We start from the raw sequence: 42608 nt of genomic DNA on the forward strand, positions 1-42608 counted from the left end.
GGCGCTGTCGGAAGATCAGTTCTGACGCTGCTTCTGCTCTTAAACCTCGCTTGAAAAAACAAACGGCGCCTCGAAAGGCGCCGTTTGTTTTTGTCGATCTGGTCTGCGAGATCACACACTAGCTCAACCGCTCGCGAAGCGTCGTTAAACCTCAGGCATAAGCCGGGCGATGCGCGCCGCCAATCTCGCCGAGATAGCGATGCACCGACAGGTCGTCTGCCTTGATGGCCGGTTGCTTGCCCGACATGACGTCGGCGAGCAGTTGGCCTGAGCCGCACGACATCGTCCAGCCCAGCGTGCCGTGGCCCGTGTTCAGGAACAGATTCGCCACCGGCGTGCGGCCGACGATCGGCGTGCCGTCCGGCGTCATCGGGCGCAGACCGGTCCAGAAGGTAGCTTTCGACGTATCGCCGCCGCCCGGGAACAGGTCGTTCACGCACAGTTCCAGTGTTTCGCGACGCGCCTGGCGCAGCGATTTGTCGAAGCCGACAATCTCAGCCATGCCGCCCACGCGAATCCGGTCGTCGAAACGCGTGATCGCAATCTTGTAGGTTTCGTCGAGCACGGTCGACACCGGTGCCGACGCTTCATTGACGATCGGCGCGGTAATCGAATACCCCTTGAGCGGATAGACCGGGATCTTGACGAGACCCGACAGGAACTGGGTCGAATACGAACCCAGTGCGACGACGAACGAATCGGCACGCACGAGTTCTTCGCCGCACTTCACGCCGGCGATGCGGTCGCCGGCCATGGCGAGCGCGTCGATCGGCGTGTTGTAGCGGAATTTGACGCCCAGTTGCTCGGCCAGCGCGGCGAGGCGCGTGGTGAACATCTGGCAGTCGCCGGTTTCATCGCCCGGCAGGCGCAGACCGCCGGTCAGCTTGTGGGACACCGCGGCGAGCGCCGGTTCCGCTTGCGCGAGTTCAGCCGGCGAGAGTAGTTCATACGGCACGTTAGCTTCCCGCAGTACGGCGATGTCTTTCGCGGCGCCGTCGAACTGCTGCTGCGTGCGGAACACCTGCAGCGTGCCGCCGGTGCGGCCTTCGTACTGGATGCCGGTTTCGGCGCGCAGCGCTTGCAGGCAATCGCGGCTGTATTCGGCGAGGCGGACCATGCGGCCCTTGTTCACCGCATAGCGCGACGACGTGCAGTTTTGCAGCATCTGCCACATCCATTGCAACTGGAATTGCGTGCCGTCGAGGCGGATCGCGAGCGGCGCGTGTTTCTGGAACATCCATTTGACGGCCTTCAGCGGCACGCCCGGCGCGGCCCAAGGCGACGCGTAGCCCGGCGAGATCTGACCGGCATTGGCGAAACTGGTTTCGAGCGCCGGGCCGGCCTCGCGATCGATAACGGTCACTTCATGACCGGTGCGCGCCAGGTAATACGCACTCGTCACCCCGACGACGCCACTGCCCAAAACGACGACTCGCATAGATGCTCCAGGATATTCAGATGAGGTCTGAGGGCGGCGCGCTCGTCGAGTCGTTGGAATTCGTTCGATTAACGAGGTGTAACGCGGATCGCCCAGTGTTAACCGCTATACTATTAACAGTCAGGCAGGTTTTGTTATTGTATTTTCAAGATTTTCAGCAAAAACATCATGCGTACACAGCGCCAACCGGTCCGGGCTCTCGACAAACTCGATCACAAGATCCTGCGGCTCTTGCAGCAGGATGGCCGCATGGCCATGAAAGACCTGGCTGAGCAGGTTGGGTTGTCCGTGACGCCGTGCATCGAGCGCGTCAAGCGGATGGAGCGCGACGGCGTGATAACCGGCTACCACGCGCGCGTGAACCCGGCGGAGTTGGGCGCGGCGCTGCTGGTGTTCGTCGAGATCACGCTGGATCACAAGAGCGGCAACATGTTCGACCAGTTCCGCCGTGAGGTGCAGAAGATTCCCGAAGTGCTGGAGTGCCACCTCGTGTCGGGCGACTTCGACTATCTGATCAAGGCGCGCATCGGCGAAATGGCTGATTACCGGAAGCTGCTCGGCGACATCCTGCTGCAACTGCCCGGCGCGGTGCAGTCGAAAAGCTACGTGGTGATGGAGGAGATCAAGGAAACGCTGACAATCGCAGTCGGGGATTAAACAGCACGGCAAGCGCAAGACGGGGCTCGACAAACGGCGTAAACACTGTATATTTGTACAGGTATTTTACGCCGTTTGTGCTTTGCGTTTTCTAGCCGTGACCGACTCCGACTCCGAACCCGTCAACGAATTTCCGATCGCGCCGCCCGCGCCTCGCAAGGGCCGCGGCGCGGTGACGAACCTGCAAGGCCGCTACGAAGTCGACCAGCGCGAAGCAGTGGACGACGGCTGGCTGCCAGCGGCGGAAGGCGATGACGAGCCGAAAGTCTTGCGCACGCAAGTCTTCGAAGAGCGGGCCAAGACCATTCTTACGCGCAATGCGTCGCCGGACATTCCGTTCGGCGTGTCGCTCAACCCGTATCGGGGCTGTGAGCACGGCTGCATTTATTGTTTTGCGCGGCCCACGCACAGCTATTTGGGACTGTCCCCCGGCCTCGACTTCGAAAGCCGGATCTACGCCAAGGTCAACGCACCGGAGTTGCTCGAGCGGGAGTTGTCGAAGAAGACCTATGTGCCGGAGCCGATTGCGCTGGGCGTCAATACGGACGCCTGGCAGCCCGCCGAGCGTGATTTGCGGCTCACGCGCCGTGTGATTGAAGTGCTCAGCGAGCGGCATCATCCGTTCGCGGCGATCACCAAGTCGTCGCTGATCGAACGCGATCTCGATCTGCTAGCGCCTATGGCGGCGCGCGGGCAATTCATGGCGGCCATCACCATCACCACGCTCGACGCCGAGATCGCTCGCACGCTCGAACCGCGAGCGGCCACGCCGTCTCGGCGGCTGCGCACCATTCGCACGCTGAGTGAGGCGGGCATACCGGTCGGCGTCAGCATCGCACCGGTGATTCCGTTCGTCACCGAACCGGACATGGAGCGTGTGCTGGAGGCCTGTGCGGAGGCCGGCGCAAGCAACGCAAGCTACATCGTGCTGCGTCTGCCGTGGGAAGTCGCGCCGCTATTCAAGGACTGGCTCGCGGCGCATTTTCCCGATCGCGCCGAGCGGGTCATGGGCCGCGTGCGGGACATGCGGGGCGGGAAAGACTACGACTCTTGCTTCTCGTCGCGAATGAAGGGAGAAGGCTTGTGGGCGGACCTGCTCAAGCAGCGATTCCAGAAAGCGGTGCGCCGGCTCGGCTTGAACCAGCGTGATCGCGGCATTCTGGATATGTCGCACTTTCGCCGGGCGGAAGCGCCGCGTGCCCATGAATCGGTGCGCGACGATCCTCAACTGGATCTTTTTTAACGCTGCGTGAGACGGATCACTGCGAGAGTGCTTTGGCCGCCTGCACCTGACCTTCAAAGTAGGTCTGGAACGAGATGGCGAGCCCCGTCATCAGCAGGAAGGCGCCGATCAACAGTGAAAAAATCACGACGAAGATGACTGTCCAGCCAGAGCGGCTCTTGCGTTGGCTCTGGGCGTTGAATTGCGCGTCCCACTTTTCGTCCGGACGCAGCCCGTAGACGATCGCAGCGAGAAACGCGGCGAGCAGCGAAACCGCACCGGGAAACGCCAACACCCAGCCGAGCATGGAAGCCCGTTCGCTGGCCACCACCAGCATGGCGCCTGGAATGCCGATCAGCGTACCGATCACGTGCGCCCAGCCGTAGATGTCGCGCGTGCCGTACAGATAGAAGCGATGAGCGCCGAGGCAGCCGAAGAAGAACGCCAGTGCGGCGGTAATCGTCTTGGATCTGAAACGCGGGGAAGTCGAAGCAAGGGTGGACATGTAGGCGAGGTCAGAGTGACAGGCGGTCGAAAGGAACGGCGCGCGGCTCGCGCGGACCGACGCGCATTCTACGCCCGCCACACGGCGCCGGTCACGTGGCGGGCGGCGCGGCGGTTTTGCGATAAATGCCGGAGTTAGTAGGGTTGCATCCGCGGGGTGGCTAGCTGGTTCGGAAGGACGGCGGCGTTTCGGGCGCGCTGCGGCTGAATGTCGCTGACGGCTCTCTACGGCGCGGAGTAAGTGACGCGGTAAACCGCTCCGGCGTAGTCGTCGCTGATCAGGAGTGAACCGTCGGGTAGGGGCAACACGTCGGCGGGACGGCCCCATACGGCCTCGCCGGGTTGCAGCCAGCCTTCCGCAAAGACTTCCTGGCGGGCGTTGCCGCCATCCGGGTCCGTGACGACATGCACGACGCGATAGCCAACCTTCTTGCTGCGATTCCACGAGCCGTGCTCGGCGACGAAAATCGTATTCCGGTAAGCGGGCGGAAACATCGAGCCGCTGTAAAAGCGCATGCCGAGCGCGGCGACGTGCGCACCGAGTTTGACCGCCGGCGGCGTGAACCCGCTGCACGGATAGTCCTTTCCGAACTCGGGATCGGGCGTGCTGCCGCCGTGGCAGTAGGGGAAACCGAAATCCATCCCGGCGCGCGGCGCGCGGTTGAGCTTGTCGTCCGGGACGTCGTCGCCCAGCAGGTCGCGGCCGTTGTCGGTGAACCACAGTTCATGCGTCACCGGATGCCACGCGAAACCGACCGAATTGCGGATGCCGCGTGCCACGACTTCATAGTGGCTGCCGTCCGGGTTCATGCGGCCGATCAGGCCGAAACGGTCGCGGTCTTTCAGGCAGACGTTGCAGGGCGCACCTTGCGGCACGTAAAGCTTGCCGTCCGGGCCGAAAGCGATGAATTTCCAGCCATGGTGCGTCTCGGTAGGCAAGGTGTCGATCACGACGGCAGGCTTGGGCGGATCGTTCAGGTGCGTGTCGATCGCATCAAAGCGAACAATTTTCGATACCGCCGAAACATAGAGCGCGCCATCGCGCCATGCCACGCCCGCCGGCGTTTCCAGCCCGGAAGCAATCACGTGGCGGGCTGTCACGTGCCCATTTTGCAATTCGAGCGCGTAGACGTGGCCGTCCAGGCTGCCTATATAAAGAATGCCCTTCGGCGAGAGCGCCATGGCTCGCGCGCTGGGCACGGCGTCCGACAAGACTTCAATGCGAAAGCCCGGCGGTAGTTTGATCCGGTCTACCGGCAGTGCGGCGAGCGCCGGCAGGGCCGTCGCGGCGAGCAAGACGGCCGTGCCCGTGTTCAGAGTCCTGCTTCGCAGAATGCACGCCGAGCCGGCAAGTCGCGCAACGGTGCCAAGAAAATCGCGCAAAAACACAATGGGTGGCAGGAGTTTCAAGGGCGCTCCGTCAGGTAATTCGGGCGTTTCGGCGTGGTGCGAGGTCCCCGCCTGTCAGGCCGGCACAAGCCCGTTGCTCAGTTTATCCCGGTAAGTGTTTGTTATGGCGTCGGTTTCCCGCTATAATCGCGTGTTTCAGTCGTTCCGAACCCCGGTTTTCAAGGATTCTAGTATGGTCATCATCCGCTTGGCTCGTGGCGGCTCCAAGAAGCGCCCGTTCTACAACATCGTCGCAACCGATTCGCGTAACCGTCGTGACGGCCGCTTCATCGAGCGCGTTGGCTTCTACAACCCGGTCGCTACGAAGGGTGAGTCGCTGCGTATCGCTCAAGACCGCCTGACGTACTGGCAAGGCGTTGGCGCACAACTGTCGCCGACCGTCGAGCGTCTCGTGAAGGAAGCTGCAAAGGCGCAGCCGGCTGCTTAATGGTAGCTAGCCTGCGTATCGTCGTCGGTTCGTCCGGCGGCTCTCGCGGTTTGCGTGAGCGGCCCAATGAGCAGTCCGATGCGCGAGTTGTTTTGCTGAAGCAGGCGTCGAAGCTGGCAGTGAGGTTCTCTTATGTCTGAGCGTGATTCCGGCAGTTCAGGTAGCGCCAAGGCAGTAGCCCCGCGCGCGAAGACGTCTGATCAGGCGCCGTTCGGTGCATTCGTCCGTAAGCCGGTCGAAAAAGCCGAGGGCAAGGCGAAAGCCAATGTTGCAAACGCCGGTTCTGGTGCAGCAGAAATGCGCATGGAAACGGTGGAAAGCTGGCCGGCCGATGCGGTCGAGGTCGGTGCAATCGTCGACGCTTACGGCCTCAAAGGCTGGGTCAAGGTAGCCGCGCATGCGGATGCCGGACATGGCGGCGACGCTTTGCTGAGCGCGAAGCGCTGGTGGCTGCTCAAAGGCCAGGAGCGCAAATCGGCGCCGTCGTTGCAAGCGAAAACGCATAGCGACAGTGTGGTGGCCCATCTGGGCGGCGTCACTGATCGCGACGTGGCGCTGGCACTGCGCGGCTCCCGCGTCTATATCAGCCGCAGCGAGTTTCCGGCTCTCGAAGTCGACGAATTCTACTGGGTCGACCTGCTCGGCCTGGATGTGGTGAATGTTGCCGGGGTCAATCTCGGCAAGGTTGCAGACATGATCGACAACGGTGCGCACTCGGTGATGCGTATCGAATATCCGGCTACCGACAAAAGCGGCAAGCCGGTCACCGGCGAGCGTTTGATCCCGTTCGTCGGCGTCTTTGTCAAAACGGTGGACCAGGCGGCGAAGCAGATCACTGTCGACTGGGAAGCCGATTATTAAATCATTCGCTGAATGGAGAGAGCGATGCAGTTCGATGTCGTCACGCTCTTTCCTGACATGTTTCGTGCGCTGACCGACTGGGGTATCACCAGTCGCGCGGCGAAACAGGAGCGCTACGGTTTGCGTACGTGGAATCCACGCGATTTCACGACCGACAACTACCGCACAATCGACGATCGCCCTTACGGCGGCGGACCCGGCATGGTCATGCTGGCCAAGCCGCTGGAAGATGCAATCGGCGCGGCGAAAGCGGCGCAGGCGGAGCAGGGTATCGGCGCGTCGCGCGTCGTGATGATGTCGCCGCAAGGCGCCACGCTGAATCACGACCGTGTCATGCAGTTCGCGGCCGAACCCGGCTTGATCCTGTTGTGCGGGCGCTATGAAGCGATCGACCAGCGTTTGCTCGACCGTGTCGTCGACGAAGAAGTCAGCCTTGGCGACTTCGTGCTGTCTGGCGGAGAATTGCCGGCCATGGCGTTGATGGATGCCGTGGTGCGTCAGTTGCCCGGCGTGCTCAACGACTCGCAGTCTGCGGTGCAGGATAGTTTTGTCGACGTGCTGCTGGATTGCCCGCATTACACGCGCCCTGAGGAATACGACGGCGTGCGTGTGCCCGATGTGCTGCTCGGCGGCCATCATGCGGAGATCGAAGCATGGCGTCGGCGTGAAGCCTTGCGCAACACGTTGAACAAACGGCCGGATCTGATCGTGAAGGCCAGAAAGAACAAGATGTTGAGCCGTGCCGATGAGGCATGGCTTGCGAGTCTCGCGAAGGAAGAGTCGAAGGCGTAAAGCCTCGGGTCTTTCAAGCGGACACCAGGCGGCGCCGCGCATGCGTGCACGGCGCCTGATGTGAACCCATCCTCTATCGGGGCCGTAGCCGAGCGCAATAAGGAAACTTAGTGCAAGGCAGGTACGAACGCCGACAAGATGGACTTAGGAGTCAGTGATGAATCTGATTGCAAAACTCGAGCAGGAAGAAATCGCGCGCGCCCTCGGCGAGAAGACCATTCCCGAATTCGCTCCCGGCGATACGGTGATCGTCAGCGTGAACGTGGTTGAAGGTACGCGTAAGCGTGTTCAGGCTTACGAAGGCGTCGTGATCGCCAAGCGTAACCGTGGTCTGAATTCGTCGTTCATCGTCCGCAAGATTTCGTCGGGCGAAGGCGTCGAGCGTACGTTCCAGACGTACTCGCCGCTGCTGGCAAGCATCGTCGTCAAGCGTCGTGGTGACGTGCGCCGTGCGAAGCTGTACTACCTGCGCGACCGTTCGGGCAAGTCGGCCCGGATCAAGGAAAAGCTGGTCTCGAAAGACCGCGCTGCTTCCCAAGCGTAAATGCTGTAAGAAAAAGCACCCCTCGCGGGTGCTTTTTTGTTTGCCAGGTCAAAATAGCGGCATGTCCCCTATCCGCCTATTTCGAGAGACCCGTTGATCCGCCCCGTCTTTGAGCCTGAAACTCTGCCTGTCGAAGCGACGGGCGCCGATCTGCCGCCGGTGGCCGGCGACCGTCTCACGCCTGACGGCCTGCGCGCACGCTTCGAGCAGCGCCTTGCCTGGACTCCCGAACCCATCGTCGAAGCGCCGTGGCGCGATACGCATGCCGATCCGCGAGTCGCCGCGGTGCTGGTACCGCTGGTGGTGCGCGAGCGCGGCCTGACCGTGCTGCTGACCCAGCGCGCCGACCATCTGAACGATCATGCGGGGCAGGTGAGCTTTCCCGGTGGCCGTCACGAACCCTTCGATGCCGACGCCACCGCCACCGCGCTGCGTGAGGCACAGGAAGAGGTGGGTCTTGCGCCCTCGCGTGTGGAGATTCTCGGCGCCTTGCCGGACTACCTGACGGGCACTGGTTTTCGCGTGACGCCGGTAATCGGCCTCGTGCATCCGCCGTTCACAGTGAAAGCGGACGCGCTCGAAGTGGCCGAAGTCTTCGAAGTGCCACTCGCCTTTCTCATGAACCCCGCCCATCACGAAGAGCGCGTGTTTCGCTACGAGGGCGGTGAGCGGCGCTTCTTCGCCATGCCGTATCCGCGTGCCGCGTCGGCCGAAGCGCAGGCTGCGGAGAGCGGAAGCGAGCTCGGTGGTCACTACTTCATCTGGGGCGCAACGGCGGCGATGCTGCGCAACTTCTATCGCTTCCTCGCGGCGTAAACCGCACGGGACTGTGCAGTTGTTGGGTGTTTGTCAACGACTGCGCTCAGTCGCATCCGACCCTGTGCTATCGTTATAAAACAATCGTAAAACTCGAAAAGCACGGCGCATCGCATGACTTTTTTCTCTGTATTGCTGGCTCTGATCATTGAACAGGTGCGTGCGCTTTCACCGAATAATCCGGTGTCCGCGTTGCTTCAATACCATGCGGAATCGGCGGCGCACGGATTCGATGCCGGCAAGCCGAAGCATGGCTTGCTCGCCTGGCTCGTGGTGGTGGTGCCTTGGACGTTGGCCGTGGCGCTCGTCTACTACGTGCTGTATCACATCCATTTCGCACTGGCGTTCCTGTGGAACGTCGCGGTGCTGTACTTCACGCTCGGCTTTCGCCAGTTCAGCCATTACTTCACGGACATCCACCTCGCGTTGAATAACGACGACGTGCCGCACGCGCGTGAAATCCTGAACGAATGGACCGGGCTCGATACCGTCGATATGCCCGTCAGCGAAATCGTGCGTCATACGCTGATTCATGCGGTGGTCGCTTCGCATCGGCATGTGTTCGGCGTGTTCTTCTGGTTTCTGATTCCGGTCGGTCCGGCGGGCGCGGTGCTATATCGGATTGCCGAGTATCTGGCGCGCACGTGGGCACGTCCGGTCGACGATCGCACGGTTGCGTTTTCGAGCTTTGCACAGCGCGCCTTCTTCGTGATCGACTGGGTGCCAGCGCGGCTGACGTCGCTGGGCTTTGCGATTGTCGGCAATTTCGAAGACGCGATTTATGCATGGCGCAATCATGCGCGCCAGTGGCCGGATGCGAACGACGGCGTGTTGCTGGCCGCGGGCAGCGGTGCATTGGGCGCACGTTTGAGCGGGCCGCTTGCCGAGCCGTCGAGTCTCGACGCATTAGCCACCGGCGACGGCGGCCCGATGCAGGTCGGCGACGACTGCACGCCGCGCACGCTGCAATCGGCTGTGGGGTTGGTGTGGCGCGCGGTGGTGCTGTGGATGATTCTGCTGTTGATGCTGACGATTGCAGTGTGGCTGGCTTAAAGTCGCTTAGCTGATCTTGATTGGCATAAAAAAACCGGACAACGTCCGGTTTTTTTTATGCCTGCAACTCGCCCTGAAATAAGCGCCCTGAAATAAGCTGACACCGATCTCGTTCGGAATCACCCATCCCGCGGATCGCGCGCCGTCCCGCACTGCCAGCACACCGTAAACTGCGCCTCGAGCGTTTCACCACAGTGCCGACACCGCCAGCCGGGCGTTCCCGCCGCCGGCCCGTGCGAGGCTGCATCGATCAACCTTCGCGCCATCGCCTCATCACGTTCGTCGACGAGCCAAAGCTCCGGCGAGCACTGATCCGCCGGAATATCGCCGAGCGCGCCGTTCAGATAACGGTTGTGCAACTCGCAAGCAATGCCCGCGGTGGCCAGCACATTGACCCAGTGCTGCCCGATGATCAGATTCGGCGCGCGCATCAGTTTCATGTCAGCGCACGATCTGGCTGGCTTCGTGCACGAGTTGCGCATACAGCGCATGCCGTTCGGGGCGGATGCGGCCGTCCGCGACCGCTTCGAGGATCGCGCAACCGGGCTCATGCAAGTGATGGCAGTTGTAGAAGCGGCAGTTCGGCAGTAACGGCCTGAACTCGGGAAGCGCGCGCTCGAGTCGGCCCTCGGTCAGATGATGCAGGCCGAACTCCTGGAAGCCAGGTGAGTCGATCAACGAACCGCCTATGCCGTCCGCACTGTCCGGCAGCGGATAGAGACGCGTGAAAGTCGTCGTATGGCGCCCGCTATTGAGCGCCGTAGAAATTTCGCGCGTGGCGACTTCGGCATCGGGAATCAGCAGATTGACGAGTGTGGATTTGCCCATGCCCGACTGGCCGAGCAGCAGCGTCGAATGACCATGCAGATGTTCGATCAACGCGGCACGTGCGGCCTCGGGCTGAGTCTTGATCGACACTTCCACGACCGTATAACCCAACGCGCGATACGGCTCGAGCCGTTTGCGCGCGCCTTCGAGCGCACCGGTCACGTCGGTCTTGTTCAGTACGATCAACGGCTTCAGTTCGTTCGCCTCGGCCGCGACGAGCGCGCGGCCGAGCAGGTCTTCGCTGAAGTGCGGTTCAGTGGCGAGCACGATCAGCAACTGGTCGAGGTTGGCCGCGAACAGCTTCGACTTGTACTGATCCGACCGGTACAGCAGATTGCGCCGTTCGCCGATCTCGACGATCACGCCTTGATCCGCCGAAGCCAGCTCGTAAATCACGTGATCGCCGACCGCCACCTCGCTGCGCTTGCCGCGCGGGAAGCATTGAAGCATGGCGCCGCCGTCGTCCGGTGCGACGAGATAGTGGCGGCCATGCGCGGCCACCACGAGGCCGCCTACACGCGCGCTGGACGGCGCGCGCGGCGCTTTCGGGGAGCGGCCGCTCATGCGTGCCGCAGCAGGCGGTCGATCCGCTGCGACGCCGGCGGATGCGAGTAATAGAACGCGGTGTAGAGCGGATCGGGCGTCAGGGTCGACGCATTGTCCTCGTACAGCTTGACGAGCGCGTTGACGAGATCTTGCGCGTCGGTCTGCGTCGCGGCGAACGCGTCGGCTTCGAACTCATGCTTGCGCGAGCTGAGGCTGCCGAGCGGCGTGACGAAGAACAGGAACACCGGTAACGCGAGGAAGAACAACACCAGCGCGAGGCCGCTATTGCCGCCGACCAGCGACGGCCGCACGCCCAGCCCTTCATAGAACCAGACGCACTGCATGAGCCAGCCGAGCAGGGCGAGCATGACGAGACTGATCGCGAAGGTAACGAGCATGCGCTTGATCACATGACGGCGTTTGAAGTGGCCGAGTTCATGCGCGAGCACGGCTTCGATCTCGCTGCCCGACAGGCGCGCGAGCAACGTGTCGAAGAACACGATTCGCTTGGCGGCGCCGAAGCCGGTGAAATAGGCGTTGCCGTGCGCCGAACGGCGGCTGCCGTCCATCACGAAAAGACCCTTGGCGGCAAAGCCGCAGCGTTGCATCAGCGCTTCGATGCGGCTTTTCAGCGCTTCGTCCTTGAGCGGCTCGAACTTGTTGAAGAGCGGCGCGATAAACGACGGATACAGCACCAACACGAGCATCTGGAAGGCGACCCACACGACCCATGTCCACAGCCACCAGAGGCTGCCGGCCTGGTTCATCAGCCACAGCACGACGAACAGTAACGGCAGGCCGAACGCGGCGCCGAGCAACACGCCCTTCATGCGGTCGACGAAGAAAATGCCGCGGCTCATGCGGTTGAAGCCGAAGCGCTGTTCCACTACGAACTGCCGGTAGTAGTCGAACGGCAGGTCGACCACGCTGGTGATCGCGATCACCGCGGCGACCAGCGCGATCTGCCCGATGTATCCGCGGCCGAGCCAGTCGGAAATGCCCAGATCGAGCGCCTGCACGCCACCGAGCAGCGTAAGGCCGATCAGCACGGCCGCGCTGACGACGATCTCGATCATGGTCAGACGCGTGCGCTCGACGGTGTAGTCGGCGGCGCGCTGGTGCGCGGTGAGCGCGATGGTGCCGGCGAACTGGCTCGGCACCTGCTCGCGATGTTGGGCCACGAAGCGGATCTGCCGCGACGCGAGCCACAGTTTGGTGCCGACCATCGCCACGACGGCGACGACGAACAGAACGGTGAAGTACAGGGTAGGCATCCGGGGATTCCGTGGTATCTATGCGAGAATTATATGTTTCTTCCTGCCTCGCGGCGGGAAGGTGAGTCCAAACCGGCTCGCACCAGCTTAATCCAATCTCAAACGAACAATCGCCGCGGCAAGCGGGCTTGCTGACAAGCCGTTTGCCCGGCCATCAGGGTTGCCTTCATGACTGACATCCTCGCATCCACCGAACAGCCGCCGCTCGTGCGCAGCGACATGAATCTCGTCTGGCTGGACATGGAAATGACCGGGCTCGAACCCGATTCCGACCGCATCATCGAAATCGCGGTGGTGGTGACGAATTCGACGCTCGACCGCCTCGTCGAAGGTCCGGTTCTGGCGATTCACCAGAGCGACGAGACGCTCGCCAAAATGGATCAGTGGAATCAGAACACCCATGGCCGTTCGGGGCTGATCGACCGGGTGAAGGCGTCCACGGTGAGCGAGGCCGACGCCACCGAGCAAATCCGCGATTTCCTGAGCGTCTTCGTGCCGCCCGGCAAATCGCCGATGTGCGGTAACTCGATCTGCCAGGACCGCCGCTTCATGGCGCGCTGGATGCCGGACCTGGAGCTCTTCTTCCATTACCGCAATCTCGACGTCAGCACGTTGAAGGAGCTGTGCCGCCGCTGGCAGCCGGCCATCTACAAGGGTTTCCAGAAGCGCGCGATGCACACGGCGCTGGCCGATATCCACGAGTCGATCGACGAACTGAAGTACTACCGCGAGCACTTCCTGATCCCGTCGGCGCCGGACGCCGCCGGCGGCGCGGAATAACGGGGCTGATCTGCTTCGACGCGTAACGCGCCGGTGGCTGGCCGGCGCGGCGCCGCCTTCCGGCTGGGCGCACCTCGCTGGTCGCGGCTGACTGGCGCCTGCCAGTTCCCTGCGCCAGAGCGCGACCCAAAACCGAAGCCCCGGGAAGCCAGACGGCCAAATCACAGCGGCCAATCCGCGCCGTGATTCCAGCCTATGCAGACTTGGGCGCGCGCTGCGCGTTCTTCGGCCGGAACGCCTTCACCACGTCGGCGTTGGTTTCCACATAAGGCCCGCCGATCAGGTCGATACAGTACGGCACCGCGGCGAAAATGCCCGGCACCTTCACCGCGCCGCCCGCTTCGGCGTCGCGCAAACCTTCCAGCGTTTCCTTGATCGACTTCGGCTGCCCCGGCAGATTGATGATCAGCGCTGCGTGCTCCGCCGTTTCGCGGATCACGGCGACCTGGCGCGACAGAATCGCGGTCGGCACGAAATTCAGGCTGATCTGCCGCATCTGCTCGCCGAAACCCGGCATCTCCTTCGTTGCGACCGCAAGCGTCGCCTCGGGCGTCACGTCGCGGCGTGACGGGCCGGTGCCGCCGGTGGTCAGCACCAGATCGCAGCCGACCTCGTCGACCAGTTCGGTCAGCGTGGCGGAAATGGTCGGCGCATCGTCCTGAATCAGACGGGTGACCACTTGCCACGGTGAGGTGAGGGCCGCGCCGAGCCATTCCTGCAAGGCCGGAAGCCCTTTATCCTCGTACACGCCGGTGGAGGCGCGGTCGCTGATCGACACGAGGCCGATCAGGATCTCGTCGGGGTGATTGCGTGCCGGCCTGCCTGCGTGATCATGCGTCGCGGTCGTCATCGTCATCGTCGTCCAGGGCGTCGTCGGCGTCGGAATCGGTCTGCGCGGACGGGCCGTCCGCGTTCTTGATCCACTGGAACAGTTCGCGGAAGTAGCGCGGCGGCTTGCTCTGCTGTGCTTCCTTGCGTGCGTTGCGGATCAGCGTGCGCCCCTGCTGCGGGTCGGCGTTCGGGTGCTGGCGGATGAAATCGGTCAGCGCGGCGTCGTCGGCGAGCAGTTTTTCGCGGGTGCGCTCGATCCAGTGGAGTTTGGCCGTTTCCGCCTTGTTGACGCCGTTATAGGTGTCGAGCGCGGTGCGCAGCGCGGCGGTTTCCTCGTCCAGCAGCGAGCGCATCACGCGGCCGACGTACTGCACCTGGCGGCGCTTGCCTTCGTGATCGGTGATGCGGCGCGCTTCGCGCACGGCGTCGTCGAGCTTTTCGGGCATCGGCATGCGCTTGAGCGCGTCTTTGGGCAGCGCGATCAGCGCCGCGCCCAGTTCCTGCAGCTCGTGCATTTCGCGCTTGAGCTGAGACTTGCTGGGACGGTCGTAGCCGTTTTCGTCGACTTCCGGCTCGGCGGATTCGATGGGTTGAATGCGGGTTTTGCGTGTCATACCGATATTGTAGCGTGCCGCGCCCGCTGAACCGCCGTGCTGCTGCGCACAAGGCCTCGCGCCCTGCGAAGCGATGGCGGCGCGGCGCATGCGCGAGGCGCTGCGAATGCCAGGTACGGCGTCGCGTACCTTGCTATGATCGCGGGATGCATAACCCGACACGGGCGCGCGCATGCGTGAGGCATGTGCGTAACCGGTGCGAACATAGCGAACACACCCAGGGCCGCTCGGCCCCGAACAGGACGGCAACGACAATGGCAGCAGACATGGACGTCAAGCAGCGCTTTTTTCCGCATACCCAGGATGAGCTGAAGGAAATCGCCTCGGACATCCTTCGTCACGCGAAGTCGCTCGGCGGTACCGACGCGGCGACCGAGATTTCCGAAGGCGACGGCCTGTCCGTCTCCGTGCGGCGCGGCGAAGTCGAGACGATCGAGCACAACCGCGACAAGATGGTCGGCGTGACGGTGTTCATCGGCAACAAGCGCGGCAACGCGAGCACTTCGGACTTTTCGTCGCAGGCCTTGAAGGACACGGTCGCGGCCGCCTACAACATCGCGCGCTTCACGGCCGAAGACGACTGCGCGGGTCTCGCCGAAGCCGAATTGCTGGAAACGGCGCCGCGCGATCTCGATCTCTATCACCCGTGGAATCTGTCCGCGGATGAAGCGGTGGAAATTGCCCGCCGCTCGGAAGACGCCGCGTTCGCCACCGATCCACAGATCAAGAATTCGGAAGGCGCGAGTGTCTCGGCACAGCACTCGCAGTTCGTGCTGGCCACCTCGCGCGGCTTCCTGGCCGGTTATCCGTACTCGCGCCACTACATCGCGTGCGCGCCGATTGCAGGCAGCGGCCGCAACATGCAGCGCGACGACTGGTACACGTCGACCCGCAGCGCCGAAGAACTGGCCGATCCCGAAGCCGTGGGCCGTTACGCGGCGCAACGCGCGCTCGCGCGCATCGGCGCGCGCGGCCTGGATACGCGCAAGGTGCCGGTGTTGTTCGAAGCGCCCCTCGCCGCGGGCCTGCTCGGCGCGTTCGTGCAAGCCACGAGCGGCGGCGCGCTGTATCGCAAGACCTCGTTCCTCGTCGACAGCCTCGGCAAGCCGGTGTTCGCGCCGCACGTGCAGGTGCTCGAAGACCCACATATCGCGCGTGCCATGGGCAGCGCGCCGTTCGACGAAGAAGGCGTGCGCACCAAAAAGCGGTCGGTGGTGAAAGACGGCGTGGTGGAAGGTTATTTCCTGTCCACGTACTCGGCGCGCAAGCTCGGCATGCAGACCACCGGTAACGCGGGCGGCTCGCACAACCTGTCGCTGCTGAGCTCCAACACACGCCCCGAGGACGACTTCGAAGAAATGTTGCGCAAGCTCGGCACGGGCCTGCTGCTGACCGAACTGATGGGGCAGGGCGTGAACTACGTGACGGGTGACTACTCGCGCGGCGCGTCGGGCTTCTGGGTCGAGAACGGCAAGATCCAGTATCCGGTCGAGGAAATCACGGTGGCGAGCACGCTGCAGGAGATGTTCCACCACATCGTCGCGATCGGCGCGGATACGATCACGCGCGGCACCAAGAAAACCGGCTCGGTGCTGATCGAGCGCATGACGATCGCGGGGCAGTGAAGCGATTTTGCCGCGAGCCGGCGGGCCGCCGGTTCGTCGGTCGATGAGAAAACGCCACGCGAGGTCATTGCGTGGCGTTTTTTTTGTATCAGCTCGGCGGCGACTGTCTGCTTCGAGCGGGCACGATTACCCCTGAAGGGGGCCGGTCTCAGACGCCTTTGCGCCGGTACGTCACGAACGCGTAGTCGAAGTCGTTCGGCGCATGCGCGCGGTGTGTTTCGTGCGCGACTTCTTCCCACTCGGTTTCGTCGAGTTCGGGGAAGGTGGCGTCGCCTTCGAAGTCGGCGGAAATCTCGGTGACGATGAGCTTGTCCGCCTGCCGCAACCCTTCCTCATACAACTGCGCGCCGCCGATCAGAAATGCTTCGGGCGCCTGATCCTGAGCGGCGAGCTTGAGCGCCTCTTCGAGCGTCGTGGCCGCGTCGCAACCCTGGAAGCGCCGCGCGGCATCCCGCGTCACGACAATGTTGCGGCGTCCGGGCAAAGGCCGGCCGATCGACTCGTGCGTTTTGCGTCCCATGATGATGGGCGCGCCCATGGTGGTGCGCTTGAAGAACGCGAGGTCTTCGGGAAGTCGCCAGGGCAACTGGTTGTCGCGGCCGATCACGCCGTTATTGGCGCGAGCGACGATCAGGGTGAGCGTCGTCATCGAATGGAAAGGGGAACGTAACCGGACCAATTCTACCTGACGCGCAAGGCCATGCCGCCGAGGCGGGTGGCGAGCCAGCGGCAAAGATTCGCGGGCGTTGCCGTGCCGGTTGCGGTGTGTTCGCTGCGCCGCCAGCCCTGTTTGCATCGCTAATTTGTTCGGGCTACTTTCTTTGGTAAGTGCCGACGTTGCCTTGGGCCGCGCGTGCCGCGTCGATAGGGATGGGTAACGGCGAGGGCGGGGCGATCTCGTCCCACAGTGTCACGTTGCTGCAGCCGCCACTGTTGTCGCGCATGAACTGTGGCGTGGCGGCCACCATCACCATGCCGACGGCGCTGCCGCGTGGCCGCGAGAGCATCCGGTCGTCGAGCGAAAAATCGTTCATGGATGCAGCATCGGCCGAAATACTGAGCGAGTTCGCGACCTGACGAAAGGCGGCGGCGGTGCGCGCCCTCGCATCGGAGGAGCCGGCTCGCGTGATCGTGGCCTCGGAGGAAGCGGCCGCACCGGCATGGGCGGATTGGGCCGGTTCCGCGTCCTGCGCATGGGCGCCAAACAGGACCGTGGTCAGCGCGATTGAAGCGCCATCGGCCGCGCGGGGTGTAACGGGGGTGAGATCGATGCGGAAAACAAGTCGCATGATGTGTCTCCTTGGTGCACGACATTTAGCGAAACGTGTGCCATCACTCGCAATCCATTGGTGCATCAGGAGGTGAAGCAAAAGCGCGAAGCAATGTTTGAGAATTTGAACAAAAACGTTTCAGGGCTGAAACGACATGCAGGAAATACCTATAATTTGTTAATTCAGTCGGTATGAAGTACCTTGGCTCTCCGCTTGGGAAAGCGCTTCCACTAATCTTTTATTCGTCGGCTGAATAACCGTTTATTGCCCGCAGAGCCTTGCTGGGTAAGGAGTGCACGATTAAATTCGCATAACTGTTTTCCAAGCGCCGCGCGTATAGTAAGCTCTCAGAAAAGAGCTTCAGTTTTAAAAAAGCCCACCAAAGGGCCGTCTCAATCACACACACGCCGCTTTCTTGGGGATCAGCTGTCCGCACGGAATGGAATGCCCGTTCGGTTTTTGCTATTTCGCGAATCCCGAATGAGTCAGCGTGTCTGAATTCGGTTCAGGTGCGTGCGTCATCCTTAACGTTCGTTGACGAGAGGATCTGAATAATGGAACCCGCAACGCGACAACTGATTTACGTTTCGCGCGATCCGAGCGCGGAGCTGAATACTCGGTTTCATCAGCGCGGCTGGCAGGTCGAAGTGGTGGGGTCGGCGCGCGACGTGCGCCGGGCGGTTCGCGCCGGAATGGCGGCGGGTGGCCTGCTCGATCTCTCTAGCGATTTTCAGCCACACGAAATCGCTGCGTTCGAATCGTGCCTGACCATGCCGAACGTCGGCTGGGTCGCGGCCACCATGCCGGGTCAGCTGCAGGACGCCGCGTTGCGCCGGCTCGTACGCGACTATTGTTTCGACTATGTGACCGTGCCGTATTCGGGCGACAGGATCGTCGACTCGGTGGGTCACGCATACGGCATGATTTCCTTGGGCGAGCCGGCTTCCAACGACGCATCGCAAGGCGCCGAAGGCGAAATGGTCGGCTCGTGCGACGCCATGCTTGCGCTGTTCCGTTCGATCCGCAAAGTGGCGATGACGGATGCGCCCGTGTTCATCTCGGGCGAATCGGGCACCGGCAAGGAACTGACCGCTGTCGCGATTCACGAACGCTCGGCCCGGCGCAATGCGCCATTCGTGCCGATCAACTGCGGCGCAATTCCTCCGCATTTGCTGCAATCCGAACTGTTCGGCTATGAGCGCGGTGCGTTCACCGGCGCCAATCAGCGCAAGATCGGCCGGGTGGAAGCGGCCAACGGCGGCACGCTCTTTCTCGACGAAATCGGCGATCTGCCGCTCGAAAGCCAGGCGAGCCTGCTGCGCTTTCTGCAGGAGCGCAAAGTGGAGCGGCTGGGCGGGCACGGCGCGGTCGATGTCGACGTGCGTATTATCTCGGCCACGCACGTGGATATGACGGCGGCGATGATCGAAGGCCGTTTCCGTTCCGACCTGTATCACCGCCTCTGCGTGCTGCAGATCGACGAACCTCCACTTCGCGCGCGTGGTAAGGATATCGAACTGCTTGCCCGGCACATGCTGGAACGTTTCAAGAAAGATGCGAGCCGCCGCTTGCGCGGCTTCGCGCCGGACGCGATCGCGGCACTGCATAACTACGGCTGGCCGGGCAACGTGCGCGAGTTGATCAACCGGGTGCGGCGCGCCATCGTGATGTCCGAAGGCCGCGCGATCACGGCGCGCGATCTGGAGCTCGCCGAATATGTGGAGATCGTGCCGGTCTCGCTCGCGCAGGCGCGCGAAGCGGCCGAACGTCAGGCGATCGAGCTGGCTCTGTTGCGCCACCGCGGGCGTTTGGGCGACGCGGCTCAAGAACTCGGCATCTCACGCGTCACGTTGTACCGGCTCTTGTGCTCGCATGGCATGCGGCATATGGAGGGCGAGCCGCTCGCTTCGCCGCACGGCGATTTGCCGGCTTCGGTGCCGCACCTGTAAATCGTTTGACGGGCCGCGTGGTTTGCGCCGGCCATTAGAGCGACTTCAGCGATTGATGCAGGGCGCATTAGCCGCGCTGTGATCGGCGGCGCGCCGTCCGGGTGCGCCATCTGCGTCCGCCTTTTCCCGAGATAATTTCAATGCCGCGCGCCCCAACCGGGCGCCGTCTGGCTGCGCTTGTTAAAATCGGGTTTTCCGCTCAATCCCCGTGGCGCCCGGATCTATCCGGCAGGCGCCGCGTCGAAGGAACCCGAATGAAACAATACCTCGACCTCGTCCGCACGATTCTCGACACCGGCACGTGGCAGGAGAACCGCACTGGCATCCGCACGATCAGCATGCCGGGCGCCATGTTGCGCTTCGACCTTCAGCAAGGCTTTCCCGCGGTCACCACGAAAAAGCTGGCGTTCAAATCGGCCGTGGGCGAACTGGTCGGGTTTCTGCGCGCCTCGCGCAGCGCCGCGGATTTCCGCGACCTCGGCTGCAAGGTGTGGGACGCGAACGCCAACCAGAATCCGCAGTGGCTCGCCAATCCCTATCGCGAAGGCCCGGACGATCTCGGCGACGTGTACGGCGTGCAGTGGCGCCAGTGGCCGGCCTACAAGGTGTTGAACGCAGACGCGAGCGCGCAGCTTGCCGACGCGACCGCGCGCGGCTTCCAGGTGGTGACCGAGTTCGAAGAAGATGGCAGCCGCAAAGTGTTGCTGTACAAAGCGATCGACCAGTTGCGCCAATGCCTCGACACGATCATGCAGAACCCGGCGGACCGGCGCATTCTGTTTCATGCGTGGAACCCCGCGGTGCTGGATCAGATCGCGCTGCCGGCTTGCCACCTGCTTTACCAGTTCGTGCCGAACGTGGTGCGCAAGGAAATTTCGCTGTGCCTTTATATCCGCAGCAATGACGTGGGCTTGGGGACGCCGTTCAATCTGACCGAAGGCGCGGCGTTGCTGCACCTGGTCGGTCGTCTGACGGGTTATACGCCGCGGTGGTTCACCTATTTCATCGGTGACGCGCACATTTACGAGAATCAGCTCGACATGTTGCAGCAGCAACTCACGCGCGAGCCGTACGAAAGCCCGGCTTTCGCGATTTCGGATCGCGTGCCGGAGTACGCAAAAACCGGCGTGTACGAGCCGGAATGGCTCGAAAAGATCGAGCCGTCGGATTTCTCGCTGGTCGGCTACCGGCATCACGAGCCGCTCACTGCGCCAATGGCCGTTTGAGCGTCGGCGGGCAAGCTGCCCGGTTCGCATGAAGAAAAACCCCCGCGATGCGAATCGCGGGGGTTTTTTCATGCTGACTGCAAACGCAAGCGGGAGGCGCTCAGCCTTTGTGATGCTCGTCGCGGTTTCCGCCACCTGAATGCTGTTCGGCGTGCTGCGGCTGTGCCTGAGGATGCGGCTGCTGGGCCTGCTGCGGGCGTGATTCCTGGCGCGGCGGCTGCGGCTGCGGATGAAACTCCGGCCGAGGTTGTTGCTGCGCCTGTTGCTGACGGGGCTGCTGCTGTGGCTGGGCATGAAACTCCGGCCGCGGCTGTTGCTGCACCTGTTGCTGGCGCGGCTCAGGACGTGGCTCTTGGCGCGGAGCCTGCTGCATGGGCTGCGGATGATATTCCTGACGCGGTTGTTGCGCCTCAACTTGCGCTGGACGCGGCATCTGCTGCTCAGGCTGACGTTGCATCTGCGCCTGCGGCTGTGGCTGCGCATGAAGCCCCTGCTGCTGTTGCTGCTGCACGGCCGGGTTTTCCGTGGGATGCGGCGCGCCGTGCTGTTGTTGCGCCGTCTCCGGCAGCCTTCCCTGTGGCTGAGCGCCGTGCTGTGGAGCGGGATCCGGCCGCCCAGCCTGTTGTTGCGCACCGCCGTGCTGCTGGGCCATCGGCGTGTGCGGCTGTGTCCAGGCCGGCTCGTGGCGTTCGTTGATGGCCGGCTGCTGACCTGCCTGTTGCGGCATGCCGCGCTGCTGTTGCTGCGCCCACGCCGCTGGGTTGCCGCCCGGGTTGCCGCCGTTCGCTTGCGGCGGACGCGGCACACCGTTCGACGGACGTTGCGACTCTTGAGGCTCCGGGCGCTGGTTTGCCATTTGCGGCGGCATGCCTGGCCGCTGTCCAGCTTGCTGCGTGCCGCCACGCGGCGCCTCACCCGGCCGCTGCCCAGCCTGCTGCATGCCGCCATGCGGCGCCTCACCCGGTTGCTGCCCGGCCTGCTGCATGCCGCCACGCGGCCCTTCACCCGGCCGCTGTCCCACCTGCTGCCCGCCGCCAGGCCCACCCGGCGCGCCCGCCGCCATCCCCGGCGCACGTCCCGCGATATGCGACTGCACGACCCGCACGTTCTGCACCGGCAGCGCGCTCGGACCGCCCGCCATATGCGCCGGCACCGAAGTCCGCACGATAGGCTGGCCGGCGCCCGACACCCGTCCGCCGCTTTGTGCGAACCGCTGAGCGAGGCTGTCGTGGTAAGCCGCCGGCATCGCCGGACTACGTGTCGCTACCACCGGACGCGCCATCACCGCCGCAGGCGGCCGGTAGTTCGCATTGCGCAAACCCGGGCCGAAACTCTCCCGCACCGGCGCGATTCCCGGGCCGCCCGGGTTGATCTGCGCGTTGCGCCATTGCCGCGGATCGACCTTCTGGGCGAAGCGTCCGACCGGCTGACCATGTACGAAGGCTGTCGCCGGCATCGCGGTCACGCCGCCCGGCGCGCGGTAGTTGATATAGGTGTTGTGAATGTTGGTCACATTCACGTTGCGGTTGTAGTTGTTGACGATCGTCGTCTGGTTGACGCGGTTGTAGTAACCGGGGCTCCAGTGATCGTGATCGCCCCAATGCGGGTGCCACGGCTCGCCCGGGCCGAGCGGGAACCATGCGACGCCCGCCGCTACCGCTCCACCAATCGCCAGATCGACGCCCCAGTTCACGCCGCCGCCTCCGCCGCCCACGAAGGCGACGAGAGCGGGTGCGTAGACGGGCGGCTCGCTGACCGCGACCGGTCCCGGCACCCACGCCCATGTGTCGTCGACCTGAGCCCAGCGGCCGTAGTGGTAGGGCGCGAAGCCCCACGGCGCGTCGTCGACCCAGGTCCAGCCCCACGGCGCCTGCCATACCCAATGGCCATCGTGATACGGCGCCCAGCCGGCGGGCGTACCGCGCGGCACCCACACTTCACCGTATTGCGGCGAGCTCTGCCACGTGCCGTTGGCGTCGAGATCCTGATAGCCAGGAATGTCGCGCGACACGTAGCGCGCCGAGACCGAGCGGTCTTCGGCAGCGTCGCGGCTCGCGGCCCATTGATCGAAGCCGTCGAGGCCGGGCGCGCCGTTGTCGGCGACCTGCTGGAGGTTGGTGCCGCCAAAGCGGATCTGCTGGCCGGCCGCAACCGGCACCTGGCCGTTGTCGCCGTACACCGTCGCGCTGCCGCTGCGCACGGTGACGGTGGTGCTGCTGCCGTCCGGCGCGACGTCGACGCGATAGTCCCCAGGTCCGTTCAGGCCGAGCGCGAGATTCGGCGTGTCGATTTCATAGGACGAGCCCGGCGCGAGTTCCCGCACGCGGGCCGACAGCGTGCCCTGAGCGACTTTGAGCTGGGCACTGTTGTCGTCGAGATTCAGCAGGTCGAGGCTGGTGGACTGGCCGAGGCGCACCGCGGTCGAGCCGATGTGCAGCTCCGAGCGGGCGTTCTGATCGTTCCACAGCTGGTCGCCGGTGGTGAGCGGGCGGTTGATTTGCGCGTAGGACCAGTCGGTGGCGCCGGCCGGTTCCGTGGTCACGGTGCCTGCCGTGTAGTTCAGGCGCGCGACGCGGCCGGGCGGATCGGTGTTTTGCGATGCGGCGGCGGCCTGCGGCGCTTGCTGGACTTCCTGCGCCAAGGTGGCTTGAGCCGCAAACAGGAACGTGGCGGCTGCGATCAACGTATAGCCGATGACCCGGCGGTTCGAATGGTGGTCTGGGGTGACTGTTCTCATGATTTATCTCCGACGAACGCGGCATCTTGCGGCATCCGTGCAGTCACTCTACCTGTGGCGATTGTTTCAAGGCCCCCACTTTTGTAAGGCCGCCTTGCCACCGTGTAACAAAAGATCTCGAAAAAGGTCTCGATAGGTTAATCGTAAGCGGATTGCCGATGTCCTGTAAGCGCGACGGACTTTTAGGCGCGCATCAGGCCGCGAGGAACGCATCGAAATGCCGATGCCCGGCCGGCGTGATGCGCAGGATTCGCGGCCGCTCCGTGCGTTCGACCCACCCATGCGACGACCACGAGTCGAGCAGTGCCGCGCCGAGTGCGCCGCCCAGATGCGGACGCCGTTCGCTCCAGTCGGGACAAGTGCAGGCGAAGCGGCGGCGCCGGCTTTTCTGCGCCGACATGTCGATGCCCCAGTCGGCGAAGCGGGCGGCGCCGTCGGCGGTGGCTTCCAGCGACGTGCCGTGCAGCGTCAGCAGGCCGCGCGCGACCAGCCGCTCGAACACGCGCACCGACAGCTCGCCCGCCATATGGTCGTAGCAGGTGCGCGCGTAGCGCATGTCGAGCGGCACGGTGCGCACGGGGCGCGGCACCGGACGTTGCGACGCGCTGACCTGCGCGACGTTGGCGAGCGCTTCGATCGACGCGGCGATGTCGGGCGACGCAATCCGGAAATAGCGATGCCGGCCGCGCACCTCGAGCGCGAGCAGGCCGCCGTCGGTCAGACGCGCGAGATGGGCGCTGGCCGCGGAGGGCGAGAGCCCGGCGATCATGGTCAGTTCGCCGGCCGGGCGGGCGCTGCCGTCCATGAGCGCCCACAGCATAGCGGCTCGGCCGGGATCGGCGAGCAGCGCGCCGATGCGGCTCAGGCCGGGAAAATGGTTCTGTTCGTCTGCGAGGGTGGCGGTCATTTGACGTCTCCTGGGGCGGCGCGGGCAGGGCGCCATGCAGCCCACTGTATCGGGCCAGGCGATTCGATGTTTCAGCTTAGCGTGAACTGTCGAATGCGGCAGCTACGAAAACCCGGCGAAGACGCGGGCCTTCAGCGAAAGCGAGCGTCCCAGCCGGCGCTTCGATGCCGCGCAGACCCGCCAGGCTAGAATTGTTGTCTGTCCTCGCAGGAACACGTTGCCATGAAAACTCTTCTCGCCGTCATTGCCGCGGCCCTGCTGATCAGCGCCTGTGCGCAGGGCGGCGCTGGTTCGTCTTCGGGCGCGGGCACCGGCAGCATCACCATGTACGGCACGATCGACGAAGGCGTCACGGTGCGCAAATAGGCGGCTCGCCGGCGCTTACGCAAATAACCGCGGACGACCGTGGACAACCGCAGCGACTGGCAGAAATTGATGCATCATTGGCATTTCTGCCAACGGCGCTCGTGTGACGATCAGGCCATCTCACGTCCGCCGCCCGGAACCTATCGATGCCACCGTCCGCCGCTTCCACCTTTCCCGCCCATTCCACCGGCCTGCGCGACGCCGATCCGCACGACCGCCGCGCCGCACGCGTGCTGGCCGTGTGCCAGGCGCTGTACACCTCATCCGTATCGATCGATCTGACGTTGACCGGCCTCGTGGGCTACACGCTCGCCGAGGACAAGGCCCTCGCGACGCTGCCGTTCTCCCTGATTACCGTCGCCGCCGCGCTGACGACGATCTTCGCGTCTTTCCTGATGGCGCGCATTGGCCGCCGCGCGGGTTTCGTGCTGGGCGCGGGCGTCGGTGCGCTCGGCGGTGCGGTTTCCGTATGGGCGATCTTTCACCACAGTTTCTGGCTTTTTTGCGCCGGCACGGCGACGGTCGGCGTATTCCAGGCGTTCGCGCAGTATTACCGGCTGGCCGCAGCCGACGCCGTCGGCATAGAAGACAAAAGTCGCGCGATTTCAACCGTGCTGGCGGGCGGCGTGGTGGCCGCTGTCTGCGGACCGCTTCTTGCCGCATGGAGCAAAGACTGGCTGGCACCGGTCGCGTTCGCGGGTTCGTATGCGCTCGTGACCGGTTTGGGGCTGGTGTCGGTCGCGTTGCTGGCGCTGCTGTATCGCGACGCGGCGCCGGCCGTGAGCACGGCGGCGAGTCATGAAGCGGCGCGGCCGCTCGGCGAAATCGTGCGGCAGCCGATCTTTGCGGCGGCGCTCGCCAACAATGCGCTCGGCTATGCGGTGATGATGTTCGTGATGACCGCCACGCCGATCGCCGCGCTCGCCTGCGGCCACACGATCGGTGACGGCGCGGCGATCATCCAGTGGCATCTGGTCGGCATGTTCGCGCCGTCGCTGTTTTCCGCGCGGCTGATCAAACGCTTCGGCGTGCTGCCGGTGATCGGCGTGGGCATCGCGCTGTCGGCGCTGTGCGGGGTACTCGCCCTGCGTTCGACCGATCTGCCGCATTTCTACGCAGCGCTTGCTTGCCTCGGCGTGGGCTGGAATTTCATGTTCGTCGGCGGCTCGACGCTGCTCGCGCAATCGTACCGGCCGTCGGAGCGCGCCAAGACGCAGGCGGCCAGCGAATTCACGACTTTCGCGTTCTCCGCGCTGGGCTCGCTGTTCGCGGGTCAATTGCTGGCCCGCTTCGGCTGGGCGACGATCAATGCCGCGATATTTCCGCTGCTCGGCGCGGCGGCGCTCGCCACGGTGGGCTACGCGTGGTCGCGCAGGCGGCAGGTGGCGGGGGAGATGTCCTGATGGTGGCGCGTCATATTGTGTTCGCGGTCGCGCCGGATCTGGTGCTGCTCGACGCCTGCGGGCCGTTGGAGGCGTTCTGGCGCGCGGAGTTGACGGTTGCCGGGAACGCCGGTGGCGGTGCTTCCGGCGTCGTGAATCCTGCTGAAAGTGCCAGCGCGGGCGGCTCGGGTAGAGCGGCCGGTTCGACCGGCAGCCCGGCGCAAGCCGTGGCCTATCGCACGACGGTCGCCTCGATCGACGGCGGCATATTGCAGACTTTCCCCGGTCTGCCGATCGTCACCGAGCGGCTCGATTCGCTCGACGACCAGCCGATCGACACGCTGATCATCCCCGGCGTCCCGGTCGACGAGCACTGCACACTCCAGCCCGAACTCGTCGCATGGATCAGACGGCATGCTCCGCGAGCGCGGCGCGTGTGCTCGGTGTGTACCGGCGCTTTCTATCTGGCGGCGGCCGGCCTGCTCGACGGCCGCCGCGCTACCACGCACTGGCGCGACGCCCCGCACCTCGCGCAGCGCTTTCCCAGCGTCCAGGTGGACGCCGATCCGATCTTCATCCGCGATGTGGGCCGCCGTGAAGGCGAGGGCGTCGTGTGGACTTCGGCGGGCGTGACGGCGGGCATCGATCTGGCGCTGGCGCTGATCGAGGAGGACCTCGGCCACGCCGTTGCGATGCAGGCCGCGCGGCGGCTGGTGGTCTTCATGAAGCGGCCCGGCGGTCAGTCGCAGTTCAGCGCGGCGCTGGCGGCACAGGCCTCGGCGAACGGTCCGTTCGAGGCATTGCACAGCTGGATGGCGGCGCATCTGCGCGAAGACCTGTCGGTCGAGCGGCTCGCCGAGCGAATCCGCATGAGCCCGCGCACCTTTGCGCGCCGCTATGTCGACGAGGTCGGTCGCACGCCGGCGAAAACCGTCTCGGCGCTGCGGCTCGAAGCGGCTTCGCGGGCGCTCGCCGAATCGCGCCGTCCGCTCAAGCGGATTGCGTTGGACTGTGGTTTTGGCAGTGAACAGAATCTGCGGCGGGCGTTTTTACGGCGTTTCGGCGTGCTGCCGCTGGATTATCGCGAGCGTTTCATGTCGGCCGGGCCGCCGCGCAGTGAGAGCGCTTCCGAGCTTGTCGAGGCAAGTTGATCGCGGACGCGAAACCAAAGCGCCCCGAAAAATTCAAGACGCACTCTCGCCGGATCTGACGCCTCAACCGGCGCGGGAGACGAGGTCAATATTGCGCTCGTATAATCGCCTCCTTTCAATGCATCGATTGACCGGAGTCAAGATGAGCACCCCTGCCGCAGCGCCGCTGGACCGTTCCGAAACCACTTTCCGCTTTCTTGCCGAACCGACCTCGGTCAACTTCGGCGGCAAGGTGCATGGCGGCGCGCTGATGAAGTGGATCGACGAGACCGCTTACGCGTGCTCGGCGGTGTGGTCCGGGCGCTATTGCGTGACGGTCAGCGTGGGCAATATCCGCTTTCGTCGGCCGATTCTGGTCGGCAATCTGGTCGAGTTGCGCGCGCGGGTCGTGGCGACGGGCCGCACCAGCATGCACATTCACGTTTCGGTGCAGGCCGGCGACCCGAAGGGCGGCGAGTTGCTGCAAACCACGGATTGCCTGATCGTGATGGTCGCCGTCAACGAGAATGGCCAGCCCGTGCCCGTGCCGGCCTTCGTGCCGGAGACGGACGAACAGAAGCGCCTTGCCCGGTACGCGATGGACGTGAAGGAAGCGCTCGACGCGATCGTCGAACTGAAGCCGGAAGAAGTGGCGCAGGGCAAGGTTTAAGCGGCGCCCTGAAGCGCCGCTCGCAGGCCCGCACGAATGTTGTGTTCGCGCGGCCTGCTGTTGCTGTACTTCCAGTCACGGTGTCCAAATCACCGTAGCGGCTCAACGTACGCTGGCCGGGCCACTCGATCCGGCGGCCCCGGCGCAGCGGCGCGGCCGATCACGCCGACGAATGCCCGACCATGTCTTCCGGCCGCACCCATTCGTCGAACTGCTGCTCGGTGACGAACCCGAGCGCGAGCGCCGACGCCTTCAGCGTGGTGCCTTCCTTGTGCGCCTTCTTGGCGATCTTCGCGGCCTTGTCGTAGCCGATGTGCGGATTGAGCGCCGTCACCAGCATCAGCGATTCATTGAGCAGGGTATCGATGCGCTCGTGATTCGGCTCGATGCCGACCGCGCAGTTGTCGTTGAAGCTGTGCGCGCCGTCGGCGAGGAGGCGCACCGATTGCAGCACGTTGTGCGCGATCATCGGCCGGAACACGTTCAATTCGAAGTTGCCGCTCGCGCCGCCGATATTCACCGCAACGTCGTTGCCGAACACCTGTGAGCACAGCATCGTCAACGCTTCGGACTGGGTCGGATTGACCTTGCCCGGCATGATCGAGCTGCCCGGCTCGTTCTCCGGAATCGACAGTTCGCCGAGGCCGCAGCGCGGGCCGCTTGCCAGCCAGCGCACGTCGTTGGCGATCTTGTTCAGGCTCGCCGCCACCGTTTTCAACGCGCCATGCGCGAACACCAGCGCGTCGGCCGCGGCCATCACTTCGAATTTGTTCGGCGCCGAGACGAACGGCAAGCCGGTTAGCTTGCCGATTGCCGCGGCCACCTTGTCGGCGAACTGCGGATGCGCGTTCAAACCCGTGCCGACCGCCGTGCCGCCTTGCGCGAGCTCGTACAGATGCGGCAGCGCAGATTCGACGTGACGAATGCCGTGTTCGAGTTGCGCGACGTAACCCGAAAACTCCTGACCGAGTGTAAGCGGCGTGGCGTCCTGCAAATGCGTGCGGCCGATCTTCACAATGCCCACGAACGCTTTCGCCTTGCCGTCGAGCGTGTCGCGCAGCGTCTTCAGCGCCGGCAGCAGATGCTTGACGATCGCATAGGCCGCGGCCACGTGCATGGCGGTTGGAAACACGTCGTTGGACGACTGGCCGCGATTCACGTCGTCGTTCGGATGCACCTTGCGCGCTTCGCCGCGCTCGCCGCCGAGCAGCTCGCTTGCACGGTTCGCGATCACCTCGTTGAGGTTCATGTTGGTCTGCGTGCCGGAGCCGGTCTGCCAGACAGCGAGCGGAAATTCCTCCGGGTGCTTGCCGTCGATGATCTCGTCCGCGGCCTGCATGATCGCCTTTGCCTTGCTCTCGTCGAGCACACCGAGGCCGAGGTTGACTTCGGCGGCGGCGCGCTTGATGACGGCCAGCGCGGTGATGAGTTCGGGCGATTGCTTCTCGGTCGAAATGCGGAAATTCTGCAGCGAGCGCTGAGTTTGCGCGCCCCATAGACGAGTGTTCGGCACGGCGATTTCGCCGAACGTGTCGCGTTCCAATCGTACGTCTTCAGTCATGTTCAACTCCGCTTCAAAGTTCTGCGTTGACGGGCAATAGGGAGAATAGACCTGTTAGCGCATTCCGGTATAAACCGGCCTGCGGATCGAAAATGTAGGTGCGGCGCGTGCCGTCTTCGACGTCGGTCCACACGAGCGGGGAGAGCGGCGCGCCGATCGAACGCAGATACGCGAGTTGCGCGTCGTCGGCGAGCGTGACGCGATAGCTTTCCTCCGGGCTCGTGGCGCGTTCGAAGATTTGCGCGACCTGTTCGGCGAGCGGCGGGCTGTGGATCACGAGCGCCAGTTCGGTGTTCAGATTGGCCGAACGCGGGTCGAGGTTCATTGAGCCGATCACCAGAATCTTGCGATCGATCACATACGTTTTGGCGTGCAGGCTGGCGCGCGAACGCGAGCCCGCGAAGCCCACGCTCGGCATGTTCTGCTGCGGCTTGAATTCGTATAACTCGACGCCCTGTTGCAGCAGCGGTACGCGAAACGGACTGTAGCCGGCCTGCACGGCGACGGCGTCGGTGGCGGCGAGCGAATTGGTCAGCACGGCAATGCGTACGCCGCGATGCGTCAGTTCGCCGGCCGTCTTCACACCGGCTTCGTGCGGCACGAAGTAAGGCGAAATGACGAGGAAGTCTTTCTGCGCGTCGCGCATCAATTCGCCGAGCCGTTGCATCGGCGGGCTCACATAGTCCGGCGACGGATGCACGATCTTCTCCGGCAGGTCCGCCTTGAACTCCGCCCGCGCCCAGGTCAGGCCGAGTTGATCCTTGGCGATCTGCGAGGCGAGCGGGGTGGCGTTCAGCGGCTTCGCGTTGTACGGATCGGCGTTGGTGCGCCAGTGCTGGCGCAACTCGTCGCGTGTCTGGTCCAATTCCTTCGCGTCGAACTTCTGCTTGTTCAGTACGCGCAACGGATAGGAGATGCTGCTGTTCCAGTAGTCGTCGAAACTCGCGGAGACGTCGGCGGTAATCGGGCCGGCGGCGAGCACGTCGAGGTCGCGGAACTGCAATGTTTCGCTCGCGCTGAAATATTCGTCGCCAAGATTGCGGCCGCCCACGATCGCCAGCTGGTTGTCCGCGATCATCGCCTTGTTATGCATGCGGCGCGTGAAATGGCCGATTTGCGTGAACACGTTCGTGGTGCGTTCGAACATGCCTTCCTGCGCGCTGCCGAACGGATTGAAGACGCGTATTTCGATGTTCTCGTGCGAGTTCAAGCCCGCCATCACGCGGTCGATGTCCTTGAAGTTGAGATCGTCGACCAGCATGCGCACCCGCACGCCGTGATCGGCCGCAAAGAGCGCGGCGCCGAGCAGCAGCTTGCCGGTGGTGTCCTCGTTCGCGATGTAGTACTGCATGTCGAGGGTTCGGGTCGCGGCGCGTGCGAGCGCAATGCGCATCTGCAAGGCGTCGGTGCCGTTCGGGAGGATCCGGAAACCGGATTGATCCGGATGCGCGGCTTCGAGCGGCGCGAGTGCCGTGCGAAGCGGCGTGGTTTCCGTGACGGGCAGGGCGTGCGTGATGTGACGGTCGAACTCGGTGGCCGGCGGCTTGGTGGCGCAGGCGGTCAATAGTGCCGTTGCGCAACACAGCAGGAAGAAATGTCTCGTGGTGCCCCAGGCGTTCTTGCGCTGGGGGGTGCTGAACGCGCAATGGCGTTGCGGTGCGGCTTTGCTTTTATCTGGATGCGACGGCACGCTCTCTCCCCTGGTTTGCAGGCTTCTCATGGCGACAGCGCGCGACGTATTCACGCTGTCGAGAAATGCATTCTAAGGGGAATCAGGCGGGCGGGTTTTCGTTCTGGTTGTCGTTCTGCTTTTTGATCTTATACGCCGTCTGGCCGCTGCATCTCGCGATGCGCCGCTCGCGTTGCGGGTTCTACGGATGCGTCGTGAACGTATCGGCAGAACCCAAAATTCAACGCCGGCGCGCGCCGGGATCGCGAAGCAAGCGCGCCGCTCGCGCTGTTACCCGCGTTCGGCGTTCAACACCTGCTCACCGTCCATATGCGTCGAGCCTTTCGCGGGACGTCCTGCCCAGTATCCGGCGAGCAGCGAGCCCGACAGGTTGTGCCACACCGAAAACAGCGCGCCGGGCAACGCCGCGATCGGCGTGAAATAGAGCTTGCCGAGCGTCGCGGCGAGGCCCGAGTTCTGCATGCCCACTTCGATGGCGAGCGTGCGGCACACGGCTTCGTCGAAGCCGAGCAGACGCCCGCCCCAATAGCCGCCGAGCAAACCGATGCCGTTGTGCAGCACCACGCCCAGCATCACCACGAGGCCGACCGACGCGATGCTCTTCTGCGTGCCGCCCACCACCGCGCCGATGATCAGCACGATCGCGACCATCGAGATCAGCGGCAGAACCGGTTCGATCTTGCGCACGATTTTGCCGAACAGATGATTGACGATCAGGCCGACCACGATCGGCAACGCGACGATTTGCAGGATGCTCATCAGCATGCCGTGTACGTCGACGGCGATCGAGGCGTCCACGTAAAGACGCGTGAGCAGCGGCGTCGCGAATACGCCGACGAGGGTCGACAGCGCGCTGATCGTCACCGACAACGCAACGTCGCCGCGCGCGAGGTAGATCATCACGTTCGACGCCGTGCCGCTCGCCACGCTGCCCACTAGCACCATGCCGGCGGTGAGGTCCGGCGGCATGCGCAACGCCTTGGCGATCACCCACGCGGCGAGCGGCATGACGAGATAGTGCAGCACGATGCCGGCGATCACCGGCGCGGGCCGCGTGAAGACACGCTGGAAATCGGCCACGGAGAGCGTGACGCCCATTGCCAGCATGATGATGGTCAGCAGCGTGGTGACGTGCGGCGCGATGCCTGAGAACGAGGCGGGCGAGCAGTACGCGGCAATCGAAACGATCACGGCCCAGAGCGGGAAGAGACGGGTGACGCGGGCAAGCATGAGAGGTGTTCCTTGATTATGTTTTATCGCGAGAAGCAGGGTCGGTCGAGCGGCACGCCGCCGTTGGCGGCGCGCTTGCGGGAGTCTGCCGCGTGAGCGCGGCAAGCCGTGATGGCGGGTGATGAGCCGTCGGGCTGCGCGGGCCTTTTTGAGGCGCGCGAGTGGGTTTTCGGCGCATGGACGCGGGTGCGCGTCCATGCGCCGGAACACGGTATTTTACCGTTCGCGGCGAATTTCCCGTGCGCCGGTGGTTGCGCGTGCAACCAGTCGGGCATCGTTCAAACGGGATTGGCCGGCACGCGCCGCAGGCTCAGTTTGTGAAAGCGCAGCGTCATCAGCAGTGCGACGCTCGCGAGGCCGGCGGCGAGTCCCCACCACAAGCCGCGCGCGCCGAGACCGAAGTGAAACGCCAGCGTGTAGCCGGTCGGGAAACCGATCACCCAGTAACCGAACGCGGCGGCGATCATGGGTACACGGGTGTCTTTCAGGCCGCGCAGACAGCCGGAACCGACCGTCTGCATGCCGTCGACGATCTGGAAGATCGCCGCCACGCCGAGCAGCGAACTCGCGAGCGCGACCGTGGCCGCGTTGGCCGGATCGTCCAGATGCAGATAGAGGCCGACGATCCAGTGCGGCGCGGCGATCAGCACGAGCCCCGACAGCGTCATGAAGGCGACGCCGAGCGCCAGCGCGACAAACCCCGCATGGCGCGCGGCGAGCGGCTGGCCGGCGCCGGACCAGAAGCCAACTCGCACGTTGGCCGCCTGGCCGATCGCGAGCGGCACCATGAAGGCCACCGAGGCGACGTTCAGCGCGATCTGATGCGCGGCCAGTTGCGACTCGCCGAGCAGCCCGACCATCAGGCCGGTGGCGAGAAAGAGCGTCGATTCGACACCGTAGGTGATCGCGACCGGCCAGCCGATGCCGAACAGTTCGCCCATCAACGGCACGTTCGGCCGGGTGGCGACGACGAAGTGCCGGTAGCGCGGCCGCAAATGCAACAGCGCCATCAGCACGAGCGCGCTCAGCCAGACGGTGATGGAAGTCGCGGCCGCCGATCCGAGAAAGCCGAGCCGCGGCAAACCATAGGCGCCGTGAATCAGCCCGTAGTTGAGAAACCCGTTCACGCCGACGCTCGCGAGCGACACCCACAACAGCCGTTTGGCCGCGCCGATGGCCGGCAGGAACGAGCGCATCAGGCCGACGCCGATCAGGCTGCCGAGCGACCCCCAGCGCAGCACCGCCGCGTACTCACCGACGTTGTGCGCGAGCAGCGCGGGTTCGCCGAAAGCGAGCAGGATCGGCGTGGCGAACGAGAGCAGGAAGAACGCCGGCACTGACAGCAGCACGGACAGCACGAAACCGGTCCAGTAGATGTGCGGCACGCGGCCCTCGTCCTCTGCGCCGCGCGCGTGCGACACGCTCACGCTGACGGAGGTCAGCACGCCTTGCAGCAGCGTGACCACCACGAAAAACAGGTTCGCGCCGAGGCCGCCGGCCGCGAGCGCGTCGGGGCCGAGCGAGCCGAGCAGGATCGTGTCGGTCACGCCCATGGCCATTTGCGAGAGCTGCGCAATGGCGAGCGGCGCGGCGAGGCGGGCAGTGTCCGCCGCGTGGCGGGTCAGGGTCGGCGGCCGGGCGGCCACCCGGGTGAAGCCGGATTGAGTCATGGAGCGCTTGGCAGCGGAAGTGGCGACAGCGCGACGGCGGGCGCGGTAGTCGCGCGGGCGGTGGCGAGGGCAGCGGTTCGGCGGGCCTTGGTGAACGCACGAGGCAATCGTACGAAACAAGCGCACGAAGCAACCGCCAGCCGGCGTGTCAGCCGATTGTTTGTCTGTCGAAACTGACAGCTTATTGCTTAGGCGCGGCGCTGTCGATGGAGACGGCACGATTTTGGTGCGCGCGCCTCCTCCGAGTTTTCGGAAACCGCAGAGCGGCGGGGCGTTGCGTCAGGCTTCGTGAACCGCAATCCGCGTGTCGCCGAGCAAGACGACCTGGCCCGCGCGGATTTTGCAGGTTTTACGCGTCTCGACCCGGCCGTCTACGGTGACAGCACCGTCCGCCACCATCATTTTTGCCGAGCCGCCACTGTCCGCAAGCCCCGTTATCTTCAGCAGATTATGCAGTTCGACGTAGTCGCCGGTGAGGGTGAAATCTAGGTTGGGCATGGCGTTTGCGCCTTCAGGCAAGGGGTTCGCATCATAAGCCAGAAGCTTGCCCTGGATGAAGTTCAAGGTGTGCGCCGACTCTGCGTGAGCATCTGCAAGCAGATGTTATGTGATTGTCAGAAAGTGAAACGTTGCGTAACACCGTTCGTAAGACACGAACTTCACTCGTAAAGTGCAGGTCAGTGGTAAAGCCTGCTGGATTGATCTGGCAGCGAGCAGACCGGGCGAGGCACGCAGAGCAAGCTTGCAAAGCGGCTCGAGAATGCGTAACGCCGGACAGGTCGCCCGCGTCACAACAACTTTAGAGAGGATGAGTCATGACCCAAATTCGAACGCTTCTGATCAATACCGCCCTGACTGCCGCCGTGACCGCGTTCGCGGCCACCGCAGCCGTTGCGCAGACTGCGCAACCGGCCGAGGGTGTCAACGGCCAGCCGCAAGTCCAGATGCAAGGCGCCGACGTTGCGCCCGCTGCACCCGCCGCGCAGGGCGTGCAGCCGGTGACGCCGCCCCCGGCGCGCCTGACGGCGTCGGGTTCGACGGACCCGCTGGTGCAGAAGCGCGACGCCAATGCGAAGGCCAACGCTGAATATCGCGCGTCGAAAAAGGCATCCAAGGCCGAGCTGAAGGACCAGCAGAAGGCCGCCAAGGCGCAGTACAAGGAAGAGGTGCGCGGCGCAAAGATCAACCAGAAGGCGGATAAGCAGGCCGCCAACAACGAAATGAAGATGGACATGCAAGGCCAGGCCGGCGTCCAGGCGGACGGCGCCGACGTCAAGCACTAAGACCGAGGCTGAGCATCAAGGCGGTGGCGGGGCGGCATAGGTTGCCAACGCCGCCGCCTTGACCGATCGCGTTTGAAGGATCGCAAGGTCCAGGCATCTCGTTTCACGGAGGTATCGCATGAATATCACTCTGTCCATGAAGTCCAGAATTTCGGCCGCGTTGATCGCGGGCTGCCTGTCGTCGGTTGCCTTCGCGCAGGCTAGCGATCCGGCTGCGGCGCCGGTTACCCATGCCGACAAGAAGGCGGCCAAGGAGCAGTCGAAGGCGGATAAGAAAGCGTCCGTCGCGCAAGCCAAGGCGGACAAGAAGAAAACCGACGCTCAGGCCGACGCCGATAAGGCCAAGGCCGACGCCAATGTGAAGGACGCGAAGACGCAGTAGCCCCTGAAGGACGCGAAGACCGAGCCCGGCTTGACCGCTGGCCTCGCGGCGACGTGTGAACGGCTTCGCGTTGCGTTTTCAAAGAAATGGCCCGTGCGCTTCCACGCCACGGGCCATTTTTCATTTGCGCAATTGTCATACGGCGGGATGCCGGCCGCCGAGGGCGCGCGGTCGAAAAAAGGGTCGCTTGTCGACGAGGGTTGTATGGATATACAGTATGCGTCGCCGTACTGAATCCACCTAACGTCCAAACCGATCGTGCTCTCCGTCGCCGAATCCCCGTCGTTCGATACCGCCGCCTGGCTGGCAAAGCTCAACGACGCGCAGCGCGAAGCCGTCGAGTACGGCGCCGACACGCCTACCGCGCCGCCCGGCGCATTGCTGGTGATCGCGGGCGCCGGCTCCGGCAAGACCAACACTCTCGCTCACCGGGTCGCCAATCTGGTGGTGAACGGCGCCGATCCGCGCCGCATCCTGCTGCTAACGTTTTCGCGTCGCGCTGCGCTCGAAATGACCCGGCGCGTCACGCGCATCGCCGGCGCGGCGCTCGGCACGCGAGCCGCGCTCGCGCAAGGGCTGACATGGTCGGGCACGTTCCATAGCGTGGGCGCGCGGCTGTTGCGCGAGTACGCGGACCTGATCGGCCTCGCGCCGGCCTTTACGATCAACGACCGCGAAGATTCCGCCGACCTGATGAATCTGGTGCGCCACGAGCTCGGTTTGTCGGCGAAAGAGCGGCGTTTCCCGGCCAAGGGCACGTGCTTTGCCATCTACTCGCGCGTTGTGAACGCCGGCGCGTCGCTCGGCCAGGTGCTCGACAGTGCGTTCCCCTGGTGCCGTGAATGGGAAGCCGATCTGCGCAGGCTGTTCGCGGCTTATGTCGAGGCCAAACAGAAGCAGAGCGTGCTGGACTACGACGACCTGCTGCTTTACTGGTCGCACATGGCGGCCGAGCCGGCCATCGCCGCCGACCTGTCGGCGCGCTTCGATCACGTGCTGGTGGACGAATATCAGGACACCAACCGTCTGCAGGCGTCGATCCTGCTCGCATTGAAGCCGGACGGCCGCGGCCTGACCGTGGTCGGCGACGACGCCCAGTCCATCTATTCGTTTCGCGGCGCGACCGTGCGCAACATTCTCGATTTCCCCGCGCATTTCGACCCGCCGGCCAAACAGGTCACGCTCGAGCGCAATTACCGGTCGACCGCGCCGATTCTGGCGGCGTCGAACGCGGTGATCGAACTGGCCAGCGAGCGCTACACGAAGAATCTCTGGACCGACAAGGCGTCGGCGCAGCGCCCGCGCCTCGTGAGCGTCGCCGACGAGGCCGATCAGGCGCGCTACATCGTCGAACAGGTGCTCGAGGCGCGCGAGCAGGGCATGAAGCTCAAATCACAGGCGGTGCTGTTTCGCGCCGCGCATCACAGCGTCGCGCTGGAGATCGAACTGACCCGGCGCAACATCCCATTCGTGAAATTCGGAGGCTTGAAGTTTCTCGATTCGGTGCACGTGAAAGACGTGCTCGCCGTGCTGCGCTGGGCGGAAAATCCGCGCGACCGCGTCGCCGGCTTTCGCGTCGTGCAGTTGCTGCCGGGCGTGGGGCCGGCCACGGCTGCCAAGGTGCTCGACGAGATCGTCGCGCGCGCGGGCAGCGGCAATCCGGCCGACACCGCCGGTGGCGCATTGGCGGCCTTCGCCGCGCCGGCTCGCGCGCAGGAAGACTGGCATCCGTTCGTCAAGCTGATGTCGAGCGTGTACGGCCGCCAGACGCCGTGGCCCGCCGAGTTCGAGATGGTGCGCCGGTGGTACGAGCCGCATCTCGAGCGCAACCACGAGGACGCTGCGATCCGCCATGCGGACGTGTTGCAGATGGAGAGCATCGCGGGCACGTATGCGTCGCGTGAACGCTTTCTGACCGAGCTGACGCTCGATCCGCCCGATGCCACCAGCGACGAATCCGGCGTGCCGTTGCTCGACGAAGACTACCTGATCCTCTCCACGATTCATTCCGCGAAGGGGCAGGAGTGGCGCAACGTGTTCGTGCTGAACGGTGTGGACGGCTGCATTCCCTCCGACCTCGGCACTGGCAGCGAAGAGGAAATCGACGAGGAGCGCCGCCTGCTCTACGTGGCGATGACGCGCGCGAAAGAGGATCTGCATATCGTCGTGCCGCAGCGCTTTTACGTGCACAACCAGACGCATATGGGTGATCGTCACGTGTGGGCGTCGCGTACGCGCTTTATTCCCGCGCATCTCATGCCGCTGTTCGACGCCTACGCGTGGCCGCGGGTGCCGGTTCCGAGCGCGCCCACGGCGGCCGGGCTGGCCGCCGCCGCGCAGGCGAAGATCGAGATCGCGGCGAAACTCAGGAAGATGTGGGATTGAGAATGCGGTGGGTGCCGCCGTTACGGGCGCGGCGCCTGCCGTGACACGATTGATGCCGCTTGACGCCGGGCGCCCGCGCGAGAAAAAAGGCCCTTTGGCGAGGCGCGCTATTGGAGATGACGTTTTTTCGGCGGCTGCGGGTCGCGGCCCGCCCCCGGGGCACGCGCGCCGGAGTCGTTCTGCAAGACACGCGGCGCTTCGACCAGATAGGTTGGCTGCCAGTAAGTCGGCGCTCGTTTCCGAAGGCTTCGAGCTTCAGCGCGACTGCCGTTGTTGTTGCTGCGGGGCCGGACGCGGCGGCACGAAGAAGTTGCGCAGCCAGGCCGCCATGCGCGAGAACACGTCGTACGGCTCTTCGACGAAAATCTCCGGCTTGAGCAAACGCAGGAATTCCATGATCTGCTGCGCTTCCTGTTTCTGGAACGAGCCGTGCGAGATGCCCAGCCGCAGAAGCCCGCGCAGTTCGCCGAGCTTCTCGCGCGCGGTGCTCCCCACGCTCGTTTCGCACGCCACCTTGGCCTCGTAGACGCGCTGGCGCAGCGATTCCACCAGCCTCCAGGCGGGTGTCTGCATGACTTCCTCGAGCGCCTGAATGTCCTGCGCCGCGCTCTTGATCTGCGCCGCGAGCGGGTCGACCAGCGTGGCGTCGCCTTCCGCTTCCTTGACGATCGCCGCCGCCCAGTCGCGGCACTGCTTGGCGAGTTCTTCCGGCGTCCATTCCGAGCGGGCCGCGAAACCGAAGCCGAATTCGCCCGCCTGCCGCATCAGGATTGCGACGACGTCCGGAAACTCCTTGTCGAGCGTTCGTTTGGCCCAAGCGTACTGGCCGCCCTGCAACATCCGCTGAACCGCGTGTTCGGTCAGCGGCACCATATTGTCGAGCAGCTTGGCGCGCAAAAAGTCCTCAAACGACGGCGTCGCGAACTGCGGATCGAGCTTCAGCGATACCCGCAGAAAAGCGTCGAAATCCTTGCGCAGTGTCGCAATGGTCTCGTCTTTGAGCGTGAGGGTGATTTGACCCATGAGTTATCCCGTTTGGTCCTGCCGCGCGGCTTCACCGCGCCACCCGGCCGCGCGGGCCTTGGGAGACGCGACGTTCGATGCCGGCGCGCTTGATTCCTGCCTGTTGCCGCGTAACCAGCGGGACGTATCCCGACGAGCGGACCTCGACTGCATAACGGCGGATCGGGGGGAAACTTAAGGGCGTGCGGGGCGGGTGCGCCCGCTTTAGAGGGAAGCGTCGCCCGGCATGCGCTTGCGTGTCGCAAGCCGGACGACCGGGATGCCGCCATGAAGGCGGCGTGCACCTATTTCAGCACGATACATTGCCAGACAAAAAACACCGCCAGGCCGACCGCAATGGTCAGAAGCGGCCGACGTGTGACTGCGCTGACGAGCACCGCGGCCAGCGCACCGACGAGTTGCGGATTGCGCCAGGTCAGCTCGGCATTGCTGCCGTGCGGTGAAACCGCCATCGGCACGATGATCGCGGTCAGCACGGTGACCGGCACGAAGCCGAGGGCGGTGCGCACAAGCGGCGGAAACACGAGCCGGTCGCCGAGCACGAAGACCGCGGCGCGGATCACCCACGTGATGGCCGCCATGCCGAGAATCAGAACGACGTAGTTCATCGGGACGCCTCCGCTGTTTTGCCCGTGCCGCGCAGGTTGGGGCGCGAGGTCGACAGCAGGACGCCGATCGCCACGCCCGCGAATACCGCGCCGAGCAGCCCGAGCTTGTACGGCCACGCCTGCCAGAAGAAGGCCAGCGTGCCCGCGGTCACTGCGGCCGCGATATAGCGCAGCGCCACGAGTTGCGGCACGACGATCGCGATAAAGGTGGCGACCATTGCGAAATCGAGGCCGAGCGATTGCAATCCCGGAAACGCCGCCCCGAACAACAGGCCGGCGACGGTCCAGATCTGCCAGTTCAGGTACATGGCGAGACCCGCGCCGAAGAAGTAGTGCGGGCCGACCGTGCCGGGCTCCCGGTGCCGGTAATGCTCCCACGCGACGGCGAAGACTTCGTCCGTGAGCAGCGCGCCGAGCGCCCAGCGCCAGCGCGCCGACAGATGCGCGACGTGCGGTGCGAGCGTGGCGCTGTACAGCACGTGACGCAAATTGACCACCAGCGTAGTCGCCCAGATCACGGCGAAGCTGGCGTGACCCGCGATCAGGCCGAGTGCGATGAACTGCGCGGAGCCGGCGAACACGACGAGCGACATCAACTGCCCGTGCCAGAGGTGCAGCGGACCGGATGCGACGAGTGTGCCGAAAATGACGCCGAAAGGCGCCGCGCCGACCATCATCGGAATGATGTCGCGCGCGCCGGCGGTGAACTCTTTTAGATGGCCATGGCTCGTGGGCTGGCCTGCGGTGGAATGGGTCAATCTTGCCTCCTTGAATCGGGAAGCTTAGCGGGGGCGGCCCGGCGGAGCTTGTACGTTCTTGCGGCTGGGCGTGTCTCGATGCGCTGACGCGTGGCGATGTCGTTGGTTGGTGGCTTGCGCGCCGGGGCGTGTCGTGCGGCCGGAATGAGCGACGCGGCGGTGCGCGCAAAGGTTGGCAGCAAATTTCGTGCTGGGATGACGCCGGCGGCCGGGGCGTCCCAGGCAGCGGGCGTGCACAGGTCGCTAGCAACGTTCGCGCTAGCGTTGTCTCTGGCGGTTAGAGCGCCCGGAACAGCGGTAAAGGTCGCCGGCAACGTTCGCGCTAAGGCTGTCTTTAGCGGCTGGACTCTTTGAGGCCGCCGGACGCGCTGCTTGCCTCCAACGCCAGTGTCCCGCCAACACCCACGCCAACACCCACGCCAACACCCACGCCCTGTCAGACGCCTTGCCAGCGTCCGGGCGGCACGCCGAACATCCGCCGGAAATGCCGCGTGAAATGGCTCTGGTCGGTGAAGCCGCTGGCGGCGGCGACATCCGTGACCGATACGCCGGCGCGCAATGGCGCGAGCGCGCGCTGCAAGCGCACCTGATTGCGCCATGCATGCGGCGGCAAGCCGGTCGTTTGAGTGAAAAGACGTGCCGCGTGGAACGGCGAAAGCCCCGCCGCCTGAGCGACTTCGGCGAGTGTGACGGGTTCGGCGAGGTCGCCCGTCAGGCACTCCTGCATGAGCGCCACGCGTGCGTCGTCGGTGGCGAGGCGGGCGCGCGCCGGGCGCGTTTGCGAATAGCGCACCAGCAGCGTGGACAACGCGTCGAGCATGGCGGCCTCGGCGGCAAGCGCGTCGTCGCCGGCCTCCAGCAGGCGATGCGCGTGCGCGAGCCGCGTAGCCAGATCAGGATCGCGGATCACGCCGGGCGCAAACCACGGCAACGTCTGCGGTTTGCCACTGACTTCATTGGCGAGCGAATGGATGAAATCCACCGGCGCATACATCACGCGATACCGCCAGCCTGCCTCGACCGCCTTCGAGCCGGTGTGCAACTCGCCGGGATTGATGATCGGCACGCTGCCGGCTTCGGCCACGTAGTCGGAACCGAGGTACCGATAACCCTCGGCGCCCGCGACGATCACCGGAATCGTGTACGCGTCGTGCCAATGCGGCGTGAACTCGTGATCGTGATATTCGGCCGTGAGCAGGTCCGCACCGGGCAGAAGCGGCGTGCGCCAGTAGCGGGCGGAATCTTGGAAACGATGGGCGGTGGTCATGATGAGGGTCCGGCAGGACCGGTCAGTGTAGCGCGTCGTGAAGGGCGGCGCTTCATCGGCCGGGGGCTCGTGCGGGTGTTTCCTGCCGGAGCGTGATGCCTCGGTTCGAGCAGTAGCTTTCCTCCCACCGCCTGAGGCCACCGATTCACGCCATCGAATCGGCCGGCTGCGTTTTTCCGTAGGGCGGGGCGCTTACTTGAGCGGGATCGTCGTGCCGGCCGGCATCGGCACGGCACTTACGCTGTTCTTCGCGCTACCGCTCACGACCCGGTCGCTGTAGGTGAGATACACCAGCGAGTTGCGTTTCGCGTCGACGACGCGCACCACATGCAGCGACTTGAAGATGAGCGACATGCTCACCGAAAACACGTCGGCCTGTTTCTTCACAGGACCCGTGAAGTGAATTTCGCCGACCTGACGGCAAGCGATCGACGCCTCCGTGGGATCTTCCGCGATGCCGAGCGTCCCCTTGACACCACCCGTACGCGCCCGCGATACGTAGCAGGTCACGCCCTGAACCACGGGATCGTCATAGGCTTCTACGACCACACGGTCGGAACCCGTGACGTGGAAGTTGGTATTGACGCTGCCGACTTCTTCGCTGTGTGCCGAAGGCAGCAGCAGCGCGGCGGTCGCCGCGAGCGCGATGCGCAACAAAGTGGGTTTCATGGGATCGCCAGAAATTGAGCGCCTGGGCTGGCGCGGGATGCATGCCGCAAGCCGCCATCGTATAACGGCGAGCCGATCATCGGGCTTTTGCAGGCGAGTGCGGACAGCGTCCACTATGTTCGGGATTGCTGCGAGAGTATCGACCCGGAGCTGTGATCGGGCGTGCAGAAATGTGACGCGGAAAAAGAAAAGGCCCGCACGAATGCGGGCCTTTCAAAATTT

General features: G+C 64.4%; 41 protein-coding genes. 19 read left to right on the plus strand and 22 right to left on the minus strand.

Annotated elements, in window-relative coordinates:
* Window positions 1–151: 151 nt before the first annotated feature.
* The gene (locus P0D70_RS28535; RefSeq protein ID WP_408186918.1) at window positions 152–1438 is read right to left on the minus strand and encodes a D-amino acid dehydrogenase; all 1287 of its coding nucleotides are present in this window, start codon (window positions 1436–1438) and stop codon (window positions 152–154) included.
* A gap of 168 nt (window positions 1439–1606) precedes the next feature.
* Here P0D70_RS28535 and P0D70_RS28540 point away from each other — a divergent pair, with 168 nt between their 5' ends.
* Window positions 1607–2095, plus strand: coding sequence for an Lrp/AsnC ligand binding domain-containing protein (locus P0D70_RS28540; RefSeq protein ID WP_007180908.1), 489 nt, complete (start codon window positions 1607–1609; stop codon window positions 2093–2095).
* A 97-nt stretch (window positions 2096–2192) separates the two neighbouring features.
* Entirely contained in the window at window positions 2193–3338 is a 1146-nt protein-coding gene (locus tag P0D70_RS28545) for a PA0069 family radical SAM protein (RefSeq protein ID WP_408186919.1), read from the plus strand.
* 16 nt (window positions 3339–3354) lie between these two features.
* On the opposite strand, the gene P0D70_RS28550 is transcribed toward P0D70_RS28545, so the two are convergent.
* Both P0D70_RS28550 and P0D70_RS28555 read right to left on the minus strand, forming a co-directional pair.
* Window positions 3355–3822 carry an NINE protein gene (locus P0D70_RS28550; RefSeq protein ID WP_091800146.1) on the minus strand — a complete coding sequence of 156 codons (468 nt, stop codon included), beginning with the start codon at window positions 3820–3822 and terminating at the stop codon, window positions 3355–3357.
* A 224-nt stretch (window positions 3823–4046) separates the two neighbouring features.
* Complete coding sequence (locus tag P0D70_RS28555) at window positions 4047–5231, minus strand: PQQ-dependent sugar dehydrogenase (RefSeq protein WP_408186920.1); 1185 nt, start codon at window positions 5229–5231, stop codon at window positions 4047–4049.
* 172 nt (window positions 5232–5403) lie between these two features.
* Here P0D70_RS28555 and rpsP point away from each other — a divergent pair, with 172 nt between their 5' ends.
* The 6 genes from rpsP to P0D70_RS28585 all read left to right on the plus strand — a co-directional run bounded on the left by rpsP (window position 5404) and on the right by P0D70_RS28585 (window position 9724).
* Complete coding sequence (gene rpsP / locus P0D70_RS28560) at window positions 5404–5658, plus strand: 30S ribosomal protein S16 (RefSeq protein ID WP_007180912.1); 255 nt, start codon at window positions 5404–5406, stop codon at window positions 5656–5658.
* Between the two features lie 132 nt (window positions 5659–5790).
* Window positions 5791–6519, plus strand: coding sequence for a ribosome maturation factor RimM (rimM, locus tag P0D70_RS28565; RefSeq protein ID WP_408186921.1), 729 nt, complete (start codon window positions 5791–5793; stop codon window positions 6517–6519).
* A gap of 24 nt (window positions 6520–6543) precedes the next feature.
* A complete protein-coding gene (trmD, locus tag P0D70_RS28570) occupies window positions 6544–7311 on the plus strand; it encodes a tRNA (guanosine(37)-N1)-methyltransferase TrmD (RefSeq protein WP_408181087.1) in 768 nt (255 codons plus the stop codon).
* 157 nt (window positions 7312–7468) lie between these two features.
* The gene (gene rplS, locus P0D70_RS28575; protein WP_020069334.1) at window positions 7469–7855 is read left to right on the plus strand and encodes a 50S ribosomal protein L19; all 387 of its coding nucleotides are present in this window, start codon (window positions 7469–7471) and stop codon (window positions 7853–7855) included.
* A gap of 93 nt (window positions 7856–7948) precedes the next feature.
* Window positions 7949–8671 (plus strand): CoA pyrophosphatase, encoded by a 723-nt coding sequence (locus tag P0D70_RS28580; RefSeq protein ID WP_091792484.1) that lies wholly within the window; start codon window positions 7949–7951, stop codon window positions 8669–8671.
* Window positions 8672–8785: 114 nt separating this feature from the next.
* Complete coding sequence (locus tag P0D70_RS28585) at window positions 8786–9724, plus strand: CobD/CbiB family protein (RefSeq protein ID WP_408186922.1); 939 nt, start codon at window positions 8786–8788, stop codon at window positions 9722–9724.
* A gap of 119 nt (window positions 9725–9843) precedes the next feature.
* Here the strand turns inward: P0D70_RS28585 and P0D70_RS28590 are convergent, their stop codons facing one another.
* From P0D70_RS28590 to P0D70_RS28600, 3 genes are read right to left on the minus strand one after another with little or no spacing between them, the layout of a single operon-like run.
* On the minus strand, window positions 9844–10164 hold the full coding sequence (locus P0D70_RS28590; RefSeq protein ID WP_091792486.1) for a putative signal transducing protein: 321 nt from the start codon (window positions 10162–10164) through the stop codon (window positions 9844–9846).
* 1 nt (window position 10165) lies between these two features.
* Window positions 10166–11116 (minus strand): ribosome small subunit-dependent GTPase A, encoded by a 951-nt coding sequence (gene rsgA / locus P0D70_RS28595; protein ID WP_408186923.1) that lies wholly within the window; start codon window positions 11114–11116, stop codon window positions 10166–10168.
* Window positions 11113–12372: a M48 family metallopeptidase gene (locus tag P0D70_RS28600; protein WP_408186924.1), complete on the minus strand. Its 1260-nt coding sequence runs from the start codon at window positions 12370–12372 to the stop codon at window positions 11113–11115. Before P0D70_RS28600 ends, rsgA begins: the two co-directional genes overlap by 4 nt.
* A 168-nt stretch (window positions 12373–12540) precedes the next feature.
* On the opposite strand from P0D70_RS28600, the gene orn reads away from it, so the two are divergent.
* On the plus strand, window positions 12541–13152 hold the full coding sequence (orn, locus tag P0D70_RS28605; RefSeq protein WP_408186925.1) for an oligoribonuclease: 612 nt from the start codon (window positions 12541–12543) through the stop codon (window positions 13150–13152).
* Between the two features lie 193 nt (window positions 13153–13345).
* Here the strand turns inward: orn and mog are convergent, their stop codons facing one another.
* Entirely contained in the window at window positions 13346–14002 is a 657-nt protein-coding gene (gene mog, locus P0D70_RS28610; RefSeq protein WP_408186938.1) for a molybdopterin adenylyltransferase, read from the minus strand.
* Entirely contained in the window at window positions 13983–14597 is a 615-nt protein-coding gene (gene yjgA / locus P0D70_RS28615; protein ID WP_091800163.1) for a ribosome biogenesis factor YjgA, read from the minus strand. Before yjgA ends, mog begins: the two co-directional genes overlap by 20 nt.
* Window positions 14598–14851: 254 nt before the next feature.
* On the opposite strand from yjgA, the gene pmbA reads away from it, so the two are divergent.
* Entirely contained in the window at window positions 14852–16222 is a 1371-nt protein-coding gene (gene pmbA / locus P0D70_RS28620) for a metalloprotease PmbA (protein ID WP_091792490.1), read from the plus strand.
* A gap of 148 nt (window positions 16223–16370) precedes the next feature.
* Here the strand turns inward: pmbA and P0D70_RS28625 are convergent, their stop codons facing one another.
* Both P0D70_RS28625 and P0D70_RS28630 read right to left on the minus strand, forming a co-directional pair.
* Window positions 16371–16871: a dihydrofolate reductase gene (locus P0D70_RS28625; protein ID WP_091792491.1), complete on the minus strand. Its 501-nt coding sequence runs from the start codon at window positions 16869–16871 to the stop codon at window positions 16371–16373.
* Window positions 16872–17034: 163 nt separating this feature from the next.
* On the minus strand, window positions 17035–17511 hold the full coding sequence (locus P0D70_RS28630; protein ID WP_408186926.1) for a hypothetical protein: 477 nt from the start codon (window positions 17509–17511) through the stop codon (window positions 17035–17037).
* A 536-nt stretch (window positions 17512–18047) separates the two neighbouring features.
* Between P0D70_RS28630 and P0D70_RS28635 the strand changes: the two genes are divergently transcribed.
* Both P0D70_RS28635 and P0D70_RS28640 read left to right on the plus strand, forming a co-directional pair.
* Entirely contained in the window at window positions 18048–19442 is a 1395-nt protein-coding gene (locus P0D70_RS28635) for a sigma-54 dependent transcriptional regulator (protein WP_408186927.1), read from the plus strand.
* 254 nt (window positions 19443–19696) lie between these two features.
* Entirely contained in the window at window positions 19697–20668 is a 972-nt protein-coding gene (locus P0D70_RS28640; RefSeq protein ID WP_408186928.1) for a thymidylate synthase, read from the plus strand.
* Window positions 20669–20768: 100 nt separating this feature from the next.
* Here P0D70_RS28640 and P0D70_RS28645 read toward each other — a convergent pair whose 3' ends face one another.
* Window positions 20769–23405 carry a DUF6600 domain-containing protein gene (locus P0D70_RS28645; RefSeq protein ID WP_408186929.1) on the minus strand — a complete coding sequence of 879 codons (2637 nt, stop codon included), beginning with the start codon at window positions 23403–23405 and terminating at the stop codon, window positions 20769–20771.
* Between the two features lie 193 nt (window positions 23406–23598).
* Window positions 23599–24312, minus strand: a complete 714-nt coding sequence (locus P0D70_RS28650) for an ArsR/SmtB family transcription factor (RefSeq protein ID WP_091792524.1) — start codon at window positions 24310–24312, stop codon at window positions 23599–23601.
* Window positions 24313–24534: 222 nt separating this feature from the next.
* Between P0D70_RS28650 and P0D70_RS28655 the strand changes: the two genes are divergently transcribed.
* The 4 genes from P0D70_RS28655 (at window position 24535) to P0D70_RS28670 (ending at window position 27860) form a co-directional block, all read left to right on the plus strand.
* The gene (locus P0D70_RS28655; RefSeq protein WP_177204935.1) at window positions 24535–24678 is read left to right on the plus strand and encodes a hypothetical protein; all 144 of its coding nucleotides are present in this window, start codon (window positions 24535–24537) and stop codon (window positions 24676–24678) included.
* A gap of 146 nt (window positions 24679–24824) precedes the next feature.
* The gene (locus P0D70_RS28660) at window positions 24825–26081 is read left to right on the plus strand and encodes an MFS transporter (RefSeq protein ID WP_408186930.1); all 1257 of its coding nucleotides are present in this window, start codon (window positions 24825–24827) and stop codon (window positions 26079–26081) included.
* Window positions 26081–27211 (plus strand): GlxA family transcriptional regulator, encoded by a 1131-nt coding sequence (locus tag P0D70_RS28665; RefSeq protein ID WP_408186931.1) that lies wholly within the window; start codon window positions 26081–26083, stop codon window positions 27209–27211. The genes P0D70_RS28660 and P0D70_RS28665 overlap by 1 nt, the downstream gene beginning before the upstream one ends.
* Window positions 27212–27353: 142 nt before the next feature.
* Window positions 27354–27860, plus strand: a complete 507-nt coding sequence (locus P0D70_RS28670) for an acyl-CoA thioesterase (protein WP_091792527.1) — start codon at window positions 27354–27356, stop codon at window positions 27858–27860.
* Between the two features lie 160 nt (window positions 27861–28020).
* On the opposite strand, the gene fumC is transcribed toward P0D70_RS28670, so the two are convergent.
* From fumC to P0D70_RS28695, 5 genes are all read right to left on the minus strand, one after another.
* Window positions 28021–29421 (minus strand): class II fumarate hydratase, encoded by a 1401-nt coding sequence (gene fumC / locus P0D70_RS28675; protein ID WP_408186932.1) that lies wholly within the window; start codon window positions 29419–29421, stop codon window positions 28021–28023.
* A gap of 13 nt (window positions 29422–29434) precedes the next feature.
* On the minus strand, window positions 29435–31141 hold the full coding sequence (locus P0D70_RS28680) for a phospholipase D family protein (RefSeq protein WP_408186933.1): 1707 nt from the start codon (window positions 31139–31141) through the stop codon (window positions 29435–29437).
* A gap of 240 nt (window positions 31142–31381) precedes the next feature.
* The gene (panS, locus tag P0D70_RS28685; protein WP_408186934.1) at window positions 31382–32341 is read right to left on the minus strand and encodes a ketopantoate/pantoate/pantothenate transporter PanS; all 960 of its coding nucleotides are present in this window, start codon (window positions 32339–32341) and stop codon (window positions 31382–31384) included.
* Window positions 32342–32619: 278 nt separating this feature from the next.
* Window positions 32620–34011 carry an MATE family efflux transporter gene (locus P0D70_RS28690; protein ID WP_091792530.1) on the minus strand — a complete coding sequence of 464 codons (1392 nt, stop codon included), beginning with the start codon at window positions 34009–34011 and terminating at the stop codon, window positions 32620–32622.
* 279 nt (window positions 34012–34290) lie between these two features.
* Window positions 34291–34509: an RNA-binding S4 domain-containing protein gene (locus tag P0D70_RS28695; RefSeq protein WP_011489423.1), complete on the minus strand. Its 219-nt coding sequence runs from the start codon at window positions 34507–34509 to the stop codon at window positions 34291–34293.
* 317 nt (window positions 34510–34826) lie between these two features.
* Between P0D70_RS28695 and P0D70_RS28700 the strand changes: the two genes are divergently transcribed.
* The 3 genes from P0D70_RS28700 to P0D70_RS28710 all read left to right on the plus strand — a co-directional run bounded on the left by P0D70_RS28700 (window position 34827) and on the right by P0D70_RS28710 (window position 38061).
* Window positions 34827–35294, plus strand: coding sequence for a hypothetical protein (locus P0D70_RS28700; RefSeq protein ID WP_091792531.1), 468 nt, complete (start codon window positions 34827–34829; stop codon window positions 35292–35294).
* 118 nt (window positions 35295–35412) lie between these two features.
* Window positions 35413–35676 carry a hypothetical protein gene (locus tag P0D70_RS28705; protein WP_091792532.1) on the plus strand — a complete coding sequence of 88 codons (264 nt, stop codon included), beginning with the start codon at window positions 35413–35415 and terminating at the stop codon, window positions 35674–35676.
* 258 nt (window positions 35677–35934) lie between these two features.
* On the plus strand, window positions 35935–38061 hold the full coding sequence (locus P0D70_RS28710) for an ATP-dependent helicase (protein ID WP_408186935.1): 2127 nt from the start codon (window positions 35935–35937) through the stop codon (window positions 38059–38061).
* A 255-nt stretch (window positions 38062–38316) separates the two neighbouring features.
* Here the strand turns inward: P0D70_RS28710 and P0D70_RS28715 are convergent, their stop codons facing one another.
* From P0D70_RS28715 to P0D70_RS28735, 5 genes are all read right to left on the minus strand, one after another.
* Window positions 38317–39084: a DUF4088 family protein gene (locus P0D70_RS28715; RefSeq protein WP_091792534.1), complete on the minus strand. Its 768-nt coding sequence runs from the start codon at window positions 39082–39084 to the stop codon at window positions 38317–38319.
* Window positions 39085–39368: 284 nt separating this feature from the next.
* Window positions 39369–39692 (minus strand): AzlD domain-containing protein, encoded by a 324-nt coding sequence (locus tag P0D70_RS28720; protein ID WP_091792535.1) that lies wholly within the window; start codon window positions 39690–39692, stop codon window positions 39369–39371.
* Window positions 39689–40450 (minus strand): AzlC family ABC transporter permease, encoded by a 762-nt coding sequence (locus tag P0D70_RS28725; protein WP_408186936.1) that lies wholly within the window; start codon window positions 40448–40450, stop codon window positions 39689–39691. The genes P0D70_RS28720 and P0D70_RS28725 overlap by 4 nt, the downstream gene beginning before the upstream one ends.
* A 436-nt stretch (window positions 40451–40886) precedes the next feature.
* Window positions 40887–41717, minus strand: coding sequence for an AraC family transcriptional regulator (locus P0D70_RS28730; RefSeq protein WP_408186937.1), 831 nt, complete (start codon window positions 41715–41717; stop codon window positions 40887–40889).
* A gap of 192 nt (window positions 41718–41909) precedes the next feature.
* The gene (locus P0D70_RS28735) at window positions 41910–42386 is read right to left on the minus strand and encodes a CreA family protein (RefSeq protein WP_091792538.1); all 477 of its coding nucleotides are present in this window, start codon (window positions 42384–42386) and stop codon (window positions 41910–41912) included.
* Window positions 42387–42608: the final 222 nt, after the last annotated feature.

It is taken from the genome of Paraburkholderia sp. RL17-381-BIF-C (assembly GCF_046026435.1).
Classification (GTDB): Bacteria; Pseudomonadota; Gammaproteobacteria; order Burkholderiales; family Burkholderiaceae; genus Paraburkholderia.

Excerpts from the sequence above, each read along its gene's own strand:
- yjgA (WP_091800163.1), bottom strand. The coding sequence starts at position 14,597 with ATGACACGCAAAACCCGCATTCAACCCATCGAATCCGCCGAGCCGGAA.
- P0D70_RS28550 (WP_091800146.1), bottom strand. The coding sequence starts at position 3,822 with ATGTCCACCCTTGCTTCGACTTCCCCGCGTTTCAGATCCAAGACGATT.
- P0D70_RS28705 (WP_091792532.1), top strand. The coding sequence starts at position 35,413 with ATGAATATCACTCTGTCCATGAAGTCCAGAATTTCGGCCGCGTTGATC.
- P0D70_RS28655 (WP_177204935.1), top strand. The coding sequence starts at position 24,535 with ATGAAAACTCTTCTCGCCGTCATTGCCGCGGCCCTGCTGATCAGCGCC.
- orn (WP_408186925.1), top strand. The coding sequence starts at position 12,541 with ATGACTGACATCCTCGCATCCACCGAACAGCCGCCGCTCGTGCGCAGC.
- P0D70_RS28715 (WP_091792534.1), bottom strand. The coding sequence starts at position 39,084 with ATGGGTCAAATCACCCTCACGCTCAAAGACGAGACCATTGCGACACTG.
- panS (WP_408186934.1), bottom strand. The coding sequence starts at position 32,341 with ATGCTTGCCCGCGTCACCCGTCTCTTCCCGCTCTGGGCCGTGATCGTT.
- P0D70_RS28730 (WP_408186937.1), bottom strand. The coding sequence starts at position 41,717 with ATGACCACCGCCCATCGTTTCCAAGATTCCGCCCGCTACTGGCGCACG.
- fumC (WP_408186932.1), bottom strand. The coding sequence starts at position 29,421 with ATGACTGAAGACGTACGATTGGAACGCGACACGTTCGGCGAAATCGCC.
- trmD (WP_408181087.1), top strand. The coding sequence starts at position 6,544 with ATGCAGTTCGATGTCGTCACGCTCTTTCCTGACATGTTTCGTGCGCTG.
- P0D70_RS28735 (WP_091792538.1), bottom strand. The coding sequence starts at position 42,386 with ATGAAACCCACTTTGTTGCGCATCGCGCTCGCGGCGACCGCCGCGCTG.
- P0D70_RS28600 (WP_408186924.1), bottom strand. The coding sequence starts at position 12,372 with ATGCCTACCCTGTACTTCACCGTTCTGTTCGTCGTCGCCGTCGTGGCG.
- P0D70_RS28670 (WP_091792527.1), top strand. The coding sequence starts at position 27,354 with ATGAGCACCCCTGCCGCAGCGCCGCTGGACCGTTCCGAAACCACTTTC.
- P0D70_RS28660 (WP_408186930.1), top strand. The coding sequence starts at position 24,825 with ATGCCACCGTCCGCCGCTTCCACCTTTCCCGCCCATTCCACCGGCCTG.
- P0D70_RS28700 (WP_091792531.1), top strand. The coding sequence starts at position 34,827 with ATGACCCAAATTCGAACGCTTCTGATCAATACCGCCCTGACTGCCGCC.
- P0D70_RS28680 (WP_408186933.1), bottom strand. The coding sequence starts at position 31,141 with ATGAGAAGCCTGCAAACCAGGGGAGAGAGCGTGCCGTCGCATCCAGAT.
- rpsP (WP_007180912.1), top strand. The coding sequence starts at position 5,404 with ATGGTCATCATCCGCTTGGCTCGTGGCGGCTCCAAGAAGCGCCCGTTC.
- P0D70_RS28590 (WP_091792486.1), bottom strand. The coding sequence starts at position 10,164 with ATGAAACTGATGCGCGCGCCGAATCTGATCATCGGGCAGCACTGGGTC.
- P0D70_RS28640 (WP_408186928.1), top strand. The coding sequence starts at position 19,697 with ATGAAACAATACCTCGACCTCGTCCGCACGATTCTCGACACCGGCACG.
- rplS (WP_020069334.1), top strand. The coding sequence starts at position 7,469 with ATGAATCTGATTGCAAAACTCGAGCAGGAAGAAATCGCGCGCGCCCTC.
- P0D70_RS28645 (WP_408186929.1), bottom strand. The coding sequence starts at position 23,405 with ATGAGAACAGTCACCCCAGACCACCATTCGAACCGCCGGGTCATCGGC.
- P0D70_RS28625 (WP_091792491.1), bottom strand. The coding sequence starts at position 16,871 with ATGACGACGCTCACCCTGATCGTCGCTCGCGCCAATAACGGCGTGATC.
- rsgA (WP_408186923.1), bottom strand. The coding sequence starts at position 11,116 with ATGAGCGGCCGCTCCCCGAAAGCGCCGCGCGCGCCGTCCAGCGCGCGT.
- P0D70_RS28690 (WP_091792530.1), bottom strand. The coding sequence starts at position 34,011 with ATGACTCAATCCGGCTTCACCCGGGTGGCCGCCCGGCCGCCGACCCTG.
- P0D70_RS28650 (WP_091792524.1), bottom strand. The coding sequence starts at position 24,312 with ATGACCGCCACCCTCGCAGACGAACAGAACCATTTTCCCGGCCTGAGC.
- P0D70_RS28665 (WP_408186931.1), top strand. The coding sequence starts at position 26,081 with ATGGTGGCGCGTCATATTGTGTTCGCGGTCGCGCCGGATCTGGTGCTG.
- P0D70_RS28630 (WP_408186926.1), bottom strand. The coding sequence starts at position 17,511 with ATGCGACTTGTTTTCCGCATCGATCTCACCCCCGTTACACCCCGCGCG.
- pmbA (WP_091792490.1), top strand. The coding sequence starts at position 14,852 with ATGGCAGCAGACATGGACGTCAAGCAGCGCTTTTTTCCGCATACCCAG.
- P0D70_RS28535 (WP_408186918.1), bottom strand. The coding sequence starts at position 1,438 with ATGCGAGTCGTCGTTTTGGGCAGTGGCGTCGTCGGGGTGACGAGTGCG.
- P0D70_RS28695 (WP_011489423.1), bottom strand. The coding sequence starts at position 34,509 with ATGCCCAACCTAGATTTCACCCTCACCGGCGACTACGTCGAACTGCAT.
- P0D70_RS28635 (WP_408186927.1), top strand. The coding sequence starts at position 18,048 with ATGGAACCCGCAACGCGACAACTGATTTACGTTTCGCGCGATCCGAGC.
- P0D70_RS28720 (WP_091792535.1), bottom strand. The coding sequence starts at position 39,692 with ATGAACTACGTCGTTCTGATTCTCGGCATGGCGGCCATCACGTGGGTG.
- mog (WP_408186938.1), bottom strand. The coding sequence starts at position 14,002 with ATGACGACCGCGACGCATGATCACGCAGGCAGGCCGGCACGCAATCAC.
- P0D70_RS28540 (WP_007180908.1), top strand. The coding sequence starts at position 1,607 with ATGCGTACACAGCGCCAACCGGTCCGGGCTCTCGACAAACTCGATCAC.
- P0D70_RS28585 (WP_408186922.1), top strand. The coding sequence starts at position 8,786 with ATGACTTTTTTCTCTGTATTGCTGGCTCTGATCATTGAACAGGTGCGT.
- rimM (WP_408186921.1), top strand. The coding sequence starts at position 5,791 with ATGTCTGAGCGTGATTCCGGCAGTTCAGGTAGCGCCAAGGCAGTAGCC.